The sequence below is a fragment of the Novosphingobium sp. Leaf2 genome (assembly GCF_001421325.1).
In the GTDB taxonomy this organism is placed as follows: domain Bacteria; phylum Pseudomonadota; class Alphaproteobacteria; order Sphingomonadales; family Sphingomonadaceae; genus Novosphingobium.
This window is the reverse complement of sequence record NZ_LMJY01000001.1, coordinates 62,289-116,230: the sequence shown is the minus strand read 5'-3', so window position 1 is coordinate 116,230 and position 53,942 is coordinate 62,289. Positions and strand designations below refer to the sequence as shown.

At 64.7% G+C, this 53,942-nt stretch carries 59 protein-coding genes (2 of these 59 cut by a window edge); 34 read left to right on the top strand and 25 right to left on the bottom strand.

The annotated features are described in order from the left end of the window. Positions 1-1,072, bottom strand: partial view of a glutamate-5-semialdehyde dehydrogenase gene (locus ASE49_RS00620; RefSeq protein ID WP_056767449.1) — the 5' portion only. The gene continues 218 nt to the left of window position 1, outside the view; 1,072 of the gene's 1,290 nt are visible here — the first part of the coding sequence; it begins with the start codon at positions 1,070-1,072; the stop codon falls past the left edge of the window. 270 nt (positions 1,073-1,342) lie between these two features. On the opposite strand from ASE49_RS00620, the gene ASE49_RS00615 reads away from it, so the two are divergent. From ASE49_RS00615 to rho, 5 genes are all read left to right on the top strand, one after another. Next, positions 1,343-2,398: a M23 family metallopeptidase gene (locus tag ASE49_RS00615; protein ID WP_056767446.1), complete on the top strand. Its 1,056-nt coding sequence runs from the start codon at positions 1,343-1,345 to the stop codon at positions 2,396-2,398. After that, entirely contained in the window at positions 2,398-2,820 is a 423-nt protein-coding gene (locus ASE49_RS00610; protein WP_056767443.1) for a bactofilin family protein, read from the top strand. Before ASE49_RS00615 ends, ASE49_RS00610 begins: the two co-directional genes overlap by 1 nt. An 83-nt stretch (positions 2,821-2,903) precedes the next feature. Next, entirely contained in the window at positions 2,904-3,344 is a 441-nt protein-coding gene (locus ASE49_RS00605; protein WP_056767438.1) for a CopD family protein, read from the top strand. A gap of 11 nt (positions 3,345-3,355) precedes the next feature. Beyond that, positions 3,356-3,688, top strand: a complete 333-nt coding sequence (locus tag ASE49_RS00600) for a hypothetical protein (RefSeq protein WP_056768614.1) — start codon at positions 3,356-3,358, stop codon at positions 3,686-3,688. A gap of 196 nt (positions 3,689-3,884) precedes the next feature. Next, positions 3,885-5,141, top strand: a complete 1,257-nt coding sequence (gene rho, locus ASE49_RS00595; RefSeq protein WP_056767434.1) for a transcription termination factor Rho — start codon at positions 3,885-3,887, stop codon at positions 5,139-5,141. 82 nt (positions 5,142-5,223) lie between these two features. Here the strand turns inward: rho and ASE49_RS00590 are convergent, their stop codons facing one another. Further along, positions 5,224-6,192 (bottom strand): quinone oxidoreductase family protein, encoded by a 969-nt coding sequence (locus ASE49_RS00590; RefSeq protein WP_056767431.1) that lies wholly within the window; start codon positions 6,190-6,192, stop codon positions 5,224-5,226. Positions 6,193-6,198: 6 nt separating this feature from the next. Next, the gene (locus tag ASE49_RS00585; RefSeq protein ID WP_056767428.1) at positions 6,199-6,897 is read right to left on the bottom strand and encodes a dienelactone hydrolase family protein; all 699 of its coding nucleotides are present in this window, start codon (positions 6,895-6,897) and stop codon (positions 6,199-6,201) included. Positions 6,898-6,998: 101 nt separating this feature from the next. Between ASE49_RS00585 and ASE49_RS00580 the strand changes: the two genes are divergently transcribed. From ASE49_RS00580 to ASE49_RS00555, 6 genes are read left to right on the top strand one after another with little or no spacing between them, the layout of a single operon-like run. Next, complete coding sequence (locus ASE49_RS00580; protein ID WP_200921933.1) at positions 6,999-7,271, top strand: DUF6489 family protein; 273 nt, start codon at positions 6,999-7,001, stop codon at positions 7,269-7,271. A gap of 35 nt (positions 7,272-7,306) precedes the next feature. Continuing rightward, positions 7,307-8,581, top strand: a complete 1,275-nt coding sequence (gene mnmE, locus ASE49_RS00575) for a tRNA uridine-5-carboxymethylaminomethyl(34) synthesis GTPase MnmE (RefSeq protein ID WP_056767424.1) — start codon at positions 7,307-7,309, stop codon at positions 8,579-8,581. 57 nt (positions 8,582-8,638) lie between these two features. After that, positions 8,639-10,480 (top strand): tRNA uridine-5-carboxymethylaminomethyl(34) synthesis enzyme MnmG, encoded by a 1,842-nt coding sequence (mnmG, locus tag ASE49_RS00570; RefSeq protein WP_056768612.1) that lies wholly within the window; start codon positions 8,639-8,641, stop codon positions 10,478-10,480. Next, positions 10,477-11,118 carry a 16S rRNA (guanine(527)-N(7))-methyltransferase RsmG gene (gene rsmG, locus ASE49_RS00565; protein WP_056767420.1) on the top strand — a complete coding sequence of 214 codons (642 nt, stop codon included), beginning with the start codon at positions 10,477-10,479 and terminating at the stop codon, positions 11,116-11,118. The genes mnmG and rsmG overlap by 4 nt, the downstream gene beginning before the upstream one ends. Continuing rightward, positions 11,115-11,891, top strand: coding sequence for a ParA family protein (locus tag ASE49_RS00560; RefSeq protein ID WP_056767415.1), 777 nt, complete (start codon positions 11,115-11,117; stop codon positions 11,889-11,891). The genes rsmG and ASE49_RS00560 overlap by 4 nt, the downstream gene beginning before the upstream one ends. After that, on the top strand, positions 11,888-12,853 hold the full coding sequence (locus tag ASE49_RS00555) for a ParB/RepB/Spo0J family partition protein (RefSeq protein WP_056767413.1): 966 nt from the start codon (positions 11,888-11,890) through the stop codon (positions 12,851-12,853). Before ASE49_RS00560 ends, ASE49_RS00555 begins: the two co-directional genes overlap by 4 nt. Here ASE49_RS00555 and ASE49_RS00550 read toward each other — a convergent pair whose 3' ends face one another. Beyond that, positions 12,854-13,513 (bottom strand): glycine zipper 2TM domain-containing protein, encoded by a 660-nt coding sequence (locus tag ASE49_RS00550; protein WP_056767410.1) that lies wholly within the window; start codon positions 13,511-13,513, stop codon positions 12,854-12,856. A 155-nt stretch (positions 13,514-13,668) separates the two neighbouring features. Beyond that, positions 13,669-14,151 carry a GAF domain-containing protein gene (locus tag ASE49_RS00545; RefSeq protein WP_056767408.1) on the bottom strand — a complete coding sequence of 161 codons (483 nt, stop codon included), beginning with the start codon at positions 14,149-14,151 and terminating at the stop codon, positions 13,669-13,671. A 61-nt stretch (positions 14,152-14,212) separates the two neighbouring features. On the opposite strand from ASE49_RS00545, the gene ASE49_RS00540 reads away from it, so the two are divergent. Next, positions 14,213-15,691: a PQQ-dependent sugar dehydrogenase gene (locus tag ASE49_RS00540; RefSeq protein ID WP_056767406.1), complete on the top strand. Its 1,479-nt coding sequence runs from the start codon at positions 14,213-14,215 to the stop codon at positions 15,689-15,691. A 23-nt stretch (positions 15,692-15,714) separates the two neighbouring features. Here the strand turns inward: ASE49_RS00540 and ASE49_RS00535 are convergent, their stop codons facing one another. Then, positions 15,715-16,566: a DUF815 domain-containing protein gene (locus ASE49_RS00535; RefSeq protein ID WP_056768611.1), complete on the bottom strand. Its 852-nt coding sequence runs from the start codon at positions 16,564-16,566 to the stop codon at positions 15,715-15,717. 48 nt (positions 16,567-16,614) lie between these two features. On the opposite strand from ASE49_RS00535, the gene ASE49_RS00530 reads away from it, so the two are divergent. Continuing rightward, on the top strand, positions 16,615-17,562 hold the full coding sequence (locus ASE49_RS00530; RefSeq protein WP_056767404.1) for an L-threonylcarbamoyladenylate synthase: 948 nt from the start codon (positions 16,615-16,617) through the stop codon (positions 17,560-17,562). 11 nt (positions 17,563-17,573) lie between these two features. Here ASE49_RS00530 and ASE49_RS00525 read toward each other — a convergent pair whose 3' ends face one another. From ASE49_RS00525 to ASE49_RS00505, 5 genes are all read right to left on the bottom strand, one after another. After that, the gene (locus ASE49_RS00525) at positions 17,574-17,900 is read right to left on the bottom strand and encodes a hypothetical protein (protein WP_056767401.1); all 327 of its coding nucleotides are present in this window, start codon (positions 17,898-17,900) and stop codon (positions 17,574-17,576) included. A gap of 107 nt (positions 17,901-18,007) precedes the next feature. After that, on the bottom strand, positions 18,008-18,544 hold the full coding sequence (locus tag ASE49_RS00520) for a CarD family transcriptional regulator (RefSeq protein WP_056768610.1): 537 nt from the start codon (positions 18,542-18,544) through the stop codon (positions 18,008-18,010). A gap of 326 nt (positions 18,545-18,870) precedes the next feature. After that, entirely contained in the window at positions 18,871-19,209 is a 339-nt protein-coding gene (fdxA, locus tag ASE49_RS00515) for a ferredoxin FdxA (RefSeq protein ID WP_056767399.1), read from the bottom strand. An 18-nt stretch (positions 19,210-19,227) separates the two neighbouring features. Further along, entirely contained in the window at positions 19,228-19,521 is a 294-nt protein-coding gene (locus ASE49_RS00510) for an RNA-binding S4 domain-containing protein (RefSeq protein WP_056767396.1), read from the bottom strand. A gap of 6 nt (positions 19,522-19,527) precedes the next feature. After that, positions 19,528-22,086: a helicase-related protein gene (locus ASE49_RS00505; protein ID WP_056767393.1), complete on the bottom strand. Its 2,559-nt coding sequence runs from the start codon at positions 22,084-22,086 to the stop codon at positions 19,528-19,530. Positions 22,087-22,245: 159 nt separating this feature from the next. Between ASE49_RS00505 and ASE49_RS00500 the strand changes: the two genes are divergently transcribed. Genes ASE49_RS00500 through ASE49_RS00485 form a run of 4 tightly spaced genes read left to right on the top strand, consistent with a single transcriptional unit; the run spans position 22,246 to position 27,617 of the window. Further along, on the top strand, positions 22,246-23,811 hold the full coding sequence (locus ASE49_RS00500; protein WP_056767392.1) for a M23 family metallopeptidase: 1,566 nt from the start codon (positions 22,246-22,248) through the stop codon (positions 23,809-23,811). 32 nt (positions 23,812-23,843) lie between these two features. After that, entirely contained in the window at positions 23,844-24,839 is a 996-nt protein-coding gene (gene hemB, locus ASE49_RS00495; protein WP_056767389.1) for a porphobilinogen synthase, read from the top strand. Then, complete coding sequence (locus tag ASE49_RS00490) at positions 24,832-27,060, top strand: fused MFS/spermidine synthase (protein WP_056768609.1); 2,229 nt, start codon at positions 24,832-24,834, stop codon at positions 27,058-27,060. The genes hemB and ASE49_RS00490 overlap by 8 nt, the downstream gene beginning before the upstream one ends. Continuing rightward, on the top strand, positions 27,057-27,617 hold the full coding sequence (locus ASE49_RS00485; protein WP_056767386.1) for a gamma carbonic anhydrase family protein: 561 nt from the start codon (positions 27,057-27,059) through the stop codon (positions 27,615-27,617). Before ASE49_RS00490 ends, ASE49_RS00485 begins: the two co-directional genes overlap by 4 nt. 40 nt (positions 27,618-27,657) lie before the next feature. On the opposite strand, the gene ASE49_RS00480 is transcribed toward ASE49_RS00485, so the two are convergent. The 4 genes from ASE49_RS00480 to ASE49_RS00465 all read right to left on the bottom strand — a co-directional run bounded on the left by ASE49_RS00480 (position 27,658) and on the right by ASE49_RS00465 (position 33,065). Beyond that, complete coding sequence (locus tag ASE49_RS00480) at positions 27,658-29,250, bottom strand: cisplatin damage response ATP-dependent DNA ligase (RefSeq protein ID WP_056767382.1); 1,593 nt, start codon at positions 29,248-29,250, stop codon at positions 27,658-27,660. 9 nt (positions 29,251-29,259) lie between these two features. Further along, complete coding sequence (locus ASE49_RS00475) at positions 29,260-30,264, bottom strand: ligase-associated DNA damage response exonuclease (RefSeq protein ID WP_056767378.1); 1,005 nt, start codon at positions 30,262-30,264, stop codon at positions 29,260-29,262. 63 nt (positions 30,265-30,327) lie between these two features. Further along, on the bottom strand, positions 30,328-32,700 hold the full coding sequence (gene clpA / locus ASE49_RS00470; protein ID WP_056767376.1) for an ATP-dependent Clp protease ATP-binding subunit ClpA: 2,373 nt from the start codon (positions 32,698-32,700) through the stop codon (positions 30,328-30,330). Between the two features lie 146 nt (positions 32,701-32,846). Continuing rightward, positions 32,847-33,065: a DUF1192 domain-containing protein gene (locus ASE49_RS00465; protein WP_056767373.1), complete on the bottom strand. Its 219-nt coding sequence runs from the start codon at positions 33,063-33,065 to the stop codon at positions 32,847-32,849. Between the two features lie 87 nt (positions 33,066-33,152). Between ASE49_RS00465 and ASE49_RS00460 the strand changes: the two genes are divergently transcribed. After that, a complete protein-coding gene (locus tag ASE49_RS00460) occupies positions 33,153-34,154 on the top strand; it encodes an NAD(P)H-quinone oxidoreductase (RefSeq protein ID WP_056767370.1) in 1,002 nt (333 codons plus the stop codon). 152 nt (positions 34,155-34,306) lie between these two features. Next, positions 34,307-35,005, top strand: a complete 699-nt coding sequence (locus tag ASE49_RS00455) for a DUF1013 domain-containing protein (protein ID WP_056768608.1) — start codon at positions 34,307-34,309, stop codon at positions 35,003-35,005. Positions 35,006-35,183: 178 nt separating this feature from the next. Here ASE49_RS00455 and hemE read toward each other — a convergent pair whose 3' ends face one another. Beyond that, complete coding sequence (gene hemE / locus ASE49_RS00450) at positions 35,184-36,209, bottom strand: uroporphyrinogen decarboxylase (RefSeq protein ID WP_056767367.1); 1,026 nt, start codon at positions 36,207-36,209, stop codon at positions 35,184-35,186. A gap of 320 nt (positions 36,210-36,529) precedes the next feature. Here hemE and ASE49_RS00445 point away from each other — a divergent pair, with 320 nt between their 5' ends. The 10 genes from ASE49_RS00445 to ASE49_RS00400 all read left to right on the top strand — a co-directional run bounded on the left by ASE49_RS00445 (position 36,530) and on the right by ASE49_RS00400 (position 42,964). Then, the gene (locus ASE49_RS00445; RefSeq protein ID WP_056767364.1) at positions 36,530-37,375 is read left to right on the top strand and encodes a pyruvate, water dikinase regulatory protein; all 846 of its coding nucleotides are present in this window, start codon (positions 36,530-36,532) and stop codon (positions 37,373-37,375) included. After that, positions 37,372-37,971 (top strand): Maf family protein, encoded by a 600-nt coding sequence (locus ASE49_RS00440; protein ID WP_056767361.1) that lies wholly within the window; start codon positions 37,372-37,374, stop codon positions 37,969-37,971. Before ASE49_RS00445 ends, ASE49_RS00440 begins: the two co-directional genes overlap by 4 nt. Beyond that, entirely contained in the window at positions 37,968-38,825 is an 858-nt protein-coding gene (locus tag ASE49_RS00435) for a shikimate dehydrogenase family protein (protein ID WP_056767358.1), read from the top strand. Before ASE49_RS00440 ends, ASE49_RS00435 begins: the two co-directional genes overlap by 4 nt. Next, the gene (coaE, locus tag ASE49_RS00430; RefSeq protein ID WP_056767355.1) at positions 38,822-39,409 is read left to right on the top strand and encodes a dephospho-CoA kinase; all 588 of its coding nucleotides are present in this window, start codon (positions 38,822-38,824) and stop codon (positions 39,407-39,409) included. Before ASE49_RS00435 ends, coaE begins: the two co-directional genes overlap by 4 nt. A gap of 50 nt (positions 39,410-39,459) precedes the next feature. Next, on the top strand, positions 39,460-40,143 hold the full coding sequence (gene dnaQ / locus ASE49_RS00425) for a DNA polymerase III subunit epsilon (RefSeq protein WP_056767351.1): 684 nt from the start codon (positions 39,460-39,462) through the stop codon (positions 40,141-40,143). Positions 40,144-40,169: 26 nt separating this feature from the next. Beyond that, positions 40,170-40,739 carry a ribosome hibernation-promoting factor, HPF/YfiA family gene (gene hpf, locus ASE49_RS00420; RefSeq protein WP_056767347.1) on the top strand — a complete coding sequence of 190 codons (570 nt, stop codon included), beginning with the start codon at positions 40,170-40,172 and terminating at the stop codon, positions 40,737-40,739. 114 nt (positions 40,740-40,853) lie between these two features. Continuing rightward, on the top strand, positions 40,854-41,315 hold the full coding sequence (locus ASE49_RS00415) for a PTS sugar transporter subunit IIA (protein WP_056767344.1): 462 nt from the start codon (positions 40,854-40,856) through the stop codon (positions 41,313-41,315). Then, entirely contained in the window at positions 41,305-41,793 is a 489-nt protein-coding gene (locus tag ASE49_RS00410) for a PaaI family thioesterase (protein WP_056767342.1), read from the top strand. The genes ASE49_RS00415 and ASE49_RS00410 overlap by 11 nt, the downstream gene beginning before the upstream one ends. Further along, positions 41,794-42,135: a DUF1491 family protein gene (locus tag ASE49_RS00405; RefSeq protein ID WP_056767339.1), complete on the top strand. Its 342-nt coding sequence runs from the start codon at positions 41,794-41,796 to the stop codon at positions 42,133-42,135. 184 nt (positions 42,136-42,319) lie between these two features. Further along, a complete protein-coding gene (locus ASE49_RS00400) occupies positions 42,320-42,964 on the top strand; it encodes a cell wall hydrolase (RefSeq protein ID WP_056767336.1) in 645 nt (214 codons plus the stop codon). 33 nt (positions 42,965-42,997) lie between these two features. On the opposite strand, the gene xth is transcribed toward ASE49_RS00400, so the two are convergent. Genes xth through ASE49_RS00385 form a run of 3 tightly spaced genes read right to left on the bottom strand, consistent with a single transcriptional unit; the run spans position 42,998 to position 44,607 of the window. Continuing rightward, complete coding sequence (xth, locus tag ASE49_RS00395; protein WP_056767333.1) at positions 42,998-43,774, bottom strand: exodeoxyribonuclease III; 777 nt, start codon at positions 43,772-43,774, stop codon at positions 42,998-43,000. Further along, positions 43,771-44,136, bottom strand: coding sequence for an iron-sulfur cluster insertion protein ErpA (gene erpA / locus ASE49_RS00390; RefSeq protein WP_235522769.1), 366 nt, complete (start codon positions 44,134-44,136; stop codon positions 43,771-43,773). The genes xth and erpA overlap by 4 nt, the downstream gene beginning before the upstream one ends. A 45-nt stretch (positions 44,137-44,181) precedes the next feature. Further along, on the bottom strand, positions 44,182-44,607 hold the full coding sequence (locus ASE49_RS00385) for a CBS domain-containing protein (protein ID WP_056767327.1): 426 nt from the start codon (positions 44,605-44,607) through the stop codon (positions 44,182-44,184). Positions 44,608-44,744: 137 nt separating this feature from the next. Here ASE49_RS00385 and ASE49_RS00380 point away from each other — a divergent pair, with 137 nt between their 5' ends. Beyond that, positions 44,745-45,032, top strand: coding sequence for a hypothetical protein (locus ASE49_RS00380; RefSeq protein WP_056768606.1), 288 nt, complete (start codon positions 44,745-44,747; stop codon positions 45,030-45,032). A gap of 7 nt (positions 45,033-45,039) precedes the next feature. Here ASE49_RS00380 and ASE49_RS00375 read toward each other — a convergent pair whose 3' ends face one another. From ASE49_RS00375 to ASE49_RS00355, 5 genes are all read right to left on the bottom strand, one after another. Continuing rightward, complete coding sequence (locus tag ASE49_RS00375) at positions 45,040-45,414, bottom strand: (2Fe-2S) ferredoxin domain-containing protein (RefSeq protein ID WP_056767324.1); 375 nt, start codon at positions 45,412-45,414, stop codon at positions 45,040-45,042. Beyond that, a complete protein-coding gene (locus tag ASE49_RS00370; protein WP_056767320.1) occupies positions 45,411-45,842 on the bottom strand; it encodes an acyl-CoA thioesterase in 432 nt (143 codons plus the stop codon). Before ASE49_RS00370 ends, ASE49_RS00375 begins: the two co-directional genes overlap by 4 nt. A gap of 62 nt (positions 45,843-45,904) precedes the next feature. Next, complete coding sequence (locus tag ASE49_RS00365) at positions 45,905-46,339, bottom strand: DUF2497 domain-containing protein (RefSeq protein ID WP_056768605.1); 435 nt, start codon at positions 46,337-46,339, stop codon at positions 45,905-45,907. A 78-nt stretch (positions 46,340-46,417) separates the two neighbouring features. Then, the gene (locus tag ASE49_RS00360; RefSeq protein WP_056767317.1) at positions 46,418-47,884 is read right to left on the bottom strand and encodes a TolC family outer membrane protein; all 1,467 of its coding nucleotides are present in this window, start codon (positions 47,882-47,884) and stop codon (positions 46,418-46,420) included. A gap of 2 nt (positions 47,885-47,886) precedes the next feature. Further along, on the bottom strand, positions 47,887-48,525 hold the full coding sequence (locus tag ASE49_RS00355) for a protein-L-isoaspartate O-methyltransferase family protein (protein ID WP_056767314.1): 639 nt from the start codon (positions 48,523-48,525) through the stop codon (positions 47,887-47,889). Between the two features lie 245 nt (positions 48,526-48,770). Here ASE49_RS00355 and ASE49_RS00350 point away from each other — a divergent pair, with 245 nt between their 5' ends. The 3 genes from ASE49_RS00350 to ASE49_RS00340 all read left to right on the top strand — a co-directional run bounded on the left by ASE49_RS00350 (position 48,771) and on the right by ASE49_RS00340 (position 52,499). After that, positions 48,771-50,291 (top strand): fumarate hydratase, encoded by a 1,521-nt coding sequence (locus ASE49_RS00350; RefSeq protein WP_056768604.1) that lies wholly within the window; start codon positions 48,771-48,773, stop codon positions 50,289-50,291. A gap of 140 nt (positions 50,292-50,431) precedes the next feature. After that, a complete protein-coding gene (locus ASE49_RS00345; protein ID WP_056767311.1) occupies positions 50,432-51,745 on the top strand; it encodes a sensor histidine kinase in 1,314 nt (437 codons plus the stop codon). After that, the gene (locus ASE49_RS00340; RefSeq protein WP_056768603.1) at positions 51,738-52,499 is read left to right on the top strand and encodes a LytR/AlgR family response regulator transcription factor; all 762 of its coding nucleotides are present in this window, start codon (positions 51,738-51,740) and stop codon (positions 52,497-52,499) included. The genes ASE49_RS00345 and ASE49_RS00340 overlap by 8 nt, the downstream gene beginning before the upstream one ends. Before the next feature lie 62 nt (positions 52,500-52,561). On the opposite strand, the gene ASE49_RS00335 is transcribed toward ASE49_RS00340, so the two are convergent. Then, complete coding sequence (locus ASE49_RS00335; protein WP_056767304.1) at positions 52,562-52,873, bottom strand: UrcA family protein; 312 nt, start codon at positions 52,871-52,873, stop codon at positions 52,562-52,564. 256 nt (positions 52,874-53,129) lie between these two features. On the opposite strand from ASE49_RS00335, the gene ASE49_RS00330 reads away from it, so the two are divergent. Further along, positions 53,130-53,942: the 5' portion of a diacylglycerol kinase family protein gene (locus tag ASE49_RS00330; RefSeq protein ID WP_056767301.1), read on the top strand. Its footprint extends 60 nt past the window's final position; the window shows 813 of its 873 coding nt (coding positions 1-813); it begins with the start codon at positions 53,130-53,132; the stop codon falls past the right edge of the window.

Genomic DNA, 53,942 nt, shown 5'->3' with positions numbered 1-53,942 from the left:
TCACGATCGCATCGGTGTGGTTGGAGGAGTGGGCGGCGATGTGTTCGATCGCCTGGTCCAGCCCGTCCACCACGGCCACGGCCAGGACCGCGTCGAGATATTCGGTGTCCCAGTCCTCGTCGCTGGCGGGCAGGATGCGCGGGTCCAGCGCGCGCGCGCGGGCATCGCCGCGCACTTCGCATCCCGCATCGAGCAGGCCCGCGACCACCGACCCGCTTTCGGGAAACTGGGTGTCGAGCAGCAGCGTTTCCATCGCGCCGCAGATGCCGGTGCGGCGCATCTTGGCGTTCAGCGTCAGCGCGCGCGCCATGTCCGGCGCGGCGGTGTGATGCACATACGTGTGGCAGATGCCGTCCAGATGCGCGAGGACCGGCACCCGTGCATCGGCCTGCACCCGCGCGACCAGGCTTTTTCCCCCGCGCGGCACGATCATGTCGATCAGCCCGGCAGCGGTCAGCATCGCGCCGACCACGGCCCGGTCCTGCGTGGGCACCAGCTGCACCGCAGCGGCGGGCACACCGACGCTTTCCAAGCCAGCGGCAAACGCGGCGCGGATCGCGCGGTTGGAATGCAGCGCCTCGGTACCGCCGCGCAGCAGGACCGCGTTGCCCGAGCGCAAGCACAAGGCCGCAGCATCGGCGGTGACGTTGGGGCGGCTTTCATAGATGATGCCGATCAGCCCGATCGGCACGCGCACGCGGGACAGCCTGAGCCCGTTGGGGCGCTCGTCCTGAGAGATCACCGCGCCGACCGGATCGGGCAGGCTGGCAACCTGATCCACCGCGTCGGCGATGCCCGCCAGACGCCCGGCATCGAGACGCAGTCGATCCAGCAATGCAGCCGTCAGCCCTTTCGCCTCTCCGGCGGCGACGTCTTGCGCATTGGCGGCAAGGATCTCGTCCTGCGCCGCCCGCAGTGCGGCAGCGGCGGCATGCAGCGCTGCGGCTTTCTGGCTATCGTCCAACCGGGCCAGGATGCGTTGCGCGGCGCGGCCGTCTGCGGCAAGCTGACGGACCAGATCTTCGGGCGAAACCGCCGCAACGTCGGGCGCAAGAGTGGTCTGCAAAGTCATGCCCGCGCCCTAGCAGCACAGGGGCGCATTGTCACCGATCCGCGCGACGGCCCGCCAAATATGACCGATTCGCAGCCGATTGATGACAGTTACAGATGCCGGAATCCTCCGTCCGTCGCGCCGATCTTGCTGCCCACCTTGATTCCGCAGCCTTTCACGCCGGGCCGATTCGCTTTGCCGACCGCGCGCTGGTAGCGGCGCGTCCGGGATTGAAATATCATTTTTAAACGTGGGGTTGTTTTGTTTTCGGTATCAGCCGGAGCGCTGTCTATGCGCTTCAGGAATGCATTTCCCGATCGCGAATTCGTCATGCGATCGCAGGGGCAGGTTCGCTTCGTGCGCGTCTCGTCACGGACCCAGAAGACCGTCGCCGCCGCTGCACTGGGCCTGATCGGCGCGTGCTGCGTTACGATCGGCGCAATGGCGGTGTCCCACACCACCCAGGCCGAGCTGGCCGCACGCGAAGCCCGCGTGGCCCGCACCGCAGGGCTGGTCGCAAACGAAAAGCGCAACATCGCCGCTCTGACCGCCGACCTGGCCCGCCGTCAGGCCTTCATCGAACAGATGGTGGATGCACACATCGGCGATGACGGCTCATCAACGAATGCAAGCGCAGCCCCTCAGATCAGCGCAGCCGCGCCCGATGCCGCCGGACTGCAACGCATCAAGGCCGAGCAGCTCGCACTGGTGGCGCGGTTGACCCGCTATGCCGACGTGCGCGCACGCAGCGCTTCGGATGCCATTCGCCGGCTCGGCCTCGATCCCGCGGCGATGACCCGCACGCAGGGCGGGGAGGGCGGCCCGCTCGTCAAGCTGCAGACCGGGGCGGACGGCAGCATCGATCCGCGCTTCGCCGCGATGGGCAAGAGCCTGGCGCGGATGGGCGCCCTCGAAAGCGGGCTGGCCGCGATCCCGCAAGTCAGCCCGGCGCATGTGGCCTACGTATCCTCCAGCTATGGCTACCGCGCCGATCCGTTTACCGGCGGCGCGGCCTTTCATCCCGGCCTCGATTTTCCGGGGCCGAAGGGCTCGCCGATCTATGCCGCCGCAAAAGGCACCGTCACGTTCGTGGGCCAGCGTAACGGCTACGGCAATTGTGTGGAGATCACCCACGGCAACGGCCTGATGACGCGCTATGGCCACTTGTCGGGCTTCCACGCACATGTCGGCGAAAAGGTGGAGGGCGGCGCGCTGATCGCCGCGATGGGCAGCACCGGCCGCTCCACCGGCTCGCACCTCCATTTCGAAGTTCGGGTGAACGATCGCCCGGTAAACCCCCGCCCGTTCCTGGAAGCGGCACGCAACATCGATAAGGACACCCGCTGATGGCCAGAGCATACACCATCTCTCGCGGCGTTGCCGCTGCCCCCACCGCCTCCACACTGGATGCGAAGATGTGCGTTACCGGCAACATCGAGACCGATACCGATATCCAGGTGGATGGCTGTGTGCATGGCGATATCGCCTGCACGGCGCTGGTGCAGGGAGAAGGCAGCGAGATCACCGGGGCGGTACGCGCCGAATCGGTACGGATCGCCGGTCTGGTGCGGGGCTCGGTCGCCGCGCGCGATGTGGTGATCCTCAAGACCGCGCGGATCGAGGGCGACGTTGCCTACGACGCGCTGACGATCGAGCAGGGCGCGCGCCTGAATGGGCGCCTCAGCCCCAACGCCACCCACACGCCGCCAACGGTCGCGCGCCTGCCGCTGACCGATCGCAACCACGACAGGGCCCTGGCCGCCGAGTAAGTACTCCAGCACCGGCGCGCACTTTCGTTCACGCCGCAAGAAAAGGCTGACGCCTCCCGTGGCTACGCGCTAAGGAGCAGCGGATGGAACTGCTTCAAAGCATCTACCCGTGGATCAAGGCCGGGCACGTCATCTTCGTCATCTTTTGGATGGCCGGCCTGTTCATGATGCCGCGCTTTTATGTGTATCATCAGGAGGCCGATCCCGGCTCTCCGGAAGAAGCGCGTTGGGTGGATCGCGAAGCCAAGCTGCGCAAGATCATCCTCACGCCTTCGCTGGTCATGGTCTGGGTGTTTGGCATCCTGGCCGCCACTGCGATGGGGTGGTGGGGGCAGGGCTGGCTGCATGCCAAGCTGCTGTTCGTGCTGGGCCTGTCCGGCTACCACGGCTGGCTGGTCGGCTACGGCAAGAAGCTGGCACGCGGGCAGCGGCCGTATTCCGGCAAGGCCTTGCGCCTGCTGAACGAAGTGCCGGGCCTGGCGGCCGTGGTGATCGTCATCCTGGTGGTCGTCAAACCCTTCTAAGGAGCGTGCCTGTGATCGTTCTTGCTGCCGCTGCCGTGTCGCTTGCCGCACTCCCGCCTGCAGACCGGAACGACATACGTTGCCTTGCCTACCTGACCGTGGCGGCAAGCAAATTGGACGGCGATCTGCGGCGCAAGGTGGAAGGCGGCGCACTGTATTACTTCGGTCGTCTCGAAGCGCGCTCACCCACGCTCGATGTCGCCGCCGCGCTGGACAGCGCGATCCACGATCCCGCGTATGACCGGCGGGCATACGAAGCGGACAAAGCGCGATGCCATGTGCAGCTGGACCCGCTCGCCAGGCGCTTCGACGCATGGCGCGAAACCTACGAAAAGACCAAGTAAGCCCACACGCGTCGCCCGCTTTCGAAGCCGCGCGGCAGCCCGAGCGTCGTTTATAATTGACCGCTGAACGCCCCGCTATTATCTGGGAGGCGTTCCGGCACATGGCGTGAGCCTGTTCTCTTGCCTGGATCTGCTTTCCCCAAGCCCTTCGATCCCGCCGGCCGACACTCCAAATCTATCCGGAAAATTACGCTCCATGCATCTTAAAGAACTCAAGAAGAAATCGTCGGCCGAACTGGTCGAAATGGCCGAAGAACTGGGCGTCGAAGGCGCATCCACGTTGCGCCGCCAGGATCTCATGTTCGCTATCCTCAAGGAAGTGGCTGAAGACGGTGAGGAAATTGTCGGGCAGGGCACCATCGAAGTGCTGACCGACGGCTTCGGCTTCCTGCGCAGCCCTGAGGCGAATTACCTCGCCGGACCGGACGACATCTATGTCTCGCCCAACCAGGTCCGCAAATGGGGCCTGCGCACCGGCGACACGGTGGAAGGCGAAATCCGCGCGCCGCGCGATGGTGAACGCTACTTTGCGATCACCAAGCTGGTGACGGTGAACTTCGACGATCCCGACGCCGTGCGCCACCGCGTCAACTTCGACAACCTGACGCCGCTCTATCCCGATCGCCGCCTGAAGCTGGACTGCCTCGACCCCACGGTAAAGGACAAGTCGGCCCGCGTGATCGATCTCATTTCGCCGCAGGGCAAGGGCCAGCGCGCATTGATCGTCGCACCGCCGCGGACCGGCAAAACCGTGCTGCTGCAGAACATGGCCAAGGCCATTACTGACAATCATCCCGAAGTGTTCCTGCTCGTCCTGCTGGTCGATGAACGCCCCGAAGAAGTCACCGACATGCAGCGCTCGGTGAAGGGCGAGGTCATTTCCTCCACCTTCGACGAACCCGCCCAGCGCCACGTGCAAGTGGCTGAAATGGTTATCGAAAAGGCCAAGCGCCTGGTCGAGCACAAGCGCGATGTCGTGATCCTTCTGGATTCGATCACCCGCCTTGGCCGCGCCTACAACACAGTCGTACCCAGCTCGGGCAAAGTGCTGACCGGCGGTGTCGATGCCAACGCCTTGCAACGCCCAAAGCGCTTTTTCGGCGCCGCGCGCAACATCGAGGAGGGCGGCTCGCTCTCCATCATCGCCACGGCGCTGATCGACACCGGCAGCCGGATGGACGAAGTTATCTTCGAAGAATTCAAGGGCACCGGCAATTCGGAAATCGTGCTGGACCGCAAGGTCGCTGACAAGCGCATCTTCCCCGCGCTCGATGTTGGCAAGTCCGGCACCCGCAAGGAAGAACTGCTCGTGCCGCGCGATCAGCTGTCGAAGATGTGGGTCCTTCGCCGCATTCTTATGCAGATGGGCACGGTGGACGCGATGGAATTCCTGCTCGACAAGATCAAGGATTCCAAGACCAACGAAGATTTCTTCGCCACGATGAACCAGTAAGGGCAGGGGCGCTGGGCGTACCTGCCGATACGCCGGGTCCTGCCAGCGCGGGACCCGGCGCAACCTTCGCTATCGTTGCCGCTCAGGGAATGAGGACGGTAGACCCCGTGGTCGATCGGCTCTCCAGCGCGGCATGCGCCTTGGCCGCATCGGCCAGCGCGAAGCTCTGGCCGATGCGGGGCTTCAGAACGGCCGAGGCGATGCGATCGAACAGCGCCTTCGCGCTGGTGGCCAGAGCCTCCGGGGTGGCGATATAATCCGCCAGCGTCGGGCGCGTCACATAGATCGACCCCGCGCGCATCAGGTCAAGCAGTGCCACCGGCGGCACCGCACCGGAGGCGTTGCCGTAGCTGACCATCAACCCACGTTTACGCAGGCACGCCAGCGAAGCCGCCCACGTGGCCGCACCCACGCCGTCGTAGACGACGTCGCACAACGCGCCGCCGGTCATGTGCCGCACCTGATCGGGCAGGGCGTCGAAGGCGCAACACAGGACATGCGTGGCCTGAACGTGCCCTGCCTTTTCTGCGGAGCCGACATGCCCGATCACAGTCACGCCCTGGTCCATCAGCCACGGCACCAGCAGCGAGCCGACCCCGCCCGCGGCGGAATGCACCAGCGCCACATCGCCCGCCTTCGCGGGAAACGTATCCTGCGCCAGATAGCAGGCCGTCAGCCCCTTCAGCATCACCGCAGCGGCGGTTTCTGGCGCAATGCTGTCCGGAATGCGCATGGCCTTGGCGGCAGGGATGAGCCGGTGGGTTGCATAAGCCCCGCCATTTTGCACCGTGCCGACGCGATCGCCCGGTGCCAGTCCGTCGACACCGTCGCCGACCGCAACGATCCGGCCCACGCTCTCAGAGCCCAGCACGATCGGCAGCGCGTCGGGATACAGCCCTTTGCGATAATACGTATCGATGAAGTTCAGCCCCACCGCTTCGGTTTCGATGAGAACTTCGCCAGGGCCGGGCTGCGACACTACGAAATCCTCACGCTCGATCACGTCAGGGCCTCCGTGCCGCCGCACGATCATGCGATACGCATTCGCCATCGCCCGTCAGCCCAGATGTTCTGCGAAGAAGGCTTCGGTGCGCCCATCCGCCAGTGCGGCCCCGGCGGGATCCCGGCGCGTGCCGATCTCGGCGGCAAAGCCGTGATCCAGCCCTTCGTAATCGTGCAAGGTTACCTTGGGATGATCGTCCAATCCTTCGTGGATGGCCTTCTGCGCAGCTTCATCAACGAAATGATCGGCGGTGGGGATGTGCAGCATCAGCGGATTGGCAATGGCATGCTTCTCGCCCAGCATCTGGTCGATCATCACGCCGTAGTAGCCAACGGACGCGTTGATGTCGGTGCGCGCGGCCGCCATGTAAGCCACGCGCCCGCCCATGCAAAAGCCCACCAGGCCGACTTTCCCGACGCCCTGGTCCTGGCGGATCCAACGGATCACCGCTTCGATATCCTGAATGCCAAGGTCAAAGTCATGCTTGCCGGCAAAGTCCAGCGCCTGCTTGAACTCCCCCTCGTCATACGGGCTCAGTTCGATCCCGGGCTGCTGCCGCCAGAACGTGTCGGGCGCCACCGCCAGATAGCCCTTCGCCGCCCAGCCTTCGGCCTTCTGGCGAATGCCGGCATCGACGCCGAAAATTTCCTGCTGCACGATGATGGCCCCGCGCGGTGTGCCCTCCGGCTTCACCACGTAGGCCGGTATCATGCCATCATGCGCGAACGTTGGAATTTGGGAATTGGTAGCCATGGGAACTCCTCAGCAGATTATAGCCTGTGTAGGGACTGGCATTGGACTTTGCCACGCCCATATGTCAGTTCTGACATCGGCATTTGAACAGGAGGCCGCGCATGAAGGTGAATGTCGAGCTGGAATGCTCGCCCGAGGAAGCCCGCCGCTTTCTTGGCCTCCCGGATGTAACTAAGGCGAACGACGTCTATGTCGATGCGTTGACCAGGGCGATGCAAGGCGCTGGCAACTTCGACCAGTTGAACGAGCTTACGAAGCAGATCGCACCCGTTGGCCAGTTCGGCCTCAAGATGTTCCAGCAGTTCATGGAAAGCGGCGTCGCCATGGCGATGAGCGGATCCGGGCAAAACCCTGCGCGCAAGGACCGCGAATAGCATTCGGGCGATCTGCCTGCTAGGCGGCGACGCCTATGAACGACACCATCTTCGCCTTGTCCAGCGGGCCGCCGCCAGCGGCAATTTCCATCATTCGCATAAGCGGCCCAGATGCGGGCCATGTGCTGGCGCGGCTCGCAGGCGCGGTGCCGCCCCCACGCCGCGCCAGTTACCGCACACTGCATGTTCCACGTGGAACAGTGCTGGATCAGGCGCTCGTCTTGTGGTTTCCAGGGCCAAATACGGCCACGGGTGAGGCATTGGCTGAACTGCACCTGCACGGTGGGCGCGCCGTGGTGGCTGCGGCGGACGCAGCGCTCTTGGAATTGGGATGCCGCCGCGCCGAGCCCGGAGAGTTCACCCGCCGCGCCTTTGCCAACGGGCGGATCGACCTGTCTGAAGCGGAAGGCCTGGCGGACCTCCTCAGCGCCGAAACGGAAATCCAGCGCAGTGTGGCGCTCGCTATGGCGGGCGGCGCTTTTTCACGACAGGTGGAGGATTGGCGGGACCGGGTTCTGCGTTTGTCCGCCGTGGTCGAAGCCGCGCTGGACTTCGATGACGAAGACGACGTGCAAGGCCGCCCGCTTAGTCTCGATGCCGATCTCGCCGCCCTCGCCAGTGATTTGCGCACGTGGCTGCATCGCCCCACGGCTGACCTTTTGCGCCAGGGCTTTCGCGTGGTTCTGGCCGGCCCTCCGAACGCTGGCAAAAGCACCTTGTTCAATGCACTGGTACAGGAAGAAGCGGCCATTACCTCGCCCATCGCAGGAACGACTCGCGACGCGGTGATGCGCAGCGTCGCGCTTGACGGCGTACCTTTCCTGTTCATCGACACGGCAGGTTTACGCGACAGCGGAGAGGACACGATCGAGGCCATCGGCATCGCCAAAGCGCATAGCGAAATCGACACGGCGGATCTCGTCCTATGGCTGGGATCGGAGGGGGAGGGCCAACAGGGTGCCTGGGAAATCGCTACGCAGATCGACGTGGTCGACCATCCTGGCAAAGCATCGCCGCGGCACCGTGTTTCTGCGCTAACCGGGGAAGGCCTTGGCCACCTGCGAAACGATCTCGTAAATACGGCGCGCACCGTAATGCCAAAGGCTGGTCATGCTGCGTTGAACCGGCGGCAACATGATTTGCTGTCTGATGCCCTGAAAGCGCTGGATGCCACACGCAGTACGGCTGACCTGCTTTTGCTGGGCGAGTGCCTTAGACTGGCCCGCGTCGCGTTTGACAGCTTGGTGGGTCGCGCCGCAACCGAGGACGTGCTCGATACCTTGTTCGGACGCTTCTGCATCGGCAAGTAGATGTTTCACGTGAAACACCGCTTTGACGATTTTGACCACATGCGATACAGGCCGGCGATGCAGACGTTCGATGTGATGGTGATCGGTGGCGGCCATGCCGGCTGCGAAGCGGCGGCGGTCGCAGCGCGGATGGGGGCCCGTGTGGCACTTGTCAGCTTCGACCTCGCCACCGTCGGCGCCATGAGCTGCAACCCCGCGATCGGCGGCTTGGGCAAAGGCCACCTCGTGCGCGAGGTAGACGCCTTCGATGGCATCATCGCGCGGGCTGCCGATGCTGCCGCGATCCACTACCGGATGCTCAACAAGTCCAAAGGCAGCGCGGTGCAAGGCCCGCGCGTGCAGGCGGATCGCAGTTTGTTCAAAGCCGCCGTGCGCCAGCTGCTCGCCGAACACGGCAACCTGACCCTCATCGAAGGAGAGGTCAGCGCCCTGATCTTTACCGGCGAGCACGTAACCGGCGTACGGTTTTCGGGCGGCACCGTATTATCGGCCCCGGCCACGATCCTGTGCACTGGCACGTTTCTGGGCGGCATCCTGTTTCGTGGAGAGGAGCGGATCGTCGGTGGCCGGATTGGCGAGGATTCCGCACAGGAACTCGCCGCGCAGATCCGCAGCGCCGGCTTGCCCATGGCGCGCCTGAAGACCGGCACGCCGCCCCGGCTCGATGGGCGCACAATCGACTGGGGCCGGCTGGAGGAGCAACCCTCCGATGGCGAAGGGTGGACAATGTCCGCTATGGGATCGCGCCGTACGGTGCCGCAGGTATTTTGCGCCGTCAGCCGCACCAATGATCGCGCGCATGACGTCATCCGGCGTAATCTGCACCGATCGCCGCTGTTCTCCGGCGCAATCGGTGCGCAGGGCCCACGCTATTGCCCGTCCATCGAAGACAAGATCCATCGCTTTGCCGATCGCGACAGCCATCAGGTTTTTCTCGAACCCGAAGGGCTGACCACTCCGCTGGTCTATCCGAACGGCATCAGCACCTCCCTGCCCGCTGATGTGCAACTGGACATGCTGCGCAGCATGGTAGGGCTGGAGGTGGTCGAGATGATCGTTCCCGGCTACGCCGTAGAATACGACTACATCGACCCGCGTGCCTTGCGGCCAACGCTGGAGGTTCGCGCGCTGCCCGGCCTGTATTGCGCCGGGCAGATCAATGGTACGACGGGGTACGAGGAAGCCGCCGCGCAAGGGCTGGTTGCGGGGCTGCATGCGGCGGCGGCTGTGCTGGGTAAAGCCCCTCCGCGCCTGGACCGGGCCAACAGCTATCTGGCGGTGATGGTCGATGACCTGACGTTGCAAGGCGTCAGTGAACCCTATCGCATGTTGACCGCCCGTGCCGAGTATCGCTTGCGGCTTCGCGCCAATAACGCGTCCACCCGGCTCACGCCGATTGCCATCGAAGTCGGCGCAGTGGGAGCCGAGCGTCAGGCGTGGTTCGCCGCGCGCGAGAATGCGAAGGCCGCTCTGTCTGACGTATTTGACACGAAAGTGCCTGCTGCGGAGATGATGGCGGCCGGCGCACCGGTCAAACCGGACGCTGGCAAGCTGCCGCTACGCGAGTGGCTGCGTTTTGGCGGGGTGGGCGTGGAGTGCCTGAAAGGCTGGATCAACCCCGCGGCGTCGCCGGACATCGTGGAAGAGTTGGCGGAAGACGCGACTTATGCTCCGTATCTGGAGCGCCAGCAGCGTGAGTTAAAAGACCTGCGCGCCGGCGAGGCGCTGCCCCTGGGGGATGATTTCCCGTATGCAGATACCCCCGGTCTTTCCCGCGAAATGATCGAGCGCCTGTCCCAGGCCCGTCCGGCAACGTTGGCCGCCGCAGGCCGCATTCGCGGGGTGACCCCGGCAGCGCTGGCGGCGTTGCTGGTGCAGGCCCGCAGGGTCACCGCATGATTGAAACCGAGGCTGCCGCGCGTGCGTGGCTTGCGACGCTGCCGGAATTCGACTCACAAGCGCAGGACCGTCTGGATCTGCTGGTCAAGCTGACGCGCGAGGAAAACCAGCGCCAGAACCTGGTGTCCGCCGGCAGCTTGGAACACGTATGGACCCGGCACATCGTAGACAGTGCCCAACTGCTCCGCTTTGTTCCACGTGAAACAAGTTCGCCATGGATGGACCTGGGCACTGGCGCCGGCTTTCCCGGACTGGTGATCGCTGCGCTGCGTCCTGAATGCGAAGTCGTCATGGTCGAGTCGCGCACGCGCCGAGTCGAATGGCTGCAGCGTGCTGCCGATGCGATGGGATTAAGGAGCGCCAAGGTTATAGGCGCGCGCCTCGAAACCATTCCCAGTGCGCCACGGGCCTGCATTTCGGCGCGCGCATTTGCGCCACTCGGCAAACTTCTCAACTTATCGGCGCGATTTTCCACAAGTGACACGGTCTGGGTGTTGCCCAAGGGCATGTCCGCGCAGCAAGAACTGGATAACCTTCGCAACTGGCGTCACACGTTCCACGTGGAACACTCGGTGACGGACCCACAGGCGGGGATCATCGTCGGCACTTTGACCGGCGGGAAGGGCAGCACCACGTGATCCGTATCGCCATCGCCAACCAGAAGGGCGGAGTGGGCAAGACGACCACCGCGATCAACATTTCCACAGCGCTTGCCGCCACGGGGTGGCGAACGCTGCTGATCGATATCGACCCGCAGGGCAATGCGTCAACCGGGATTGGCGTGCCGGCATCGGAGCGGCAGGGGTCGTCTTACGACGTGCTGGTCGATGGTGTGGCGGCGCGCGAATGCATTATGCCCACCCGCATTCCAGGCCTGGACCTGCTTCCTGCTACTGTCGATCTTTCCGGTGCCGAAGTGGAGCTGGTCAGCGCGGACGATCGGGCGCATCGCCTGCAGCGCGCGCTCAGCCCGGACCTGGGCTATGATGTGTGTCTGATGGACTGCCCGCCGTCGCTCGGCCTTCTGACCCTCAATGCGCTGACCGCTGCGGACACCCTGCTGGTGCCGCTGCAGTGCGAGTTTTTCGCGCTGGAAGGGTTGAGCCAGCTTTTGCAGACGGTTGAACGGGTGCAGCAGCGCTTCAACCCCGAGCTTGGCATCATCGGTATTGCGCTGACGATGTTCGACCGGCGCAATCGCCTTACCGAGCAGGTGTCGGACGATGTGCGATCGGTGCTGGGCAAGCTGGTGTTTGAGACCGTCATTCCGCGTAACGTGCGCCTTTCCGAAGCGCCAAGCCATGGCGTTCCCGCCTTGATCTACGACCATGCGTGCGCTGGCAGCCGCGCCTACATGGCACTCGCCCGCGAACTGATCACGCGGTTGCCCGAAAAGAGGAAGGCAGCATGACCGACGATCCCATCGTGCGTTTCAGTGTCCCGCAGCCCAGGCCAGCGGGGCAAAAACCCAAGGGCCTTGGCCGTGGCCTGGGTGCCCTGTTGGGCGAGACACGGCGCGAGGCACCGGTGTCCTCTGGCGGCAACAGCGGGGCTGCCGACAGGTCCGCGCCAGCCGGCGGCCTTGCCGTGCTGTCCATCGCCGATATCCAGCCCGACCCCAGGCAGCCGCGACGCCAGTTCGAGGAAGGCGCGCTGGAGGAACTGGCCGCATCGATCGCCCAACGCGGCGTCATCCAGCCGATCATCGTGCGGCCGCTGGACAACGGGCGTTATCAGCTTGTCGCCGGTGAACGCCGTTGGCGCGCCGCGCAAAAGGCGCATCTGCACGAGATGCCAGCGCTGATTCGCGACCTTACGGACCGCGAGGTCATGGCCATCGCTCTGATCGAAAACCTCCAGCGCGAGGATCTGAACCCGATCGAGGAGGCGCGCGCCTATCACCGCTTCGCCGAAGACGAGGGCATGACCCAAGCCGAAATCGCGCGTCTGGTCGACAAGAGCCGCAGCCACGTCGCCAATTTCCAGCGACTGCTGGCTCTGCCTGATCCAGTCATCGCGCTGGTCGAGCGCAGCCAGTTGTCGATGGGACATGCACGCGCACTGATCGGGTGCGACGATGCCGAAGCCATCGCACAGGCTGCTGTAACCAAGCAGATGTCGGTGCGGGATGTCGAGAAGCTGGTGCGCAAGAAGCAGCGCGGTGATGCTGCGCCAAGGCGCGCCAGGACGGCTCGCAATGCCACAGCGGATGCGGACATTGCGGCAGTGCAAACCCACCTTGAGGAATTTCTAGGCATGCCAGTCAAGATCAACGCCGATGCCGATCCGGCGTCCGGCTCGGTCACGATCCGCTATGCCACCCTGGATCAGCTCGATCTGGTTTGCCAACGCCTGACCGGTGGGCTCATCTGATCATTTGATCGGCACGCGCTTGTCAGGTGCAAGACGCACCCGTTTGTCTGGCACGACTTTCGCGCGGCGCGGGATGACCCGGCGGGCCGGACGCACGGGCACGTCTTCATAGACGTATTCCACGGTCTCGGTGCAGGGCGGGCGGGACTGGGGTGCCGGAACCATCATCATCGGCACGGCCATGACGGGATAGCCGTATCCCGGATAAGCCTGCCCGTAGCCGTAGGGTGCGTCGTATCCCGCCGGGCCGCGCTGATAGCCGGCGTAATAGTCGTCCAGATACGCCTCGCATTCGTCGCGCGCCCGTCCCCGGTCTTCCGCCTTGTCGATCGCGACACCGGCTGCGGCCCCGGCGAGACCGCCCGCCACCGTACCCAGGGTCCGGTTTCCGCGACCCGCGATGCGATTGCCGATCACGCCGCCAGCGACACCCCCGATCATAGCGCCGCCAACACCGGAATCGCGCGACGAGATTCGACGCCGGCAGTCCGCCAGCCATCCCTCACGCGCGTGATCATAATCCTCTCGGCGGTATTGCCGGTCGCCCTCGTAGCGGTCAGCGTAATGACCTGCGGGCGCGTCGTAACCGGCCTGCGCAAACGCGGGAATGGCAGGCAGAACTGCTATCGATATACTCGCTGCCAAGATGGAAATACGCATCGCAAAGCTACCCCTCGTGCCATAACCGGCTGTTAGCCTGGTAAACTAACTAAGGGACTAGCATTTTGCTGCGGCCAAGGCGAACGGCGTCATGGACCGATCCATGCCTTGTCCCGAATCGGCGCAATTTCGACCGCAGAATGCAGCGTATTTTCTTAGATGGCGCGCGCCGCAATGGCGGCCAGCTTCTGCAGCCCCTGCGCATCCTCATCATTGAACCGACCGGGCAAAGGGCTATCGAGGTCAAGCACTGCGATCACTACGCCGTCCCGGATGATCGGCAGCACGATTTCCGATCGGCTGTCAGCGTCGCATGCGATATGGCCGGGAAAGGCGTGCACGTCGGCAACCACCTGCGTTTCCCCACTTGCTGCCGCCGTCCCGCACACTCCTTGGCCGAAAGGAATCCGGATGCAGGCGGGCTTACCCATGAACGGCCCGAGTACGAGTTCGCCGTCCACGGTGCGATAGAACCCGGCCCAGTTCAGGTCCGGCACGAACTGCCAGATCAGCGCGGCAATGTTGGCCATGTTGGCCACGCCATCGCGCTCTCCCTCCACCAGCGCACCGGCGGCAGAGGCCAGCGCGTCATACAATTCGGCCTTGGGCAGGGCGGCGGCAGGGGCAAAGTCATACATGCGCAGGTTGTTAGCCCAAGTCTTTGTTGTCGCATAGCCGCTGCCGGCCTATCTCTATGCCATGAACCCGATCGTCAAAAAGACCGCCATCGCCTCCACCGTGATCGTCCTGGCCGCGGCCGGATTCGTTTACTGGAGTTTGCATTCCAACACGTCGGACCTGCCCTGGGACGCAACGACGGGTAAAAACCCGCAGCTGGTAGAGCCCGCACCGCAGTGGATACCCAGCATCAAGCTGGCCAAGCCGGTAGGCTGGGTCGCTGGCGAGGCACCCAAGGCAGCAGCAGGGCTTACCGTATCGCGCTTTGCTGAAGGGCTCGATCACCCCCGAACGCTATTGACGCTGCCCAACGGCGACATCCTGGTATCCGAAACGAACGCGCCGGCGGGCAACAAGCCGTCCGGCATTACCGGCATGGTTATGGGCTGGATGATGGGCCGGGTTGGCGCAGGCGTGCCTTCGCCGGACCGAATTGTCCTGCTGCGCGATGCCGATGGCGATGGAAAGGCGGAACTGCGCACGGTGCTGCGCACGGCGGACATGCATTCCCCGTCGGGCCTCGCTTACCAGAACGGCAGGCTTTACATCGCCAACCACGACAAGGTGCTGGAGTTCGCGTTTACCCCCGGCCAGACGAAGCTGGAAGGCAAGCCACTGCGTACGATGATAGACCTGCCGCCGGCAGGCAATCACTGGATGCGCAATCTCCTGCTCAGCCAGGACGGCAAGCATTTGTATGTCGCCGTCGGGTCATCCTCGAACATCGCCGATAATGGCCTGGATGCCGAAACCGGACGGGCGATGATCTGGGAGGTCGATGTGGCGACCGCGCGCCGCCGTCAATACGCAGTCGGGATGCGCAATCCCAACGGGCTGGGCTGGAATCCCTCGACCGGAGAGATGTGGGCCACCGTGCAGGAGCGCGATATGCTCGGCCCCGATCTCGTACCGGATTATCTCACCAACGTGCCGGTCGGGGCCCAGTATGGCTGGCCCTGGGTGTACTGGAAGAACAACTTCGACGAGCGCGTGCAATTGCCGATGGACAGCTCGATGGTCGAATACACCCGCAAGCCGGAGTACGCGCTGGGCGCCCATGCCTCGGCGCTGGGGCTGACGTTCGCCAATGGCGGTAACCGGCTGGGCCAAGGCTTTGAAAACGGTGCGTTCATCGCCCGCCACGGCTCTTGGAATCGCCGCCCCGCCGCTGGCTACGACGTCGTGTTCGTGCCGTTCGACGCCAACGGCAACCCGCGCGACGTAAAGCCGCAGCGCGTACTAACCGGATTTCTGAAAGACAATGGCGACACCCACGGTCGGCCCACCTGGGTTGGATGGGACAAGGGCGGGGCGCTGCTGGTCAGCGATGACACTGCCGGCATTATCTGGCGCGTGATTGCACCGGGCGCGCAGCCTTCCCAGCCGGTCAAGGCGGTGGTGACCGAACACATGAAGCCGCTGGAGGACATCAAGGACCCCACGTCCCCCGAGGCGATGATGGGCGCGTTCAAGAAGCAGGACGACAGGATCATCAACTAGCCGCAGCCCGGCGGCCGCGTTTTCTACAACGCCTTGCCGGCCCGCCCGGCCAGTTCGTTGACGTATTGCCAAGCCACACGGCCGGATCGGGCGCCGCGTCGGCGGGACCATTCCAAGGCATCGGATGGCTCCCAGGCGAGGTCGAAGGTTTCGGCGTAGCCGGCGATGATCGCCAGATAGGCGTCCTGATCGCAGTTGTGGAAGCCGATCGACAGACCGAAACGGTCCGCCAGCGCGAGCCGTTCGTCCACCAGATCGCGCGGGTTGATAGGATCATCCTGCTCGGCCATCGAGCGACCCACGATAGCCCGGCGGTTGGACGTGACCGCAAGGCGCACATTGGCCGGGCGCGCCTCTACGCCGCCTTCCAGCCAGGACCGTAGCGTCCGGGGACCGGCGCCGTCATCCTCGTCAAAGCCCAGATCGTCGATGAAGACGAGGAAGCTGCGGTCCTCTTTGCCCAGCGCGGTGAACAGGCCCGCAACACCGGATAAGGCCTCGTGCGCTACTTGAACCAGCGCCACGCGGCCGGGGTGCTGCGCATCCGCACCGCGCACGGCAGCGCGAAGCAGCGCCGACTTGCCCATGCCGCGCGATCCCCACAGCAGCATGTCGTGCGCCGCGTGGCCCGCAGCAAGCCGCTCCACGTTGGTGACGACGCGCTCTTTCTGGGTGTCGATGCCGCGCAGCAGATCAAGCGAAGGGGCATCCAGGTGGCTGACTGCCCGTGCTGCGGCACCCGTCCACACATAAGCCGGATGGGCAAGCCAGTCCGTGGTCACCGTCAGCGCAGGCGCCATGCGCTCCAGGGCATCGGCGATGCGGGCCAGCACGCGCACGTAGTTCTCGGCGTCGGCGGCGGGTTCTGGTGGCATCGGCGTGAATTCCTTGGCTTGCATTGCGGGCGTCTATAACGAGGCGCGATGGACCATGCCAGCCGACCCATGCTTCTTGCCCCTGACCAAAGCGGCATTGCTCTTGCCGCACAGATTCTGCGCGACGGAGGACTGGTGGCGAGCCCCTCGGAGACGGTCTACGGCCTGATGGCGAGGGCGGATCAGCAGGAGGCGGTGGCCGCGATTTATACGGCTAAAGGGCGACCGAGCTTCAACCCACTGATCGTGCATGTAGCTGACACGGCGATGGCGCAGAGACTGGCGGTGTTCGATGAGCGTGCCCGGCGGCTTGCCGATGCGTTCTGGCCCGGTCCGCTGACGCTGGTTTTACCATTACAGATGGGGGCCGCGGTGGCACCGTCCGTCATTGCCGGATTGCCGACGCTGGCGGTGCGATGCCCCGCGCATCCGGTGCTACGGGCGTTGATCGCCGAAACGCGATTACCGCTCGCCGGGCCATCCGCCAACCGCAGCGGCGGGGTTAGCCCGACCCGTACGGAACACGTGGTTGCGTCTCTGGGCGACAGGGTTGACGCGGTGATCGACGGGGGCACCTGCGCGCAAGGACTGGAATCGACCATCGTCGCCCTGCGCCCGTCTGGCAGCTGGCAGGTTCTGCGCCCAGGTCCGATTACCGAAGCGCAAATCGCTGCGGTGTTGTACGCGCAGAGCGACGCTGTTTGTTCATCTGCTATAGAAGCGCCGGGTCAGCTATCCAGCCATTACGCGCCAGGCAAGCCGGTGCGGCTGGAGGCGACCCAAAGGCAGGACGATGAATTCCATATCGGCTTCGGCACGGTGGCGGGACATGCGAACCTGTCGCCTGACGGCGATCTGGCGGAAGCTGCGGCCAATCTTTACGCGCTGCTGCACCAGGCCGCCGATGCCGATCACCCGCGCATCGCGGTGGCACCTGTGCCCGACGCCGGCATCGGCGTGGCGATCAACGACCGGCTACGACGCGCCGCCGCCTGATCTCTGGGAAATCAGCGCTGGTTCGGCACGCTGGGGCTGATGGCCTGAATCTGCTCATAGTCCTGGCGGGCAAGATCGCACGCGTGCTGGTCGCCGCGGCGGCAGGCGCTGAGATGCTTTTGATATTGCCGATCGATGCGCCCCAGTTCGGCCTGCTGCTTGCGCACCCGGCGGCCCAGGTTGCGATCCGATTCGGACTGGCTGGTGGTCGTCCAGTCCACCGCCTTCCCGGCAACCCGAACGGGCGCAGTGACGATGCTGGCCGCAGTGCTGATGCAGCCTGAAAGCAACGGGACGACGCACACAGCAAGCAACATCGGGCGATGGCCGAACTTCATACCGGGTTCCTTTGAAAAATCGTCGACGGCCTTGCGCTGGCACCACGCAAACGAAAGGCCGCTCCTTTGCAGAAGCGGCCCATCGTTCCACGTGGAACATGCGTTGCTTACGCAGCGGTTTCCGGCGTATCGTAATACTTGGGCGCATGCTCGTTCAGGATCGCCAGAATCTTCTTGAGCGCGGCGGGTTCGTCGGTCTTTTCCATGGCCGCGAGTTCGCGGGCCAAGCGCGAAGAAGCCGCCTCGAAGATCTGCCGTTCCGAGTAGCTCTGCTCTGGCTGATCGTCCGCACGGAACAAATCGCGGGTCACTTCGGCGATCGACACCAGATCGCCCGAGTTGATCTTCGCTTCGTATTCCTGGGCGCGGCGCGACCACATGGTGCGCTTCACCTTCGGCTTGCCGGTCAGCGTGGCAAGGGCTTCGCGCAGCGTCTTGTCCGAGGACAGCTTGCGCATGCCGATCGATTCGACCTTGTTGACGGGAACGCGCAAAGTCATGCGTTCCTTTTCAAACCGCAGGACGTAAAGTTCCAGCTGCATCCCGGCAATTTCCTGCTTTTGCAGCTCGATGACACGGCCCACGCCGTGCTTGGGGTATACGACGTAATCTCCAACATCGAAGGCATCGGCCCTGGTTGCCATGTATCGTCCTTTCGCCTGCAGGGGTGTTTCTTCCATCCGAATCAGGAGAGAGCCGGGGATGCGACAGGAGACGATTGTCTCCGCCGTCCGGTCAGATCGCTCTCCCAACCGTCTGCTTTCGAACCCTGCCTCGCATGAAAATGCCTGCCGAACGGACGGAGCGTCCGGGCAGTTGCATGTGCATATAACACCGAAACGGCAAAAATACCATAGCCACGGCAACCTTTTGCGCGCTGCACCAAAGATGCAACCCGCAGATTACCCCAGACTATTGGAAGTGTTAGCTGCGCCGCAGCGGACAGGCCGCTGACGAAGACACCTGGACATCAGTCACCTTCGCCGGGTTCGGGCGAGAAGAACTTCTCGAACTTGCCCTCGATGCCCTTCATCGCGTCCGCGTCTTCGGGGGCGTCCTTCTTGGTGGTGATGTTGGGCCATTCGGCCGAGAACTTGGTGTTCAGCTCCAGCCACTGCTCAAGCCCCGCGTCCGTATCGGGAAGAATCGCTTCTGCCGGGCATTCCGGCTCGCACACGCCGCAGTCGATGCATTCGCTGGGATTGATGACCAGCATGTTCTCACCCTCGTAGAAACAATCCACGGGGCAGACCTCGACGCAGTCCATATACTTGCACCTGATGCAGGCGTCGGTGACGACATACGTCATGAGTGCGTGTTCCTTCCTTCAGGCGTCGTGCGAATCCGGCGCTGCTATGGGATCAACAGGCCTGCCGTCAAGCAGTCTATAGCAGCTTTGCGCTTCACTGGCGGGGCCGCGCCGTAGCGGAAGGGAAAGGACTTCTATCACCCGCACACCGTCAGCTATCGGCACGGTCAGCACATCGCCCACCGCGATCTTGTGATGGGCACGCTCGATGCGCCGTCCGTTCAGCCGCATATGGCCTTGTTCGACCAGCCCATGGGCCACCGGGCGTGTCTTGGCGAAACGCAGGAACCACAAGAGCTTGTCCACCCGCATAAAACCTTACCGCACCATGTCGGCCAGCAGGGCGAAGGCGCCATCAGGCCTTGGCGCACCTGCGGGACGCGGCTCGGCGCGGCGTTGCGGGGGGCGCCAGCGCCAGCGCACGGGAGCGGGCGGGCCTTGCATATCAGCCGCCAAAGCGCGCGGCATGATCGGTTGAAAGCCGCCCAGCCGCAGGAGGCGCGCGAAACTGGCGGTGGTGAGTCCCATCGACACCGCGCGTGCCGGCTTGATGATGAACCCGGCGCGCTGTGCCGCCGAGCCGTTGCCGCTGCGAAGCTCGTGCGCTTCGCGCAGCAGCTTGTCGGCCATATCGAGCCGGAGCGCCTGCTTGCCCAGGCTGCGATACCCGGGCGGGAGCCGCCGGTCCTGCATCGCCAGCACGGGCGGCATGGCAAGGTCGGGCAGATCCAGCCCCGAGCGACCGCGCACCATCGCCAGCTGGCACCACAGCGCAAGCCGCTCGGGACGCAGCATCGCCGGCACGAACAGGTCCAGCGCGCCCACTTTCACTCCCAATCGCGCCAGCATCGGACGGCGCGCCTTGTCGAGCCGGTCAAGGCCGCTATCTTCGCGCGGCACCAGCCCGCCACATTCGACCAGCGTGATCAGCAGCGCGCGCAAATCCGGCCCGGCGTCTGGCGAACGGCTGGCCTCGTCCAGCCGGGCCAGCGCACCGAGCGGGGCGAGGGCTTGCGCCAGCCACCCCTCCAGCGCCGCTACCAGCGCCTTGCGCGATGGCGCGGGCACGGCGTCCAGCGCGCGGTCCGGCAGCAGCGTGGGGCTGAGCAGGGAGCGGCCCGGCAGCAGGCTGGCGATGCGCTGTCCGTCCCACACGATCGCGCCAGCCTCCAGCGTCATGCCAGCAGTGCCGGCGTGGATAGCCTCGGCCAGCGCATCGGCGCGCGTGGCGAGCAGACGGGCCAGATGCCGTTCGGCAGCGGCCAGCAGCAATTTGCGGTCCGACAGCCGCGCGCCGGGATCGACCTGAAAGGTGAAGCCGCGCAGGCTGCCAATATGCTCGCCTTCCACCAGGACTTCCTCGTCCTCCAGCCGGACTGATAGCAAGCCCGCATCGGGGCCGAGCTTCTTCATCAGCACCGCCGTGCGCCGATTGATGAAGCGTTCGGTCAGCTTGCCGTGGAGCGCGTCCGACAAGCGGGCCTCCACGGCGCGGGCGCGGGCGGCCATCTCGTCGCGCGCCAGCACCCAGTCCGGGCGCTGGGCGATGTAGGCCCACGACCGAATAGCCGCGATCCGGCCCTGCAGCGTGTCGATATCGCCGCCGGTACGGTCCAGCTGCGCGATCTGCGCGGCCACGAAATCGGCCCCCAGTTCGCCCTGCCGCAAGTCCTGCCACAGCCGGGCGACGAAGCGCGAATGCGTTTCCACCCCCTGCTGGCGGAAATCGGGCAGGCGGCACACGTCCCAGAAACGGCGCACCTGGCCCAGCCCACGCACGGTATCGCCAATCTCCGCCTCGTCGGCCAGGCGCTTGAGCACGGCAAGGTCGATCGCCTCGGGCGCAGGGGCAAGTTCGGAGCGATTCGGCGGCGTTTCCAGATCGGCGATCAGGGTGGCAAGACTGTCGAACCGGGGTTCGGGCTCACGCCAGAACAGCTTGGTCAACGGGGGGAAGCGGTGCTCCTCGATCGCGTAGATCTCATCCGGCTCGAAATCGGAATCGTGCCCGCCCGATCCCGTCAGCGTGCCGAAGCTGCCGTCTTTCTGGTGCCGCCCGGCCCGCCCGGCGATCTGCGCCATTTCCGCCGTAGTCAGCCGGCGGTGGCGGCGCCCATCGTATTTGGACAGGCCCGCGAACGCCACGTGTTCGACATCGAGGTTGAGGCCCATGCCGATCGCATCGGTGGCAACAAGATAATCCACCTCGCCGGACTGGTAGAGGGCAACTTGCGCATTGCGGGTCTGCGGGCTAAGCGCCCCCATCACCACCGCCGCGCCGCCACGGAACCGGCGCAGCATTTCGGCGATGGCGTAAACCTGCTCCGCCGAAAAGGCGACGATGGCGCTGCGCGGGGGCACCCGGCTCAGTTTCCTGGCACCGGCATGGGTAAGGGTGGAAAAGCGCGGCCGGGTGACGACCTCCACCCCCGGCACCAGCGCACGCACCAGCGGCTCGGCGGTGGACGAGCCCAGGATCATCGTTTCCTCGCGCCCGCGCGCGTGCAGCAGCCGGTCGGTGAACACGTGGCCGCGTTCGCGGTCCGCGGCCAGCTGCACTTCGTCGATCGCCACGAACGCCATCGAGCGTTCCATCACCGGCATCGCTTCCATCGTGCACAGCAGGTAGCGGGCGTCCTTCGGCTCGATCCGCTCTTCCCCGGTGATCAGGGCAACGCTTTTCTCGCCCTTGATCTTCACCAAGCGGTCGTAGACCTCGCGCGCCAGCAGGCGCAGCGGAAAGCCGATCATGCCGCTGGAGTGGGCGCACAGGCGCTCTATGGCAAGGTGGGTCTTGCCGGTGTTCGTAGGCCCGAGAACGGCCTTCACCCCGGTCGGAGTGTCGCTGCGGGCCGAAGCGTGCCGGTCATAAGCCATTGGATGGAATGTGGCACCGCGCCTCGCCCCCCGCAAGACCGGTCGCCACGAAACCACCGGCAAACAGCGGCTCACGCCAGGCATCGTTTAGGACCGCTTAACCTTGATCAGGCAAGGCCGTCGGGAGCGGGCAGATTTGCCTAAAGGGATTCGCAAAGGGTGTTCAAGGCGTTGCGGCAGGACCGGTCGGAAAGCGTCGCGCGGCAGCAGGCTTTCGCGCATCATGCAGTACCGTCCTCCGGCGCGCCAGCACCGGTCATCCTTGCGTTTCCTGCGCGGGACCGCATTCGCCCACCGCTCACCCTTGCAGAACCACTTCCCCCACGCTTTCCGCGCATCGAAGCGTGGTTCTCCCGCGCCAATCTGGCGCCGGACCTTGCTGTCGATATTGGCAGCGGCACGTGGCTGCGCGGCCTGGCAACACTGGTGACGCTCACCGCTTCGGCCATTGCCTTGTGCCCGGATTTCACCGCGATAGACACCGCCAGCGCCATGCCCCTCGCGGCGGGTCAACAGGACGAATATCGCAGCCAGGCCATCGCTCCGCTGGCGCTTGGCGCGGACAGCGGGCGGCGTATGGGGCTGACCCCGCGCGTGCGGCCGGTCGCCGGCTTGCCGGAGCGGCCGACGATCCAGCTGGTTTCCACGCTGGGTCAGGGCGATACGCTGACCGCCATGCTGGAGCGTGCAGGCGTTGCCGCAGATCAGTCTGCGCAGGTTGCCCGGCTGGTGGCGACGGCAGCCCCGGACGGGACGATCGCGCCAGGCACCCCGTTCGACATCACGCTGGGCAAGCGCCCGGCGGCAGGATCGGCGCGCGCGCTGCAATCGCTCAATTTCCGGGCGCGCTTCGACCTTGATCTTGCGGTCACGGCCTCGGGGGGCTCGCTTTCGCTGGCGCGCCGTCCGATCCGCGTGGACGAAACCCCGCTGCGCATTCGCGGCACCGTGGGGCCCAGCCTCTACCGCTCCGCGCGCAACGCCGGGGCGCCCGTCTCCGCGATCCAGGCATACCTGCAGGCGCTCGACAAATACGTCAGCCTGGAAAGCGACCTGACCGCGCAGGACCAGTTCGACATGATCGTCGCCTACAAACGCTCCGCCAGGGGTGAACGACAGACGGGCGATCTGCTGTACGCCGGGGTGGAACGCGGTGGCAAACCCACGCTGCAGCTGCTGCGCTGGGGCAAAGAAGGGCAGATGCAGGCTGCTGGGATAATCAGCCAGCCGCGCAGCGTGGCGCTGGGTATGCCGGTGGCCGGGCACATCACCTCCACGTACGGCCCGCGCCGTCACCCGATCCTGGGTTTTGTGCGCATGCACGCCGGGATCGATTTCGGCGCCGCTTATGGCTCGCCGATTTATGCCGTGGCGGATGGCATCGTCACCTTCGCCGGGCGTCATGGTGGGCACGGCAATTACGTGCGTCTGCAGCATGCGGGCGGGCTGGGCACAGGCTATGGCCACATGAGCCGCATTGCCGTGGCCGACGGCACGCAAGTGCGCGCCGGGCAGGTGATCGGTTTTGTCGGCTCCACCGGGCTGTCCACCGGGCCGCACCTGCACTTCGAAGCCTATCGCGGCGGGCATACGATCAACCCTGCCGGCCTTGCCATTGCAGTCCGTCCGCAGATTGACGGGCCCCAGCGCGATGCGTTCAAGGCGCGGCTGGATGCGCTGCTGCGCATGGCGAGCACGCGGGTGGATACGCCGCTCGGCGATTGAAAGGGCTCCGCTTTTGCGGCAAGCAGCCGCGGATGACCGCCAGCTATCCCCACACCCGCCTGCGCCGCACCCGCGCCACCGCCTGGAGCCGCGCGCTTCACCGCGAAACCACACTCACCCCGGCAGACCTGATCTGGCCGCTGTTCGTCACCGAAGGCGTGCAGGTGGAGCAGCCCGTGGCCGCGCTGCCGGGCGTATCGCGCTGGTCGGTGGACCTGATCGTCGATCGCGCGCGCGAAGCGGTGGAGCTGGGGATTCCGGTGCTGGCGCTGTTTCCCAACACCCAGCCCGATCGCCGCAGCGAAGACGGGGCCGAAGCGCGCAATCCCGACAACCTGATGTGCCGCGCCATTCGCGCCGTGCGCGATGCGCTGGGCGACCGGATCGGGCTTTTGACCGACGTTGCGCTCGATCCCTACACCAGCCACGGGCAGGACGGGCTGATCGACGATGCCGGCTACGTCCTTAACGATGAGACGGTGGAGGCGCTGGTCGGCCAGTCGCTCAACCAGGCCGCCGCCGGGGCTGACATCATCGCCCCGTCCGACATGATGGACGGGCGGATCGGCGCCATCCGTGCCGCCTTGGAAAACACCGGCCACAGCAACGTCCAGATCATGAGCTACGCGGCGAAGTACGCCTCGGCGTTCTACGGCCCGTTCCGCGACGCGGTGGGATCGCGCGGGCTGCTGAAGGGGGACAAGAAAACCTATCAGATGGACCCCGGCAACACCGAGGAAGCGCTGCGCGAAGTGGCCATGGACCTGGCCGAAGGGGCTGACAGCGTGATGGTGAAGCCGGGCCTGCCGTATCTGGACATCGTGCGCCGGGTGAAGGAAACGTTCGCCGTGCCGGTGTTCGCCTACCAGGTGTCCGGCGAATACGCGATGATCGAGCATGCCGTGGCCGCCGGCGCGGCGGACCGCGATGCGATGGTGCTGGAAACGCTGCTGGCGTTCAAGCGTGCGGGCTGTTCGGGGGTGCTGACCTATCACGCCGCGCATGCCGCGCGGCTGCTGCATGGCTGATCCGCAGCACGCCAGGGGGCCCTCGCGCCCGCTGTTCGTCGCCATGATACTGACCGGCAGCTTCCTGCTGTTCCTGATCCAGCCGATGATCGCGCGCATGGCGCTGCCGCGGCTTGGCGGCGCGCCGAACGTGTGGAACAGCGCGATGCTGGTCTACCAGGCGCTGCTGCTGGCCGGCTACGGCTACGCCCACCTGCTGGGCCGGCTGCCGCTGCGCCGACAGGCCACGGTCCACATCGGCGTGCTGCTGCTGGCCGGGCTGACCCTGCCGGTGGGGCTGGCCGCGCTGCCGCATGGCGCCGGCCTGCCCGAAGCGCTGTGGGTGCCGCTGCTGCTGGGCGTCAGCATCGGACCGGTGTTCTTCGCGGTATCGGCGCAAGCCCCGCTAATGCAGCGCTGGTTCGCCGCCGATCCAGCTGCCGGCGCGCCGTGGGCGCTCTATGCCGCATCGAACCTGGGCAGCTTCGCCGGGCTGCTGGCGTACCCGCTCATCGCCGAGCCGCTGCTTAGCCTGCATGCGCAGAGCATCGCGTGGTCGGCCGGCTATGCCGCGCTGGCGGTGCTGGTGATACTGGCGGCGGTCGCCCGGCGGTCTGCGCCTGACTATGCGGCAACGCCCACGGAGAGCGGCGACCACACAGCGGTAGGCTGGCGTACGATACTGCTGTGGCTGATGCTGTCGGCGGTCCCGTCAGGCCTGATGCTGTCCACCACCACGCACCTGACCACCGACATTTTCGCGATGCCGCTGCTGTGGGTGATCCCGCTGGGGCTCTATCTGCTCAGCTTCGTGATCGCCTTTGCCGACCGGCGCGGACCGGCGCGGGCGATCAGCCGGGTGGCGCCGGTCGTGGTGCTGCTGGCGGGCAGCTATGCAATGGTGTCCAACGGGTCTGGCAGCGTGTGGATGGTGGGCGGCACCTGCCTGCTGCTGCTGTGCATCGCGTGTGCGCTGCACGCACGCCTGTATGACCTGCGCCCCGCGCCGGCGCAGCTGACGCGCTTTTACCTCGTCATGTCGGCGGGCGGGGTGCTGGGCGGGGTGTTCACCGCGCTGATCGCACCGCTGGCGTTCGACTGGGCATGGGAACATCCGCTGCTGGTCATCACTGCCGCGCTGCTGATGCCCTTGACCCCGCTGCTGCGCTGGCGTGAAGGAGACGGGATCGAGCCGGGCATGGCCCGCATCGCGCTGGGCGTGCTGCTCGCAGGCGCGGCGTTCCTCTGCTTCAAGCTGGCCGAAAACCTGCTGGACCCCGATGCCGATCTGGTCGCCGCGCTGCTGACCGTGTTCGTGGTGGGCATCGGCGTCGCGGTGATGGCCTGGCGCTGGGCGTTCGTGGCCGTACTGATCATGGCAATGGTGGGGCAGGGCGGCATCTGGACCATCCGCGCCACGCTGGAAAGGCAGCGCACCCGCAGCTATTTCGGCATCTACACAGTGTACGACAACAAGACGCTGGGCGTGCGGACGCTGGCGCACGGCACCACGCTGCACGGCATGCAATCGCTGGACCCGGCCCACGCCCGCGATGCGCTGACGTATTATGGGCCAAGTTCGGGCGCGGCGCTGGCGCTGGGCGCGGTGCCGCTGCTGGAAGGGCCCCGCGCCCGCATCGGCGTAGTGGGCCTGGGCACCGGTTCACTCGCCTGCCAGAAGCGCCCCGGCCAGAACTGGACTTTCTTCGAAATCGACCCCGTGGTGCTGCGCTTTTCCACAAGCGGGCGCTTCACCTTCCTGCGTGCGTGCGCGCCCGATGCCCACGTCGTGATAGGGGACGCGCGGCTCGAACTGGCGAAAGTGCCGCCCGGTTCGTTCGACGTGCTGGTGATCGATGCGTTTTCGTCCGACGCGATCCCGATGCACCTGCTGACGACACAGGCCCTGCAGGTGTATCTGCATGCATTGGGGCCGCGAGGGATGCTGCTGGTGCATATCTCCAACCGCTATATCGCCCTGGATCCGGTGATCGGCGCCAATGCGCGGGCGACCGGGCTTGGCGCGCTGTCACGGCTGGATTATCCCCGGGACCTGCAACGCTACACCCCGTCGCGCTGGATCGCGCTGTCGCGGGACCGGGCGATGCTTGCGGCTCTCGCGCGCCAAAGGCCCGACGCACCGTGGACCGTTTTGACCGATGACGCCGCGCAGCCCTGGACTGACGATCACGCCTCCATCCTGCCTTATGTGCGGTGGAGCAACCTGGCAGGAAACCCATGACCGACCGCACCGACATCACCATCGTCTCGATCCACGGCAAGACGCCGCGCATCCACCCCAGCGCCTTTATCGCACCCGGTTGCCGGATCATCGGCGATGTGGAGATCGGACCGGACGCCAGCATCTGGTACAACTGCGTGGTGCGGGCCGACGTGAACCGCATCGTGATCGGCGCGCGCACCAATATCCAGGACGGCAGCATCGTCCATTGCGACAGTCCCAAGCCGCACCGGCCGGAAGGCTATCCCACGATCATTGGTGAGGATGTGCTGATCGGCCATCTGGCGATGGTGCATGGCTGCGTGCTGGAGGACCGCGCCTTCGTGGGGCTTGGCGCGATCGTCATGGATGGCAGCTATATCGAAAACGGTGGCATGCTGGCCGCCGGCGCCCAGCTGACTGGCAAGCGCATCGGGGCCGGGCAATTATGGATGGGACGCCCGGCCAAATTCGCGCGCGATCTTGATGAAGCGGCGCTCGCCGCAAACCGGGCGGGAGTGGATAGCTATGTGCGCAACGGACAGGCGCATGCGCGGGCGCTGCGCGGGGAAGGCTGAACTGAATCAGCCTTGGTGTTCCACGTGGAACGCGGCCCACTCAATCCCGGATCAGTGCTTTGAGCGCGTCCATCCGGTCCGCTTCATGCGCGGGCTTGTCCGCCCGGATGCGGTTGATGCGCGGGAAACGCATGGCAACGCCGGACTTGTGCCGCTTGCTGGCGTGCACCGAATCGAACGCCACCTCGAACACCAGCGACTTGTCTGTTTCGCGTACCGGGCCAAAGCGATTGACGGTGTGCGTGCGCACGTGCCGGTCCAGCCATTTCAGCTCCTCGTCGGTGAACCCGAAATAGGCTTTGCCCACCGGTAGCAGTTCGGCGCCCGCATCCGGGTCGCCATCCCAGCAGCCGAAGGTGTAGTCGGAATAGAACGAACTGCGCTTGCCCGAGCCGCGCTGCGCATACATCAGCACGCAATCAACCAGCAGCGGATCGCGCTTCCATTTGTACCACAACCCGGTCTTGCGACCCGCAACATAGGGGCTATCCCGCCGCTTGAGCATCACACCCTCGATCGCATCGTCGCGCGCGCGCGAACGAATGGTGGTGAGTTCGGCGAAGTCCGCAGCCGGGATGACGGCGGAAATGTCAAACCGTATCGGATCGAGGCGCGGGACCAACGCTTCCAGCGCGCCGCGCCGTTCCGTCCAGGGCAGGGCGCGCAGATCCTGTCCTTCCAGGATCAACACATCGTACAGTCGCACGAAGGCGGGATATTCCTCGCGCATCTTTCGGCTGACCGTCTTGCGGCCCAGCCGCTGTTGCAGCGCGTTGAAGCTGGCCGCGCCGCCTTCCTCGCCCCCCTGATGCACGCCGCGCACCAGCAGTTCGCCATCCAGCACCGCATCGATTTGCAAAGCCTCGGCAATTTCGGGGAAGCTGCCAGAGATATCGTCCCCCGAACGGGAGTAGACCCGCGTTTCGCCCCCGGCACGCACCACCTGCACGCGGATGCCATCCCACTTCCACTCCGCCGCATAGTGCGTCAGGTCGAGTTGCGTGTCCTCCAGCCCGTGCGCCAGCATGAACGGGCGGAACAGCGGCAGGTCATCGGAATTGGGCGCTTCGCCGCCATGGGCCGCCCAGTCGAACAGCGGCGTGTACGGCGCACTCTGGCCATGCCAGTGCTCCTCCACATCCTCAACAGCCACATCGAAGGCCTGCGCGAAAGCGGTCTTCGCCAGCCGCGCCGAAATGCCGATACGCATCGCGCCTGTCGCCAGCTTGAGCAGGGCATAGCGCCCGTTAGCATCCAGCCGGTCCAGCAGCTTGGGCAGATCGCTCATCACCGTGGCGCGGGTCATGCGCGATAACGCGTCCACCGCCTCGGCAACAGTGGGTGGCGAGGGCGCATTGGGCGGTTCTGGCCACAGCAGGCTGGCCGTCTCCGCCGAATCGCCGACATATTCGCGGCTCAGTGTCCACAGCACCGGATCGATCCGCTCGGTCAGCAGGTTGCGGATCGTGGCGCTTTTCACCGCCGGAAAATCCAGCCCGTCCGTCAGCGCCGCCAGCGCCCAGCCACGATCGGGGTCCGGCGTCGAGCGCAGATAGTCGGCCAGCAGTTTCAGCTTGGCGTTGCGGCTGCGGGTATAGACCAGCGCATCGAGCAGGGCGGCGAATTCTTCCATCAGCGCGGCTCAGTCATCTTCGTCTTCATAGCCGACCAGCGCCAGTGCCTTGGCCTTACGCTGGTTCAGCTCGCACCAGCGCAGCATGGCCTCCTCTCGGCCATGGGTGATCCAGGTTTCCGCCGGGTTCACGTCGATCACGGTCTGGGTCAGCTCGTCCCAGTCGGCATGGTCCGAGATGATGAGTGGCAGTTCCACCATCCGCTGACGGGCACGCTGGCGCACCTGCATCCAGCCCGATGCCATGGCGGTGATCGGATCGGGCAGGCGGCGGCTCCAGCGATCATTCAGCGCAGACGGGGGCGCTACCACAATACTACCCGCAAGTTCACCCTTGGCCGCATCGGACATCAGGCGCAGCGGCCCCAGATCGATACCCCAGTCCTCATACAGGCGGCACATCCGCTCCATCGCGCCATGCAGCCAGATGGTGTCGGCATGGCCGGCGCGGCGCAGTTCGGCGATCAGCCGCTGCGCCTTGCCCAACGCATATGCGCCCACCAGCACGCAACGCTGCGGATTGGCGGCCCGCGCATTAAGCAGCTTGGCGATTTCCTGCTCTATCGGGGGATGGCGAAAGACCGGCAGCCCGAACGTCGCCTCGGTGATCAACACGTCACATGCGGTGACTTCGAAAGGCGGGCAGGTGGGATCGGGGCGACGCTTGAAATCGCCGGTCACCACCACCCGCTCGCCGGCACGTTCGAGCAATATCTGCGCGGAGCCTAGCACGTGCCCGGCCGGAATCCATGTGGCGTACACGCCGCCGCCCAGCGCCAGCCGCTTGCCGTAAGGGGTGGGCACCGCACCTTCATCGGTTGCATAGCGCAGCTTCATGATCGCCAGCGTGGCAGGGGTGGCAAAGGTATGGCCGTGGCCACCGCGCGCGTGATCCGCATGCCCGTGGGTAACGAGGGCGCGGTCCACCGGGCGGGACGGGTCGATCCAGCAATCGGCGGGCACCACATGGATGCCCCACGGTTCGGGCCGTATCCAGGAAAAGTCGCGCGCCATGCACAAGGAAATGGGGCGGGAACCGCGTGGTTCCCGCCCCAGCGGTTAGGTTTGTTGTGCTGATCAGTCCTCGGCGCTGGGCTCGGGCTGGATGCCCGGCTTCTTCGCCCGCTTTGCCGCATCCTTCTTGCGGGCCTTGCCGATCCGGGGTGCGGACGGGGTCAGCTCGAAGTTGAGGGCATCGTCCTTAAGCGAGACGTGCACTTCGCCGCCATGCGCCAGCTTGCCGAACAGCAGTTCCTCCGCCAGCGGCTGCTTGACCTTCTCCTGAATGACACGGCCCATCGGACGCGCGCCATACAGCTTGTCGTAGCCGCGATCGCCCAGCCAGCCGCGCGCATCGGTATCGAACTGAATGTGGACGTTCTGGTCGGCCAGCTGCAGCTCCAGCTGGAGGATGAACTTGTCCACCACCCGGCTGATGGTGTCCTTCGCCAGATAGGCGAACGGCACGATGGCATCCAGACGGTTGCGGAATTCCGGCGTGAACATCTGCTTCACCGCTTCCTCGCCGGCGTCGGCCTTCGAGGTATCGCCAAAACCGATGCCCTGACGCGCCATATCGGACGCGCCCGCGTTGGTGGTCATGATCAGCACCACGTTGCGGAAGTCCACCGTCTTGCCGTGATGGTCGGTCAGGCGGCCGTTATCCATCACCTGCAGCAGAATGTTGAACAGGTCCGGGTGGGCCTTTTCGATTTCATCAAGCAACAGCACGCAATGCGGGTTCTGGTCGATCGCGTCGGTGAGAAGACCGCCCTGATCGAACCCGACATAGCCCGGAGGTGCCCCGATCAGGCGGCTGATCGAATGCCGCTCCATGTATTCGGACATGTCGAAGCGCTTGAGCTCGATGCCCATCACGCTGGCCAGCTGGCGCGCCACTTCAGTCTTGCCGACGCCGGTGGGGCCGCTGAACAGGAACGAACCGATCGGCTTGTCCGGATCGCGCAGACCTGCGCGGCTCAGCTTCATCGCGGTGGACAACAGCGCAATTGCCTTGTCCTGCCCGAACACCACGCGCTTGAGATCGCGCTCCAGCGTTTCCAGCGCCTTCTTGTCATCGGAGCTGACCGACTTGGGCGGGATGCGCGCCATCGTCGCGATGACCTGCTCGATCTCGCGCGAGGTGATCGTCTTCTTGCGGCGGCTGGGCGGCACCAGCATCTGCATCGCGCCCACTTCGTCGATCACATCGATCGCCTTGTCGGGCAGCTTGCGGTCGTTGATGTAGCGCGCCGACAGTTCCACGGCCGTCTTGATCGCATCGGGGGTGTACTTGACCCGGTGATGTTCCTCGAACGCAGTGCGCAAACCCTTGAGGATCTTGATAGTATCCTCGACCGTCGGCTCGTTCACGTCGATCTTCTGGAACCGGCGCAGCAGGGCGCGGTCCTTTTCGAAGTGATTGCGAAACTCCTTGTAGGTGGTCGAACCGATGCAGCGGATCGTCCCGCCTGACAGCGCCGGCTTGAGCAGGTTGGACGCGTCCATCGCGCCGCCGCTGGTGGCGCCAGCACCGATCACGGTGTGGATCTCGTCGATGAACAACACCGCGTGCGGCATCTTCTCCAATTCGGAGACGACTTGCTTGAGCCGTTCTTCAAAATCGCCGCGATAGCGGGTGCCGGCCAGGAGGCTACCCATGTCGAGCGAGTAGATTACCGCTTCGGCCAGCACTTCGGGCACGTCACCCTCGACGATCTTGCGCGCCAGACCTTCGGCTATGGCAGTCTTGCCCACGCCCGGATCGCCCACGTACAGCGGGTTGTTCTTGGAGCGGCGGCACAGGATCTGGATCGTGCGGTCCACTTCCGGGCCACGCCCGATCAGCGGATCGACTTTGCCCTTCAGCGCCTTCTCATTGAGGTTGACGGTGAACTGGTCGAGCGCGGAATCCTTCTTGTTGGATGCCGCCTTCGTCTCGGCCTTGTCTTCCGGCGTGGGCGCCGCATCGTCGGACGCGCCCTTGGGGCTGCGATCCTCGATGCGCTTGCCGCCCTTGCCGATGCCGTGGCTGATGAAGCTGACGGCATCGAGCCGGCTCATGTCCTGCTGCTGCAGGAAATACACCGCATAGCTGTCCCGCTCGGAGAATAGCGCGACGAGCACATTGGCGCCGGTCACGGTGTCCTTGCCGGAAGACTGCACGTGCAGGATCGCGCGCTGGATCACCCGCTGGAAACCGGCGGTTGGAGCAGGATCGCCCTTTTCCTCAGTCTTGAGCGACTGGTATTCCTGGTCGAGGTACTGGCGCACCACGTCGCCCAGATCGCCAAGGTCCACGCCGCATGCCTGCATCACCTGGGCCGCGTCGGTGTCATCGATCAGCGCGAGCAGCAAGTGCTCAAGCGTCGCGTATTCGTGACTGCGCTCGGACGCGTGGGACAGAGCCGAGTGCAGGGTCTTTTCAAGGCTTTGCGCGAAACTGGGCATTTAGGCGACCTTCATGGGAGGGACGACTCTCCTTGCGGGGGAGTTTAGGCGGGGTGAGGTTTCCTGATCGATATAGGAACGATAAGGGCGGTTGCGAGGCCAGGGGATGCCGAAGGGCAGGGCGGTGGCAAGGCAACCTGGCGGCGTCACGACGGTCGCGGCCTGAATAAGGCGTCGGCGGCCCGCAAGTGTGCGGAGGCCTTGTCGCGGTGGGCGCAGATGCGTGAAATCTCGGTTTCGAGCAGGGCGATACGCGCGTCGAGCTCGTCCAGCGAAAAGCGATCCAGGCTTTCACCGGCAAGAAGGCTGGCAGCGCCGAAGTCTCCTTCGGACGACCGCAGCCGCGGTCGCGTATCATCGTCCATTGCGGTGCAGCATCGGACTCGAATCGTTGCCTGTCAATGGTGCGAAATGTGTTTGCCGCACACGCCGCCTGTGCCAGATGTTACAGTATGTTAGCTGACACGCCCGCCATGATGACCGCCATCGGGTTCGACTCGCCAGGCGAGGCGGACGTGCTGCGCCCCGAAACAATGCCGGTTCCCAAACCCGGTCCCGGCGAGGTGCTGATCAACGTTGCGTTCGCTGGCGTAAACCGCCCTGACGTGGTGCAGCGGCAAGGCAAATACCCGCCGCCGCCCGGTGCCTCGACGATTCCGGGGCTTGAACTGTCCGGCACGGTGGTAGCGCTTGGCGAAGGGGTGACACAGCTCTTGCCCGGCGCGCGCGTCTGCGCGCTGGTGACCGGCGGCGGATATGCGCAGTATTGCCTCGCCAAAGCCGCGCACTGCTTGCCCGTGCCCGATGGCCTCCCCATGAACCAGGCGGCGGCGTTGCCTGAAACGCTGTTCACCGTGTGGCATAATGTCTTCGAACGCGGTTATGCGCGTGAGGGTGAGACGCTGCTGGTCCACGGCGGCACCAGCGGCATCGGCACGATGGCAACGATGCTGGGGCGCCACTTCGGGCTGACGGTGATCGTCACTTGCGGTTCGGCGGCAAAATGCGCCGCCGCGCTGAAGATCGGCGCCCATCACGCGATAGACTACAAGGCGACCGACTTTGTGGAGGAAGTCAGTCGGCTGACCGAAGGACGCGGGGTGGATGTGGTTCTCGACATGGTGGCCGGCAATTATGTGGCGCGCAATCTCAAGTGTATGGCGGTTGATGGCCGGCATGTGACGATTGCGGTTCAGGGCGGCACGCAGGCGGAAATCAACATGGCGGTGGTCATGGCCCGGCGCTACACGCTAACCGGATCGACGATGCGCGCCCGGTCGGACGACTTCAAGGCGCTGCTCGCGCACGAGATTTTGGAATGTGCCTGGCCATTGGTGGAAAATGGCGCGCTGCGGCCGGTGATGGATATGCGATTTCCGCTCGATCAGGCCGCTGCCGCTCACGCGCGGATGGAAGGCGGGGACCACGTGGGCAAGATCGTGCTGGAAGCATAAGGTCGCGCAGCGTTTGCGGGCGCATGGCCAGCTATCATGGGGTGCAATTTTCCAGCTGTTTTGCTTGCAAAATACGCGCGCTTCGCCTAGATCGAGCAGGTTAGGCCGTCCCGCAGGGGCGGCCCTTATTGTTTCTGCTGGAGATAAATGACATGAGCCAGCCCACGCCGCTGATGCCGCACGCCACCGCCTCGTGGCTGGTCGATACCACGTCGCTGACGTTCGAACAGATTGCCGAATTCTGCGGCCTGCACCTGCTGGAAGTGCAGGCGATGGCCGATGATCTGGCGTCCAGCAAATACACCGGCCGCGATCCCGTGCGTTCGGGCGAGCTGACGATGGAAGAGATCGAGAAGGGTCAGGCCAACCCGGATTACAAGCTGCGCATGCACAAGGTTCCGGTAACCTCCAGCCGCACCAAGGGTCCGCGCTACACGCCGGTGTCCAAGCGGCAGGACAAGCCGGACGGCATCGCTTGGATCCTGCGCAATCACCCCGAAGTGTCGGACGCGCAGATCGGCAAGCTGATCGGCACCACGCGCAACACCATCGCCGCGATCCGCGATCGTTCGCACTGGAACATCAACAACATCACGCCCAAGGACCCGGTAACCCTGGGCCTGTGTTCGCAGCGCGAGCTTGACGCGCTGGTGGCCAAGGCCGCGAAGAAGGCCGGCATCGTGGATGATGGTCTGAGCGACGAGCGTCTGTCTGACGACCGCGTGGCCCTGATCGAGGAACTGCGCGCCGAACGTCAGGCCGCCGTTCAGGCCGCGAACGAAGCGGCGCAGGAAGCCGAAGTCGCCGCCTGGCTCGAAGCCAAGCGCGCCTCGGAAGCCGCCGGCGAATAACGCCCGGTCTGCTGGAAATGGAAAAAAGGCCGGGGGGTTGTCCTCCCGGCCCTTTTTCATGTTCCCAGCCCAGCGAAACCGCTCAGAGCCCAATAAGCGGTTTGATAGGCCACCGACACCCTGAAGGGCCAGAGCGCGCTCCAGCAACCGCACAAAGCGATCCTGCGGCTATGCCAGCCTAGCCGCGCCAGCCCCGGACCACTGCCAGCAACCGCTCGACATGGTCTATCGGTGTGAACTGGCCGATGCCGTGCCCCAGGTTGAACACGTGAGGCCGCTCGGAAAACGCCGCCAGCACCGCCAGCGCGCCTTTTTCCAAATCGTCGGAGCCTGCCAGCAGCAGCAGCGGGTCAAGGTTGCCCTGCACCGGCATGTCAGCCGGCAAGGCCCCTGCCGCCCACACCGGATCAATGGTTTCGTCGATGCCCACCGCGTCGACCCCGGTCTCCCGCGCATAGGCCGGCAGTTTCTCGCCCACGCCCTTGGGAAAACCAATGATCGGGGTTTGCGGATGGCGTGCTTTCACCGCCGCCACGATTGCGGCGTTGGGCGCAATCACCCAGCGCTCGAACTGTGTAGGCGACAGGCTGCCGGCCCAGGAATCGAACAGCTGCACCGCTTCGGCGCCGGCGTCGATCTGGCCGCACAGGTACTCCACCGTTACCGCCACGATGCCATCGATGATCGCCTGGAAGGCTGCCGGATCGCGATAGGCCAGCGCACGGGTGTCATGCTGGTCGCGGCTGCCTTCACCCGCCACCATGTACGTCGCGACCGTCCACGGCGAGCCCGCGAAACCCAGCATCGTTTTGTCCACAGGCAGGCTCGCCCGCACTTTGCGCACCGTTTCGTAGATCGGCGACAGGCGTTCGGGCACGCTTTCCAGGGTGTCCAGCGCGTGGTCCAGCAGGCGCGGCGACAAGCGCGGGCCTTCGCCGGCCAGGAACTGCAGGTCCTGCCCCATGGCATAGGGCACGATGAGAATGTCGGAAAACAGGATCGCTCCGTCGAACCCAAAGCGGCGGATCGGCTGGAGGGTGATCTCCGCAGCGGCGTCATTATCGTACACCAGTGCCAGAAAGCCGCCCTTTTCCGCCCGCAACGCCCGATATTCCGGCAGATACCGCCCGGCCTGCCGCATCAGCCACACAGGCCGCTGCCCCGCGTTTTTTCCACGCAAAGTTTCAAGAAGCAATCCGGGCATCGCGTCGCAATCCTACTAAAATAAAAGATTTATATAAGGATGATGGAGTTAGTTGGTCCTGTGGATATCGGGGACGAGCATGCCCTGCCCGATTTGTGCCCCGTTGAACAGGTGTTGCCGCATTCGCGACTCTGGACCGGGGTTGAGTCAATGCAATGTTGTTCGCCTTGTCCACAGGGTGTGTGAACACCGCGCCGCCCTGTCCAGAACCTGACTCGGTAAATCCCGGTAGCGGGCAATAAACCGCCTGCACGAGTTGTCACCCGATTGCTCCCGTGGTTTATGCCGCAAGATATCCACAAGGGGTCCCCCGGCCGACCATGGCGCGTTTTCATCTTCATCTGCTGTCTGATTCCACCGGCGAAACCTTGGAAATGATCGCCAAGGCGGCGCTCGCCCAGTTCGACGATGGCGATGTGTTGCGCCACTTCTGGCCGATGGTCCGCTCGCACCAGCATCTGGACCGGATCATGGGCGAAATCGCCGCCAACCCGGGCCTGGTATTCTTCACATTGGTGAACGAGGAAACCCGCAAGCGCCTGGAAGAACGCTGCCAGACGCTGGGCCTGCCAGCCATTGCCGTGCTGGACGGGGTGACCGATGCGCTTGAAGCCTTGCTGGGGCAGGAAGCGAAGGGACGTCCGGGCCGCCAGCACCGGCTTGACGATGCCTATTTCGCCCGCGTCGATGCGATCCAGTTCACCATCGCGCATGATGATGGCATCTTGTGGGAAGAGTGGGAGGAGGCCGACATCGTGCTGGCAGGCGTATCGCGCACCAGCAAAACGCCGACCTCGATCTATCTCGCCAATCGCGGCTACAAAGTGGCGAACATTCCCATCGTCGTCGAAAGTCCGCCGCCGCCGCACCTGTTCGACCTCAAGCGCCCGCTGGTGGTCGGCCTGACGACCGCGTCCGACCGGCTGATCCAGATCCGCCGCAACCGCCTGCTGTCGCTCAGCCAGTCGCCGGACACCGATTATGTCGCGACCGACAAGGTGGAAAGCGAACTCAAGTACGCGCGGCGCATGTTCGCCGATAACTCCTGGCCGGTCATCGACGTGACCCGCCGGTCAATCGAGGAAACCGCGGCGGCGGTGATCAACCTGTATAACGAACGCATAGCCGCCGGTGAAAGCGGGCAGGTGGGTTCCAAGCCGATATGAGGGAACAGACCCCGATCGTCCTCGCCTCGCAAAGCGCCTCGCGCAAGGCGATGCTGGAGGCAGCGGGCATCGCGTTTACCACGAGCCCGGCCAACGTGGACGAACGCGCCTTGGAACAACAACTCGGAGCGGCAGAACCCGCAGCGGTGGCGCTTGCGCTTGCTGAGGCAAAGGCGGTGGACGTTTCACGTGAAACACCCGGCGCCTTAGTGCTTGGCAGTGATTCTTTGGTGGTCTGCGAGGGTGTCCGTTTCGACAAACCAGGTACGCGCGACGATGCCGCCCGCCATCTGCGCTTCTTTTCCGGCAAGGTCATGGAATTGCATAGCGCTGGCGCTCTGGTGCGGGACGGCGTGACCCTATGGTCGCAGGGCGCCGTCGCGCATCTGCATGTCGCCGTGTTGTCCGATGCGTACATCGAAACGTACCTAGATGTGGAATGGCCGGCGGTTGCCGGGTGCGTTGGAGTATTCAGGATCGAGGGCAGGGGTGTGCAGCTGTTCGAGCGGATTGACGGGGATTATTTCACGATCCTGGGCATGCCGCTGCTGCTGGTGCAGGCGGCTTTGCGCCGACTAGGAGTGTTAACCGCATGAGCGTGCCGTATGCCGAGGTGATCGGTGACCCCATCGCCCAGTCAAAGTCCCCAGTAATCCACAACTTCTGGCTGGCCCGGCTCGGGCTGCCCGGCCGGTACGATCATTGCCAGGTGCACGGTGATGGTCTGGAACGCTACCTGTCGCAGCGCCGGACCGATCCGGACTGGCGCGGCTGCAACGTCACGATGCCGCACAAGCTGGCGATCATGCCGCTGCTTGACCGGATAGACCCGCTGGCAGCGCGCATCGGCGCGGTGAATACCGTCGTGCGCGAGGCGGATGGCAGTCTGACCGGATACAACACCGACGCGCCGGGCTTCCTCGAACCCTTGCAGGCCGAGCTGGCGGCGACACATCTGTTTCGCATGGCCCGCGTGCTGGGAACCGGCGGCGCGGCGCGGGCGATCGTGGCGGCGCTCGCGCAGGAACATTTCGTCATTGTGCTGGCCGGGCGCGATGCCGGCAAAGCCCTCGCGATGCTGGACGAGCTGGCGCCCGATGGCGAGCATCATGCGACCGACTTTGGTCACTTTGCCGATGCTACAGACTTCGCGTTCGACGACCGGAAAGGGTGCCTCGATCTGGTCGTCAACGCCAGTCCGTTGGGGATGACTGGTCAGCCGCCGCTAGCGTTCGATTTCTCCCACGCGCCGCCTGGCGCCATCGCGTACGACATCGTGACGAGCCCGCCCGACACACCGTTCCTGCAGACCGCCCGTGCCGCCGGCCTGCGCGCGATCGATGGCTATGCGATGCTGATCGGGCAGGCCGACCGGGCCTTTACCCGATTCTTTGGCGCCAATCCCCCGCGCGAAGAGGACGAGGCCTTGCGCACGGTGATGCAGGCGTGACAATCCTTGGCCTCACCGGGTCCATCGGCATGGGCAAGTCCACGGTGGCCGCGATGCTGCGTGATCTTGGCGTGCCGGTGTTCGATGCCGATGCCGCCGTGCGCGCCTTGCAAGGCCCTGGCGGCGCGCTGGTGCCGCAGATCGAAGCCGCGTTCCCCGGCACGACCGGGCCGCAAGGGGTACTGCGTGAAAAGCTGGGGCAAGCGGTGTTTGCCGATCCGGCGCAACTGGCGCGGCTCGAAGCGATCGTGCATCCTGCCGTGGCAGAACTGCGCCGCGATTTTCTCGCGCAGCATCCTGATGCGCCGCTGGTCGTGTTCGACATTCCCTTGCTGTTCGAAAAAGGCGGGGATCGCAGTGTCGATGTTGTGGCCGTGGTGTCCGCCCCGGCTGACGTGCAGGCACAACGGGTGCTGGCTCGGCCCGGCATGACGGCGGACAAATTCGCGGACATTCTCAAACTGCAGATGCCGGACGCGGACAAGCGGGCAAGGGCCGATCATGTGATCGATACCGGCACGTCGCTGGAGCGTACCCGCGAACAGGTGGCTAGCCTCGTGCAGGCGCTGACCGGAGGTAATTAAGACCGCCAAGGGCCTTGCGCATGCCGGCGCGCGGGCAGATATGAACACAGATGAGAGAGATTATCTTCGATACCGAAACGACCGGCTTTGACCCGAAAAACGGCGACCGCATGGTCGAGATCGGCTGCATCGAAATGATCAACCGGGTGACCACCGGCAACACGTTCCACGCCTATTTCAACCCGCAGCGCTCCATGCCGGCCGAAGCGGAAGCCGTTCACGGCCTTTCCGACGCATTTCTGGCGGACAAGCCCCTGTTCGCCGCGCGGGCGCAGGAATTCCTGGAATTTATCGGCGACAGCCCGATGGTGGCGCATAACGCAGGGTTCGATTTCAACTTCATCAATGCGGAACTGAGCGCGTGCGGGCACCCGATCGTCGGCCTGGATCGCATGGTGGATACGGTAGCGCTCGCCAAGGTGCGCCATCCCGGTGCCAAGCTGTCGCTAGACGCGCTGTGCAGCCGCTACGGCATTGATCGCAGCCATCGCACCAAGCACGGCGCGTTGCTCGATGCCGAATTGCTGGCTCAGGTCTATGTGGAGCTGCGCGGTGGCCGGCAGATCGGCCTTGAGCTTGCGGCTGACAGTATTGAGATCGTGACGGAAACCAAGGTCCTTGTGCAAAGGAACCGCGTTTTCCGCCAGCCGCGTCCCCACGCGGCTACCGAGGGGGAACTTGCCGCCCACGCGGTGTTTCTCCAATCGGTCGATACCCCGCTTTGGGGTGCTTGAACTCTAGCACTAAGGAGAAAACGCCCATGGATATCCGCGTCTCCGGTCACCAGGTGGAAACTGGCGAGGCCCTTCAGGCTCACGCCAGCGAAAAGCTTTCGGCGATCATCGAGAAGTACTTCAGCAGGGCGCTGTCCTCGCACGTCACGTTCGGACGCGCGCCCGCTGGCGCCTTCCGTTGCGATATCATAACGCATGTGATGCAGAACCTGGTGCTCAAGGGAACTGGAACCGCGCAAGACGCGCACGTTTCGTTCGACCAGGCCGCCGAGAAGATCGACAAGCAACTGCGCCGCTACAAGCGCCGCCTGAACGGCCGGGCCGAGCAGACCGCGCACGCCAACGCCGCCGAGGAAGCGGCTTATACTATCTTCGAGGAACCGGCGAACGATCACGAAGAAGAGCTGGAAGCGGATGCACCACTGGTAATTGCCGAAACCCGGGTGGACGTGCCCGAAGCTACGGTTTCGGACGCGGTGATGATGCTGGACTTGCGCAACACGACGGCGCTGTTTTTCAAAAATGCTGGCACCGGGCGGCATAATATGGTCTATCGCCGGGGCGACGGTTCGATCGGCTGGGTCGAGCCGCATTGACGCCTGCCAAGCGCAAGCCGCTTCTTTTCTGACGGAAAGGAAACAAAAACCCCCGGTGGATGCCGGGGGTTTGCGGTGCTTAACCCCGGGACCGGTCTAGTACAGAAAAACGCAATGAGTGGGCTTTTTTCACTGCTGCCCGACGCCGTGATCACCGCGGACGTGGACAGCAAGGATATCATTCTGGATCGGCTCGCGGGCCAGTTTTCCAAGGTCTATGGGCTTGATCCTAAGGCCGTGCTGACCCGCATCCTAGAGCGCGAGCGGCTGGGCAGCACCGGGTTTGGCCGGCGAATCGCGATCCCCCATGCCCGTATGGTCGGGCTCGCCAGACCGGTGGCGGTATTTATACGGCTGGCATCGCCTGTGGAATTCGAGTCTGCCGATGGCATGCCGGTGGACCTGGTGTTTGGCCTGCTCTCTCCCGAAGGCGCGGGTGCGACGCATCTGCATGCCCTGGCCGCTATCTCCCGGATGATGCGCGATGAGCGGATGCACGAATCCCTTATGGCGGCGCCCGGGCCTGAGGCGATGTACAGCCTGCTTAGCAGTGTCATCGACCGTGATGCCGCCTGAAGACGCGGCCGGCGTGGCGGACGATGCGCATGGCGCGTCTCTGCACTGGCGGGCGCTGGAGGGCCTTTACGCCTCGGCGCCTATCAACCACCTGTTCCGTTCGGAACTGGAGATTCTTGGCGAAGGCCGCTCACGTATCAGCTTTACCGTAGAGCCGGACAGTTTCCACGCCGCTGGAGCCGCGCACGGCACGATCTATTTCAAGATGCTGGACGATGCGGCGTTCTATGCCGCCAACACCCATGTCACCGACCGTTTCTTGCTGACGACCTCATTCAACATGCACCTCAGCAAACCGATCAAGGGTGGCCGGATCGTGGCCGAGGGGCGCTGGGTCAGCGGTCGCCGCCGCGTGCTGGTCGCCGAATCGTGGCTGGTGGATGGCGACGGGGAGGAATGCGGACGGGGCACCGGCACGTTCATGCGCTCGCGCATCGCATTGTCCAGTTTGCCTGGCTATCGCGTGGCAAACGGCTGAATGGAACCCCGGCTACCCGCTCATCTTGAAGTGACCGCACTGATTCGCGCGGTGACGGCCGAAGGCGGGTTCGCTGCCGTGCTATCCAAAGGCGAAAAGGAAGCCGGCACCATCCTCGTGGTTCTGGCGCACAACGGCGCAGATAGCCGCATCTACGAGCGGATGCCTGACCTGGCCGGGAACCGCACCTGGACGTTATCCCGCCGACAGGACCCTGAAAAGCCGTTCGAATTTCGCGACTATCTGGCGCGCCGCGAGGCGCAGGACCCAGACGTGTGGATCGTGGAGCTTGATATCGCGAAGGGCGAACGCTTCATCGGTGCCCCGCCGGACCAAGGTTGACTTACGACGGGGACGCCTTAAAGGCCGCCTTCGCAAGTGCGGAAGCGGCATGGGAGGCAGTTCGGCACCCCTGCTAGCACGCAGACGGGGTATCGTCGGCAGGCTCAACGGATATTGAACGCCTTTACGGGCCGTTCCGTTCCAGCCTGTGTCAGACCGGTGCACCGCCCTTGAACACATGTGAATGCGAACGAAGGTTGAGTGGGCAAGCGCGATCGCGCTGGCCTCGACGGTTTTGACCGTCCTGTTAGGCGCCACCGGGTCAGGCGCAGCGGCAGCGGATCTGATTCCGATGCTTGCAGAACAAAAGGCCCCGGCTGCATTCGTATCGCAGCCCGTCGTCCAGGCACTGCCCTCGCAGGATGCGGACGATCAGACCGCCGACGGCAGCGATGGTTCCAGCACCGCCAATGCCGATTCCCTGCAGGAACTCGTGTCGCAGAAGGCTTCGGATGACGATGATCTGTCACCCGAAATGCGCTGCCTGGCGGGCGCCATCTATTTCGAAGCGCGTGGCGAATCGCTGGAAGGGCAGCTGGCCGTCGGCCGCGTGGTCGTGAACCGCAGCCGGTCCGGCCGCTTCCCGGCCAGCTATTGCGGCGTTGTGTACCAGCGCTCGCAGTTTTCCTTCATCCATGGCCGCTCGATGCCTTCGGTACGCGAAGACAGCAGTGGATGGCAGGAAGCCGTGGCCGTGGCGCGGATCGCGGATGACGGGGCCTGGAAAAGCAAGGCCAAGGGCGCGCTGTTCTTCCATGCCAAGCGCGTATCGCCCAACTGGCGGCTTACCCGCCTGGCGCAAGTGGACAACCACATCTTCTACCGCTGAGACGCTCAAGCCGCGCCCGTGCGGCCCAGCGTCTCAGGCGGCTGAAAGCTCTACCCAGACCGGCGCATGATCGCTGGCCTTTTCACGTCCGCGATGTTCCTTGTCGACGCCGCAGGCGACCAGCCGGTCCGCCAGTTCGGGCGACAGCAGCGAATGGTCGATACGAAACCCGTGATCGCGCTGCCACGCGCCGGCCTGATAATCCCAGAACGTCCACACGCCGCCACGCGGATTGTGCGTCGCCAAGGCGTCAGTCCACCCATCGCCCAGCAGCCGGTAATACGCATCGCGCGATTGCGGCTGCATCAGCGCGTCTGCCGCCATCGCGGCTGGGGCCCACACATCGCGATCGGTGGGGATCACGTTATAATCGCCCGTAACGATCGCCGGAACTTCCTCCGCCCGGATCTGCGTCATCCGGTCGCGAAGGCGCTCCATCCAGCGCAGCTTGTAATCGAACTTGGGACCGGGAACCGGATTACCGTTAGGCAAGTAGATGCACACGACGCGGATGCCGAAAACGTCTGCTTCAAGATAGCGGGCGTGTTCGTCCTCAGGCTCGCCCTCCAGGCCGCGCTGCACTTCCACGGGCTGTTCGCCATCGGCCAGGATCGCTACGCCGTTGAAGCCCTTCTGGCCGTGCCACAGGCCTTTGTAGCCCAGTTTCTCGAACTCGGCGATCGGGAAGCCTTCGTCCTGGCTTTTGATCTCCTGCAGGCAGGCGACGGCGGGGCGGGTTTCTGCAAGCCATTCGAGCAAGCGCGGCAGCCGCGCCTTCACGCCGTTGATGTTGAAAGTGGAGATTCTCATACCGAGAAGCTGGACCCGCATCCGCATCCGGCAGCCGCATTGGGATTTTCCACGCGGAACGCGGCGCCGCCCAGCGACTCGACGAAATCGACTACACACCCGTCCACCAAGTCGAGGCTTACGGAATCGACGAGCAGCTTGACGCCATCGGTTTCAGCAATGCTGTCATCGCTTTCAGGGGCGTCGGCCAGCCCGAACTTGTACTGGAAGCCCGAACAGCCGCCCCCTTCGACCGACAGCCGCAGGATCGCGGGCTTGCCCTGCTTGGTTGCGATCGCGGCCACGCGTGCGGCGGCGGAAGGGCTGAGGGTAAGGCTGCGGGTCTGGCTGGCGTTTTCCATACCTGCGATGTAGGCGCGCATGTGGCGTGCGGCAAGCAGGGCTGGGCACGGCTTGCCCCGTGCGCATCACGCCATCTGAATATAGTCGCGCATGGCCGCCGCTTCGTTCTCGATCTTGTCTATCCGGTATTTCACCAGGTCGCCGATGGATACGAAGCCCACCATCGCGCCGTCCTTCACCACGGGCAGGTGGCGGATGCGCCGCCGGGTCATTAGTGACAATGCGGCCATGACCGAGGCTTCGGGCTCAACCGTCACGGGCAGCACCGTCATGATGTGGCCAAGCGGCATGTCTAGCACGTCCGCGCCAAGCTCGCTGAGCTTGTAGATCACGTCACGCTCTGAAAAGATGCCGGCAATCTCCCCATTCTCCAGCACCGGCACCGCGCCGATACGCTTTTCGGCCAGGATGCCAACTGCATCACGCACGGTGGTGGAGATGTCGCAGGTCACGACTGTGTCGCGGCTTTCGATAATGCGGCCAATGGTCATCGTCTGCTCTCCTCTGTTTCAAGGCGCATCCGTTCCCGCAGCTTTGCGCCGGCGCGAAAGTATCACACCGATGGGCGGCTCGCCATGTTTGCAACGCAGTGCTTGCGACTTCGTGCGCGGAGCGCCAGATTGCGCGCATGTTACCGTCTTCACCGCTCGACGATCCGGAAAAAGCCGCGCACGCCTGGGCGCGATTCCGGCGCGTGATGCGCTGGATGATGACGATTACGGTGGGGCTGGTACTGGGCTCGGTCATCCTGCTCTACCGGTCGAACGGGATGATCTCGATCCATTTCTACATCGCTACGGCGCTGGGCGTGGGGTTCACGATGCTGCTGGCCTCGGCGTTGATGGGGCTGATCTTCCTGTCCAGCGGCACCGGCCATGACGAATCGGTGATCGACCAGGACAAACCCGAGCGCTGATCCGGCGTTATATGTCGGACGGTGGGCGCAGGCGGTATTCTTCGACGGGTTCGCCGCCGATCAGGTGCTGCTGGATGATCTTTTCGAGCACCGCTTCGTCGCACGAATGATACCACACGCCGTCCGGCCATACGACGGCAATGGGTCCGGCATGGCAGATGCGCAGGCAATCGGCTTTGGTGCGTGCCACGCCGCCCGCTCCGTCAAGCCCCAGCTGCTTGACCCTTTTTTTCAGATATTTCCACGCAGCCTGCCCCTTTTCGGGTGAGCAGCATTCGCCCTTTTGCGGTTCGGCGCAGATGAAGATATGGCGGCGAACGGTATCGCCACCGGTCTTGGCAAGCGCGGCCTGTGCCTTTTCGATTTCGCGCCGCTCGCTCATACCTGCAACATCCATGGCTTGGCGTTTTCCAGAAAATGCTCGGGTAACGTCGCCGGGCCATTATCGCCGACGGCAACCAGCACGCTTCGTGCGAACGCAATGATCCTGCCATCCTGCACGATCAACTGCACCAGACGATGGCTGCTGCGCCCGAGATCTTCGATAGCGCAGAAAACCGTAAACGGGTCAGGGTATTGCCCTTCGCTTAGGTACTCCACTGCCAGACTGACGATCATGGTGGCCAGACCATCGCTCCAGCCGCCAAATCCGGTCTGCTCATAAAATCGGACGCGTGCGTCTTCGAGGTAAGCCGCCAACGCCACATTGTTGATGTGCCGGTTGATGTCCATATCGCCGAAACGCGATTCAATCGTGGCGGAAAACGGGTAGCGCGCAAGATCGAGCAGCGCCGAGTCAGGTTTGGGCATGGTGCGAAGGTAGGGGGGCTCCCGGCCCGGGTCCAGCCCGGGCGTGAAATTACCCGCCGCGCTTACCCTTTCTTGCCGACGATGCGCGCGATCTCTGCGGCTACCAGACGTTCCACCATTGGCGGCAAATTGCGATCCAGCCATTCGGCGAGCGCCGGGCGCAGCAGTTCGCGGGTGAGCGCTTCCAGCGAGGTTTCCCCCGCGCGCACGATCTGCGGCTGTGCGCCTGGCTCCGACAGCATAGCCAGAGCCGCCAGCGATTCGCGCATGGATTCGCGCGCGTGGGGCCGGATCAGGGGTTCGTCAGCGTCAGCCGTTTGCGGGGGCAGTTGCGCCGCCTCCTGCAGTTCCAGAACGTCATCGTCGTCATCCTGGGGCGCCGGAGCGGGTTCGCGAATGCTGCGCGGGGGGCGGGTATCCAGGCTGCTGTCGCGCGCGATGACCTGCTTGATCGACTGGAGGATCTCCTCCACCGAAGGTTCGCCGCTCTGCCGCATCTGCCACACGTCCCCGTTATGCCCTGTTTCGCGTGCTAGAAAACGCGATTTGCGGCGCCGGCGTTCCCTTAGTCCGGATCACGGCTCCTGCGAAGCGGGAATGTCGCCGTCCTGCACGGGCGTGTCAACGGTGCGCGTGGACTGGACGGTCGGCGCCTTGTCATCGTCCCAGTCGAAGAACTTGCCGCGAACGCGTTCGTAATTGGCGTTCGGATCGTACAGCATCCCGCCATCCAGATTGAGGTCGCGCGCCTCGGCTCGGCCCATCGCCGCCAGCAGGGTGAAGCCGGCGACGTAGGCGTTGCGGCGCGCCGTCACCAGCGTCACTTGCGCGTTGAGCAGTTCCTGCTCGGCATTGAGGATGTCGAGGATGGTGCGATTACCGACCGAGTTTTCCGCTTTCACCCCTTCCAGGCTGAGAGAAGCGGCATCCACCGCCACTTGCGAGGACCGGATAATATCGTTCGAGGCGACGTAGGATGTATAGGATGAGCGCACTTGCGCGATGATGTCCCGCTCGGTCGCGATTTCCTGTTCCATCGCGGCAGACGCGTTGGCCTGCGCCTGGCGGCGCTGCGCGGCTGGCAGCCCGCCTTGGAAGATCGGGATCGAGATCTGCGCGCCGGCTTGCGCGGAGGAATCCTTCTGGAAGATACCCGCACCAGAAACGCCGCGTGCAAGCGAATTGAAGTAATTGTTGTAGCTGCCCTGCGCGAACAGGCTGACGGTAGGCAGCCGCCCTGCACCAGCCACGTCGATATCCTTGTCGGCCGCCAGGCTGCGCTGGTGGGCGGCGATCAGGTCCGGATTGGAATCGAGCGCGATGGCGGCGGCATCTTCAGCGTTGGCCGGCAGGTTGGGCAGGGGCGGCGGCGGTTCCAGCGAAACTGGCGCGCTTCCCACAAGCCGTACATACGTTTCGCGGGCGGCGGCAAGATTGGCCTCCGCGCTCAGAAGGTCGCTTTTCGCAACCGCCAGGCGGGACTGCGACTGCGCCACGTCGGTGCGGGTAAGGTTGCCGATCTGGAACCGGTCGCTGGTGGCCTGCAGGTTCGTTTGCAGCACGGCCACGTTCTTGCGGTTCAACCCGACGATTGCCTCAGTGCGGATCACGTCCATGTAAGCGGCAACGACTTGCGAAAACACCGAGGCTTCGGTGCCGCGCAAGTCAGCCTGCCCGGCCTCGACGCGGATCTTCGCGGCCTTGACCCGGTTCTTCACCGCGCCGCCGGAATAGAGCGGCACGCCAAGGTTGCCGCCGGCGTTAAAGGTGCGCAGCGGCGCGTTGAACGAGTTTTCGCTCTGCTTGAGATACTCGGTGTATGTACCGGTGGCGCTGGCCGAAGGCAGGCCGGGCGCGCGGGCGATGGGCACGTTTTCATCCGTCGCGCGCTGCTGCGCACGCGCGGCTTCCAGCGTCGGGTTTGTCTTGTAGGCGTTGACCAGCGCATCGCGCAGGGTTTCGGCCTGCGCAGGTGCGCTGGCCGCCGTGAACATCAGACACCCCCCGGCGAGTAGCCCGGCGCGCAGCGCGAACCGGGCCATGTTTAGAAACTCCAGCGTTTGGGTGCAGCGAATTCAGGAAGGACCGGAATGCCCATTTCCGCCAGCGGCAGCAGCGAGACAGTGCCCGCCGCCTTGGTGCCGGCGGCAAGGCGGGTAACCCCACGCTCCACCAGTCCGGTGACGATACGCCCGCCGTCCTGCAGCTGATCGGCAAGGCTCTCGGGCAATTCCTCGATTGCCCCATCGATTACCAGCAGCGAATAGCCGCCAGCCGCGCCCGATGCGGTATCGCCCGGCATCACGGCATCGAGCGTGCCCACCAACGGCCGCAGCAGCGCCGCCAGATAGCCAGCGCCATCGCCGACCAGCAGCGCCTTGTCCTGCACAGTCGGCACGGCTTCGGACAGCACTTTGCCCTGAAACAGCGGCGCGGCCAGGAACTTGCCGTTGCCCAGCGGCACGGCGCGGTCGATATAGGCGGCATCGCGAACGTCGGCGGGCACGTAGTCTTCGCGCGGCACGCGGGCAATCGCTTCCAGAACCCAGCCTTCGTTCACGCCACTGGTGCGCAGCTGGCTGGTAATCATGGCGCGGCGTGCTTGCGCATAGCGACCGCCTGCTGGCACGTCTTCAGCCACCGCGGCGCGAGACTGCGCCAACCGATCCTCGGTCAAGGTCATCTAGGTTTCCCTCACTGGTCGCGCGGGCCACGTTCTGCGGAAGTGGCGAGCATTACTGCCGCACCGCCGCGAACACCGCGCTGAATGGCTCGCTTCTATGCCAAGCGGCCCGGCAGGCCAAGCCATTTGCTATGACGCCGGTCGATCCGATCAAGCGCTTTGACGATCACTGCGGCGCGGCTTATGGACCGGCGCAAATCCGACCAATCCGCCACAACGGGCCAAAGAACCGGAGCGCTTTTTCCATGACAGATATGGTGACCATCCGCGAAGCCGACCTGATCGAGTCCGTCGCCGATGCCTTGCAATTCATCAGCTACTATCACCCGATGGATTACATCCGCGCACTGGGCGATGCGTATGAGGCGGAAGTCGGCCCGGCAGCGAAGGACGCCATCGCGCAGATCCTGACCAACAGCCGGATGTGCGCCGAAGGGCATCGCCCGATCTGCCAGGATACCGGCATCGTCAACGTCTTCATCGAATGGGGCCAGAACTGCCGGCTGGAATCGGACAAGTCGCTGCAGGACGTGGTCGATGAAGGTGTGCGCCGCGCCTACAATCACCCGGAAAACAAGCTGCGCGCCTCGGTGCTGGCCGACCCTGCCTTCACCCGCCGCAATACCAAGGACAATACGCCGTGCGTCCTGTCCGTCTCGATGGTGCCCGGCTCGAAGATCTCGGTTGACGTTGCGGCCAAGGGCGGCGGCTCGGAAAACAAGTCTAAGTTCAAGATGATGAACCCCAGCGATTCGATCGTGGACTGGGTGGTGGAAATGCTGCCGCAGATGGGTGCCGGCTGGTGCCCGCCGGGTATGCTGGGCATCGGCATCGGCGGCACTGCCGAGCACTGCGTCAAGCTGGCCAAGCAAAGCCTGATGGAACCGATCGACATGGCCCAGCTCAAGCAGCGCGGGCCCCAGAACGACATCGAAGCGCTGCGAATCGAGATTTTTGACAAGGTGAATGCGCTGGGCATCGGCGCGCAGGGGCTGGGCGGTCTATCCACCATCCTTGACGTCAAGATCCTGGACTGGCCGTGCCATGCTGCCGGCAAGCCCGTGGCGATGATCCCCAACTGTGCCGCCACGCGCCACGCCCACTTCACGCTGGACGGTTCTGGCCCCACCTATCTCGAAACGCCCAACCTGGACGAATGGCCGAAGGTGGAATGGAAGCCCAGCAAGGAAGCGAAGAAGGTCAACCTTGACACGCTGACGCCGCAAGAGGTGCAAAGCTGGAAGCAGGGTGACCGGCTGTTGCTCAATGGCAAGATGCTGACCGGACGCGATGCGGCCCACAAGCGCATCGCCGACATGCTGGCGAAAGGTGAGGAACTGCCCGTCGATTTCAAGGGCCGCGTAATCTATTACGTCGGTCCGGTCGATCCGGTGGGCGATGAAGCTGTCGGCCCGGCAGGCCCCACCACCGCCACCCGGATGGACAAGTTCTCCGATACCATGCTCGATCTGGGCCTGCTCGCCAGCATCGGCAAATCCGAACGCGGCCCGGCGGCGACCGAATCGATCGCCCGGCACAAGTCCGCTTACCTGATGGCGGTAGGCGGTGCGGCATATCTGGTCGCGCGCGCGATCAAGGACGCTAAAGTCGTTGGCTTTGCGGATCTGGGCATGGAGGCGATCTACGAGTTCACCGTGCAGGATATGCCGGTGACGGTCGCGGTCGATAGCGAAGGCAACAACGTCCACACCCTGGCGCCGCCGATCTGGAAAGAGCGTATCGCCAAGGAGCATCTGCTGGCCTGAACGGCACCACGACTGGTGGCGTGGCGCGCGCTGGTGAAGCAGGCGCTGCCCGCTGCGCCAGCCACACTCGACGAACGGCAGACGCGGGCCGATCGGAACACTGGCGCGGGAAACGCGAACCGGGCTAGACCGGGCGCATAATGACGGATGCCTTTTCCACTCCCCGCGTTCCGGCGCGGCTGGTCCTGCTGTCGCTTGCCGCGCTGTGGGCGTGCTATTTCATCGTGGCCAGCCTGCGCGGTGCGGTCATGGGCGTGGAGCTGGCATGGCCGATCCTGTCGCGCCGGCTGACGATCTGCATCGTCTCGATGCTCATCATGGCCGCCGTCTGGCCCTTGCTGCAGTTGCTCGACCGTCGCTCCGGTCCGGTGCGGCTGGGCGTGGTGCTGCTGGGCGCGCTGCCGCTGTCGCTGCTGCTGAGCGTCGTGAACGACGCGATCTTCGCCGATATCGAGATGCCGATGCTGCATAGCGAGGACGGCGGTGCCGTGGTCAAGACCGGCAATGTCAAGATTTCGCGCGACGAAGCCGGCAACATTCTGGTCGATCTGCCCAAGGCGCCGCCGCCGCCGAGCCTTGACGCTGACGATGACGACCCGGCGCCCCCGTCCGCGCCGGCCCAGCCGGGCGGCGATGCGGGTGTGACCATCCATGCCGACAAGTCCGCCGCCGCCGCAGACAGTGTCATGAACCAGTGGGCGGCCATCGCCGACACCGCGTTCGGGCGCTATTTCCTCGTCCTGGCCTGGGTGGCGCTGTATTTTGCGCTGGCCAAGGCGGAGGCCGCACGTCTGGCGGAGCGGCGGGAGGGGGAATATCGCCGGGCAGCCGAAGCGGCTGAGTTGCGTTCGCTGCGCTATCAGGTCAATCCGCACTTCCTGTTCAACACGCTCAATTCCCTGTCCGCCCTTGTGATGACCGGGCGGCAGGACGATGCCGAGGAAATGATCCAGACGCTGTCCACGTTCTATCGCCGCACATTGTCCGGCGATCCCACCAACGACTTGTCGCTGATGGACGAGATCGAACTGCAGCAACTGTACTTCGCGATAGAGGCGGTGCGCTTTCCCAACCGCTTGCTGACGCACATCGATATTGACGAGGCCGTGCGTGATGCGAAAGTTCCCGGCATGATCCTTCAGCCGCTGATCGAGAATTCGGTGAAGTACGCCGTCGCCGCCACCCAAAAGCCCGTCACGATTTCGATCGAGGCGCGCCGGGAGGGCGGGCAGATGGTGATTGCGGTGCACGATGATGGCCCTGGCGAAAGCAGCGGGCAGCATCGCCCCGCGCACCAGGGCTGCGGCATCGGGCTCGCCAATGTGCGCGATCGTTTGCGGGCCCGCTATGGCGAAAGCGCGACGATCACCTACGGAACCAGCCCCGGCGGCGGGTTTGCCACGATCCTGCGCATGCCTTTCGATGCGCGGCCATTGGATATCGGACATGCTTGAGACTGCCAGCCCCCAGCCTTTGCCCGATGTGCCGTTGCGCACGCTGATCGTCGATGACGAGCCGCTGGCGGTGGAGCGGATGCAGGTCATCTGCGCACGCACGCAAGGCATCACGGTGATCGGCACCGCCAGCGATGGTCAGGCGGCGCTGCGGCTGATCGACGCGCTGGGCCCCGATCTCGTGCTGCTGGACCTGACCATGCCCGAGACGGACGGGCTGACGGTGGCGCGCCGGTTGGCGGAGCAGCCCAATGCACCCGCGATCATCTTCGTCACCGCGCATGATGAATTCGCCGTGGAAGCCTTCGATCTCGATGCGGTGGACTATGTGCTCAAGCCGGTCGCGCCTGACCGTTTGCAGCGGGCAGTGGGCCGCGTGGTGGCACGCCGGGGCGCACGCGCGCAGCAGCAGGTGGAAAGCCGCTGGCTGGAAGAGTTCTGGGTGCCGCATCGCTCGGAACTGGTCCGGGTGCCGGCAACCGAGGTGAAGCGGATCGACGCGGAACGCGATTACGTGCGGCTGCATGTGGGCGAGCAGAGCTATCTGCTGCTGCAGACGATAACGAGCCTGGAAGACCGGCTGGACCCGGCTCGCTTTATCCGCATCCATCGCAGCTGCATCCTGCAGCGCAATCATGTCAGCGGGTTGCGACACGAAGGGCTGGGCGTCTGGTCGGCCGAAACGGCGGACGGGCAAGCCCTGCGGATAGGGCGCACGTATTTGCCCGAAGTCAAAAAAATGGCGGGCCGTTAAGCCCGCCAGGTATTTTTCCGGGTCTTTTCTCTTTTGGGACCTGGACGAATGGGGGGGGCGGTTCAGCCACCAAGGCGGGTGTCGTCTGCCTTGTCGATCGCGGTGGCGACCTTGGCGCGGACAGCTTCCATCGCCTGCTTGTAGCAGTTGCGGTCCATGTCGCGGCTGATGATGGTGCCGGTGGTGGGCACGTTGGCCATGCACACGCTGCGTGCGGCGCGCGAAATGCGCAGGTTGAGCTCTTTCTGGCCGGCGGGGGTCTGCAGGTCCAGGTCCTTGAAGGATACCTGGGTGGTGGCGGCAAAGGCGACCGGGGCGGCGAACAGGCTGGCGGTGCAAACGGCGGCGGCGATGATGGCGGTCTTCTTGAACATGATACTTTCCTCCTCTGGCGAGCCTTGGAAGAGTGTCTCCGTCCGGCTCCATGAGTGTGGTGTGCATCAGGCAGCGCGGGGGTTCACGCGAAGGTCTACTGCCGGCCCAGCCGCATCGACGAACGGGCACCGCGCCGGACCAACGACATTTGTAATCGACCAACGACATGGCTGCGACAGCGCCGGGTCTGCGGGCTGATTCGCCAACGGCGCACCCCATGCGGGAACCGTGTCCGCCGCCATGACTTTCCGGGGCATGGCACATCACAGCGACAGTTCCGGCAGGACAGTCTGGCTCGTTTGCAACGAGGCCAGCGGCAGCAATGACGAAGCGGCGGTGGACGCGGTAATAGCGGCGCTCGGCGATGCCGGTCTGCACGTGGACCGCGTGCTCCGCTTCCCGGACGAGCCGGCACCGGCCGCGGCCGAACTCGACGCGGCGGAAGTGGATATCCTGTGCGTCTTTGGCGGAGACGGCACCACCCACTCGGTCGTCGCCACGGCGTATGGCTGGTGCGGCAAGGTACTGGTCCTGCCGGGTGGCACCATGAACCTGCTGGCTAAGCGCATGCATGGGGATCGTCCCGCTCCTGAAATTATCGCCGATCTGGCAGGCGGCGCCATCCGCACGGCGCGCCCCAAGGTCATAAAGTCGCGCCACGGCATCGGCCTGACCGGTTCGCTGGCCGGCCCCGGCACCGTGTGGAACGAAGTGCGCGAGGCGATGCGCAAGGCCAACATCCTGGAATTCGTAGCAACCGCGCGCGAGGCGATCAGCCAGTCCGCCAACGGCCCCAAAGTGGTATGCGCCGAGGTCGACTGCGGGCGCGAGGAAGGCTATGCCGCGATCACCGTGGTTCCGCACGACGATGGACTTGAGGCGAATGGCTACTACGCCGAATCGCTGGGGGACTTTGCCGGGCAGGGTATCGCGCTGATCAATCGCAACTTTCGCGATGGTCCGCACGATGAACTGGGCCGCCATGCGCAGCTGCGGCTGGTCTGCCCGACGGGCGAACCGATGGGCCTGCTGATCGACGGCGAGCCGTTCGATGGCGGGGCGGAGGAA

What these genes read in the sequence shown, in the direction of transcription:
- ASE49_RS00615 (WP_056767446.1), top strand. Translation starts at nt 1,343, where the DNA reads ATGCGCTTCAGGAATGCATTTCCCGATCGCGAATTCGTCATGCGATCG.
- ASE49_RS00400 (WP_056767336.1), top strand. Translation starts at nt 42,320, where the DNA reads ATGCGAACGAAGGTTGAGTGGGCAAGCGCGATCGCGCTGGCCTCGACG.
- ASE49_RS00510 (WP_056767396.1), bottom strand. Translation starts at nt 19,521, where the DNA reads ATGCGGGTGGACAAGCTCTTGTGGTTCCTGCGTTTCGCCAAGACACGC.
- fdxA (WP_056767399.1), bottom strand. Translation starts at nt 19,209, where the DNA reads ATGACGTATGTCGTCACCGACGCCTGCATCAGGTGCAAGTATATGGAC.
- ASE49_RS00520 (WP_056768610.1), bottom strand. Translation starts at nt 18,544, where the DNA reads ATGGCAACCAGGGCCGATGCCTTCGATGTTGGAGATTACGTCGTATAC.
- ASE49_RS00335 (WP_056767304.1), bottom strand. Translation starts at nt 52,873, where the DNA reads ATGTTCAAGAAGACCGCCATCATCGCCGCCGCCGTTTGCACCGCCAGC.
- ASE49_RS00355 (WP_056767314.1), bottom strand. Translation starts at nt 48,525, where the DNA reads ATGACCTTGACCGAGGATCGGTTGGCGCAGTCTCGCGCCGCGGTGGCT.
- ASE49_RS00455 (WP_056768608.1), top strand. Translation starts at nt 34,307, where the DNA reads ATGAGCCAGCCCACGCCGCTGATGCCGCACGCCACCGCCTCGTGGCTG.
- ASE49_RS00505 (WP_056767393.1), bottom strand. Translation starts at nt 22,086, where the DNA reads ATGGCTTATGACCGGCACGCTTCGGCCCGCAGCGACACTCCGACCGGG.
- ASE49_RS00550 (WP_056767410.1), bottom strand. Translation starts at nt 13,513, where the DNA reads ATGCGTATTTCCATCTTGGCAGCGAGTATATCGATAGCAGTTCTGCCT.
- ASE49_RS00460 (WP_056767370.1), top strand. Translation starts at nt 33,153, where the DNA reads ATGTTAGCTGACACGCCCGCCATGATGACCGCCATCGGGTTCGACTCG.
- ASE49_RS00540 (WP_056767406.1), top strand. Translation starts at nt 14,213, where the DNA reads ATGAACCCGATCGTCAAAAAGACCGCCATCGCCTCCACCGTGATCGTC.
- ASE49_RS00605 (WP_056767438.1), top strand. Translation starts at nt 2,904, where the DNA reads ATGGAACTGCTTCAAAGCATCTACCCGTGGATCAAGGCCGGGCACGTC.
- ASE49_RS00380 (WP_056768606.1), top strand. Translation starts at nt 44,745, where the DNA reads ATGTTACCGTCTTCACCGCTCGACGATCCGGAAAAAGCCGCGCACGCC.
- ASE49_RS00485 (WP_056767386.1), top strand. Translation starts at nt 27,057, where the DNA reads ATGACCGACCGCACCGACATCACCATCGTCTCGATCCACGGCAAGACG.
- ASE49_RS00445 (WP_056767364.1), top strand. Translation starts at nt 36,530, where the DNA reads ATGGCGCGTTTTCATCTTCATCTGCTGTCTGATTCCACCGGCGAAACC.
- ASE49_RS00530 (WP_056767404.1), top strand. Translation starts at nt 16,615, where the DNA reads ATGGACCATGCCAGCCGACCCATGCTTCTTGCCCCTGACCAAAGCGGC.
- hemB (WP_056767389.1), top strand. Translation starts at nt 23,844, where the DNA reads ATGACCGCCAGCTATCCCCACACCCGCCTGCGCCGCACCCGCGCCACC.
- ASE49_RS00590 (WP_056767431.1), bottom strand. Translation starts at nt 6,192, where the DNA reads ATGGCGAATGCGTATCGCATGATCGTGCGGCGGCACGGAGGCCCTGAC.
- ASE49_RS00555 (WP_056767413.1), top strand. Translation starts at nt 11,888, where the DNA reads ATGACCGACGATCCCATCGTGCGTTTCAGTGTCCCGCAGCCCAGGCCA.
- rho (WP_056767434.1), top strand. Translation starts at nt 3,885, where the DNA reads ATGCATCTTAAAGAACTCAAGAAGAAATCGTCGGCCGAACTGGTCGAA.
- ASE49_RS00525 (WP_056767401.1), bottom strand. Translation starts at nt 17,900, where the DNA reads ATGAAGTTCGGCCATCGCCCGATGTTGCTTGCTGTGTGCGTCGTCCCG.
- ASE49_RS00350 (WP_056768604.1), top strand. Translation starts at nt 48,771, where the DNA reads ATGACAGATATGGTGACCATCCGCGAAGCCGACCTGATCGAGTCCGTC.
- ASE49_RS00580 (WP_200921933.1), top strand. Translation starts at nt 6,999, where the DNA reads ATGAAGGTGAATGTCGAGCTGGAATGCTCGCCCGAGGAAGCCCGCCGC.
- ASE49_RS00440 (WP_056767361.1), top strand. Translation starts at nt 37,372, where the DNA reads ATGAGGGAACAGACCCCGATCGTCCTCGCCTCGCAAAGCGCCTCGCGC.
- dnaQ (WP_056767351.1), top strand. Translation starts at nt 39,460, where the DNA reads ATGAGAGAGATTATCTTCGATACCGAAACGACCGGCTTTGACCCGAAA.
- ASE49_RS00340 (WP_056768603.1), top strand. Translation starts at nt 51,738, where the DNA reads ATGCTTGAGACTGCCAGCCCCCAGCCTTTGCCCGATGTGCCGTTGCGC.
- ASE49_RS00375 (WP_056767324.1), bottom strand. Translation starts at nt 45,414, where the DNA reads ATGAGCGAGCGGCGCGAAATCGAAAAGGCACAGGCCGCGCTTGCCAAG.
- hemE (WP_056767367.1), bottom strand. Translation starts at nt 36,209, where the DNA reads ATGCCCGGATTGCTTCTTGAAACTTTGCGTGGAAAAAACGCGGGGCAG.
- ASE49_RS00385 (WP_056767327.1), bottom strand. Translation starts at nt 44,607, where the DNA reads ATGACCATTGGCCGCATTATCGAAAGCCGCGACACAGTCGTGACCTGC.
- xth (WP_056767333.1), bottom strand. Translation starts at nt 43,774, where the DNA reads ATGAGAATCTCCACTTTCAACATCAACGGCGTGAAGGCGCGGCTGCCG.
- ASE49_RS00370 (WP_056767320.1), bottom strand. Translation starts at nt 45,842, where the DNA reads ATGCCCAAACCTGACTCGGCGCTGCTCGATCTTGCGCGCTACCCGTTT.
- erpA (WP_235522769.1), bottom strand. Translation starts at nt 44,136, where the DNA reads ATGCGCGCCTACATCGCAGGTATGGAAAACGCCAGCCAGACCCGCAGC.
- ASE49_RS00410 (WP_056767342.1), top strand. Translation starts at nt 41,305, where the DNA reads ATGCCGCCTGAAGACGCGGCCGGCGTGGCGGACGATGCGCATGGCGCG.
- ASE49_RS00475 (WP_056767378.1), bottom strand. Translation starts at nt 30,264, where the DNA reads ATGGCGCGCGACTTTTCCTGGATACGGCCCGAACCGTGGGGCATCCAT.
- ASE49_RS00535 (WP_056768611.1), bottom strand. Translation starts at nt 16,566, where the DNA reads ATGCCACCAGAACCCGCCGCCGACGCCGAGAACTACGTGCGCGTGCTG.
- hpf (WP_056767347.1), top strand. Translation starts at nt 40,170, where the DNA reads ATGGATATCCGCGTCTCCGGTCACCAGGTGGAAACTGGCGAGGCCCTT.
- ASE49_RS00405 (WP_056767339.1), top strand. Translation starts at nt 41,794, where the DNA reads ATGGAACCCCGGCTACCCGCTCATCTTGAAGTGACCGCACTGATTCGC.
- ASE49_RS00610 (WP_056767443.1), top strand. Translation starts at nt 2,398, where the DNA reads ATGGCCAGAGCATACACCATCTCTCGCGGCGTTGCCGCTGCCCCCACC.
- rsmG (WP_056767420.1), top strand. Translation starts at nt 10,477, where the DNA reads ATGATTGAAACCGAGGCTGCCGCGCGTGCGTGGCTTGCGACGCTGCCG.
- ASE49_RS00585 (WP_056767428.1), bottom strand. Translation starts at nt 6,897, where the DNA reads ATGGCTACCAATTCCCAAATTCCAACGTTCGCGCATGATGGCATGATA.
- ASE49_RS00480 (WP_056767382.1), bottom strand. Translation starts at nt 29,250, where the DNA reads ATGGAAGAATTCGCCGCCCTGCTCGATGCGCTGGTCTATACCCGCAGC.
- ASE49_RS00360 (WP_056767317.1), bottom strand. Translation starts at nt 47,884, where the DNA reads ATGGCCCGGTTCGCGCTGCGCGCCGGGCTACTCGCCGGGGGGTGTCTG.
- ASE49_RS00490 (WP_056768609.1), top strand. Translation starts at nt 24,832, where the DNA reads ATGGCTGATCCGCAGCACGCCAGGGGGCCCTCGCGCCCGCTGTTCGTC.
- mnmG (WP_056768612.1), top strand. Translation starts at nt 8,639, where the DNA reads ATGCAGACGTTCGATGTGATGGTGATCGGTGGCGGCCATGCCGGCTGC.
- ASE49_RS00545 (WP_056767408.1), bottom strand. Translation starts at nt 14,151, where the DNA reads ATGTATGACTTTGCCCCTGCCGCCGCCCTGCCCAAGGCCGAATTGTAT.
- ASE49_RS00435 (WP_056767358.1), top strand. Translation starts at nt 37,968, where the DNA reads ATGAGCGTGCCGTATGCCGAGGTGATCGGTGACCCCATCGCCCAGTCA.
- clpA (WP_056767376.1), bottom strand. Translation starts at nt 32,700, where the DNA reads ATGCCCAGTTTCGCGCAAAGCCTTGAAAAGACCCTGCACTCGGCTCTG.
- ASE49_RS00365 (WP_056768605.1), bottom strand. Translation starts at nt 46,339, where the DNA reads ATGCGGCAGAGCGGCGAACCTTCGGTGGAGGAGATCCTCCAGTCGATC.
- ASE49_RS00415 (WP_056767344.1), top strand. Translation starts at nt 40,854, where the DNA reads ATGAGTGGGCTTTTTTCACTGCTGCCCGACGCCGTGATCACCGCGGAC.
- mnmE (WP_056767424.1), top strand. Translation starts at nt 7,307, where the DNA reads ATGAACGACACCATCTTCGCCTTGTCCAGCGGGCCGCCGCCAGCGGCA.
- ASE49_RS00465 (WP_056767373.1), bottom strand. Translation starts at nt 33,065, where the DNA reads ATGGACGATGATACGCGACCGCGGCTGCGGTCGTCCGAAGGAGACTTC.
- ASE49_RS00345 (WP_056767311.1), top strand. Translation starts at nt 50,432, where the DNA reads ATGACGGATGCCTTTTCCACTCCCCGCGTTCCGGCGCGGCTGGTCCTG.